Annotated in this window: 45 protein-coding genes and 2 tRNA genes; 20 read left to right on the top strand and 27 right to left on the bottom strand. The window is 63.2% G+C overall.

Annotated elements, in window-relative coordinates:
• Positions 1 to 266 precede the first annotated feature (266 nt).
• Entirely contained in the window at positions 267 to 851 is a 585-nt protein-coding gene (locus tag R2834_22145) for a hypothetical protein (GenBank protein ID MEZ4703049.1), read from the top strand.
• A 189-nt stretch (positions 852 to 1,040) separates the two neighbouring features.
• The gene (locus tag R2834_22140) at positions 1,041 to 1,559 is read left to right on the top strand and encodes a hypothetical protein (GenBank protein MEZ4703048.1); all 519 of its coding nucleotides are present in this window, start codon (positions 1,041 to 1,043) and stop codon (positions 1,557 to 1,559) included.
• Here R2834_22140 and R2834_22135 read toward each other — a convergent pair.
• Entirely contained in the window at positions 1,556 to 2,008 is a 453-nt protein-coding gene (locus R2834_22135) for a pyridoxamine 5'-phosphate oxidase family protein (protein ID MEZ4703047.1), read from the bottom strand. The two genes, R2834_22140 and R2834_22135, sit on opposite strands and share 4 nt — an antisense overlap.
• A 134-nt stretch (positions 2,009 to 2,142) precedes the next feature.
• On the opposite strand from R2834_22135, the gene R2834_22130 reads away from it, so the two are divergent.
• Positions 2,143 to 2,784: a VTT domain-containing protein gene (locus R2834_22130; protein MEZ4703046.1), complete on the top strand. Its 642-nt coding sequence runs from the start codon at positions 2,143 to 2,145 to the stop codon at positions 2,782 to 2,784.
• A 68-nt stretch (positions 2,785 to 2,852) separates the two neighbouring features.
• Positions 2,853 to 3,401 carry a GNAT family N-acetyltransferase gene (locus R2834_22125; GenBank protein MEZ4703045.1) on the top strand — a complete coding sequence of 183 codons (549 nt, stop codon included), beginning with the start codon at positions 2,853 to 2,855 and terminating at the stop codon, positions 3,399 to 3,401.
• A gap of 22 nt (positions 3,402 to 3,423) precedes the next feature.
• Here R2834_22125 and R2834_22120 read toward each other — a convergent pair whose 3' ends face one another.
• Both R2834_22120 and hemW read right to left on the bottom strand, forming a co-directional pair.
• Complete coding sequence (locus R2834_22120; protein ID MEZ4703044.1) at positions 3,424 to 4,197, bottom strand: DUF1080 domain-containing protein; 774 nt, start codon at positions 4,195 to 4,197, stop codon at positions 3,424 to 3,426.
• Between the two features lie 94 nt (positions 4,198 to 4,291).
• Positions 4,292 to 5,434, bottom strand: a complete 1,143-nt coding sequence (hemW, locus tag R2834_22115; GenBank protein ID MEZ4703043.1) for a radical SAM family heme chaperone HemW — start codon at positions 5,432 to 5,434, stop codon at positions 4,292 to 4,294.
• Between the two features lie 250 nt (positions 5,435 to 5,684).
• On the opposite strand from hemW, the gene R2834_22110 reads away from it, so the two are divergent.
• The 3 genes from R2834_22110 (at position 5,685) to R2834_22100 (ending at position 11,234) form a co-directional block, all read left to right on the top strand.
• Positions 5,685 to 8,099: a choice-of-anchor B family protein gene (locus tag R2834_22110; protein ID MEZ4703042.1), complete on the top strand. Its 2,415-nt coding sequence runs from the start codon at positions 5,685 to 5,687 to the stop codon at positions 8,097 to 8,099.
• An 86-nt stretch (positions 8,100 to 8,185) separates the two neighbouring features.
• Positions 8,186 to 9,349, top strand: a complete 1,164-nt coding sequence (locus R2834_22105; GenBank protein MEZ4703041.1) for a YncE family protein — start codon at positions 8,186 to 8,188, stop codon at positions 9,347 to 9,349.
• A 16-nt stretch (positions 9,350 to 9,365) separates the two neighbouring features.
• Positions 9,366 to 11,234 carry a VCBS repeat-containing protein gene (locus tag R2834_22100; protein MEZ4703040.1) on the top strand — a complete coding sequence of 623 codons (1,869 nt, stop codon included), beginning with the start codon at positions 9,366 to 9,368 and terminating at the stop codon, positions 11,232 to 11,234.
• Between the two features lie 12 nt (positions 11,235 to 11,246).
• On the opposite strand, the gene R2834_22095 is transcribed toward R2834_22100, so the two are convergent.
• Both R2834_22095 and R2834_22090 read right to left on the bottom strand, forming a co-directional pair.
• Positions 11,247 to 11,987, bottom strand: coding sequence for a glucosamine-6-phosphate deaminase (locus R2834_22095; GenBank protein ID MEZ4703039.1), 741 nt, complete (start codon positions 11,985 to 11,987; stop codon positions 11,247 to 11,249).
• 77 nt (positions 11,988 to 12,064) lie between these two features.
• Positions 12,065 to 12,889: a hypothetical protein gene (locus tag R2834_22090; GenBank protein ID MEZ4703038.1), complete on the bottom strand. Its 825-nt coding sequence runs from the start codon at positions 12,887 to 12,889 to the stop codon at positions 12,065 to 12,067.
• Positions 12,890 to 13,167: 278 nt separating this feature from the next.
• Between R2834_22090 and R2834_22085 the strand changes: the two genes are divergently transcribed.
• The 4 genes from R2834_22085 to R2834_22070 all read left to right on the top strand — a co-directional run bounded on the left by R2834_22085 (position 13,168) and on the right by R2834_22070 (position 16,109).
• Complete coding sequence (locus R2834_22085; protein MEZ4703037.1) at positions 13,168 to 14,073, top strand: dihydrodipicolinate synthase family protein; 906 nt, start codon at positions 13,168 to 13,170, stop codon at positions 14,071 to 14,073.
• A gap of 2 nt (positions 14,074 to 14,075) precedes the next feature.
• Complete coding sequence (locus R2834_22080) at positions 14,076 to 14,489, top strand: hypothetical protein (GenBank protein ID MEZ4703036.1); 414 nt, start codon at positions 14,076 to 14,078, stop codon at positions 14,487 to 14,489.
• Positions 14,490 to 14,969: 480 nt separating this feature from the next.
• On the top strand, positions 14,970 to 15,278 hold the full coding sequence (locus tag R2834_22075) for a PqqD family protein (protein ID MEZ4703035.1): 309 nt from the start codon (positions 14,970 to 14,972) through the stop codon (positions 15,276 to 15,278).
• A 9-nt stretch (positions 15,279 to 15,287) separates the two neighbouring features.
• Positions 15,288 to 16,109: a hypothetical protein gene (locus tag R2834_22070; GenBank protein MEZ4703034.1), complete on the top strand. Its 822-nt coding sequence runs from the start codon at positions 15,288 to 15,290 to the stop codon at positions 16,107 to 16,109.
• Between the two features lie 74 nt (positions 16,110 to 16,183).
• Here R2834_22070 and R2834_22065 read toward each other — a convergent pair whose 3' ends face one another.
• The 4 genes from R2834_22065 to R2834_22050 form a co-directional block, all read right to left on the bottom strand.
• Positions 16,184 to 17,515 (bottom strand): M24 family metallopeptidase, encoded by a 1,332-nt coding sequence (locus R2834_22065; protein ID MEZ4703033.1) that lies wholly within the window; start codon positions 17,513 to 17,515, stop codon positions 16,184 to 16,186.
• A 145-nt stretch (positions 17,516 to 17,660) separates the two neighbouring features.
• Positions 17,661 to 18,053, bottom strand: coding sequence for a hypothetical protein (locus R2834_22060; protein ID MEZ4703032.1), 393 nt, complete (start codon positions 18,051 to 18,053; stop codon positions 17,661 to 17,663).
• Between the two features lie 54 nt (positions 18,054 to 18,107).
• On the bottom strand, positions 18,108 to 20,111 hold the full coding sequence (locus tag R2834_22055; protein MEZ4703031.1) for an ATP-binding protein: 2,004 nt from the start codon (positions 20,109 to 20,111) through the stop codon (positions 18,108 to 18,110).
• Positions 20,112 to 20,310: 199 nt separating this feature from the next.
• Positions 20,311 to 21,222, bottom strand: coding sequence for an alpha/beta fold hydrolase (locus R2834_22050; GenBank protein MEZ4703030.1), 912 nt, complete (start codon positions 21,220 to 21,222; stop codon positions 20,311 to 20,313).
• Positions 21,223 to 21,392: 170 nt separating this feature from the next.
• Between R2834_22050 and R2834_22045 the strand changes: the two genes are divergently transcribed.
• The gene (locus R2834_22045; protein MEZ4703029.1) at positions 21,393 to 21,677 is read left to right on the top strand and encodes a hypothetical protein; all 285 of its coding nucleotides are present in this window, start codon (positions 21,393 to 21,395) and stop codon (positions 21,675 to 21,677) included.
• Between the two features lie 68 nt (positions 21,678 to 21,745).
• Here R2834_22045 and uvrA read toward each other — a convergent pair whose 3' ends face one another.
• Positions 21,746 to 24,703, bottom strand: coding sequence for an excinuclease ABC subunit UvrA (uvrA, locus tag R2834_22040; GenBank protein ID MEZ4703028.1), 2,958 nt, complete (start codon positions 24,701 to 24,703; stop codon positions 21,746 to 21,748).
• A gap of 171 nt (positions 24,704 to 24,874) precedes the next feature.
• Between uvrA and R2834_22035 the strand changes: the two genes are divergently transcribed.
• Positions 24,875 to 25,375 carry a hypothetical protein gene (locus R2834_22035; GenBank protein ID MEZ4703027.1) on the top strand — a complete coding sequence of 167 codons (501 nt, stop codon included), beginning with the start codon at positions 24,875 to 24,877 and terminating at the stop codon, positions 25,373 to 25,375.
• A 9-nt stretch (positions 25,376 to 25,384) separates the two neighbouring features.
• Here R2834_22035 and R2834_22030 read toward each other — a convergent pair whose 3' ends face one another.
• From R2834_22030 to R2834_22015, 4 genes are all read right to left on the bottom strand, one after another.
• Positions 25,385 to 26,119, bottom strand: coding sequence for an ABC transporter ATP-binding protein (locus R2834_22030; GenBank protein MEZ4703026.1), 735 nt, complete (start codon positions 26,117 to 26,119; stop codon positions 25,385 to 25,387).
• 22 nt (positions 26,120 to 26,141) lie between these two features.
• Positions 26,142 to 27,548, bottom strand: coding sequence for an efflux RND transporter periplasmic adaptor subunit (locus R2834_22025; GenBank protein MEZ4703025.1), 1,407 nt, complete (start codon positions 27,546 to 27,548; stop codon positions 26,142 to 26,144).
• A gap of 84 nt (positions 27,549 to 27,632) precedes the next feature.
• On the bottom strand, positions 27,633 to 29,030 hold the full coding sequence (locus R2834_22020) for a TolC family protein (protein MEZ4703024.1): 1,398 nt from the start codon (positions 29,028 to 29,030) through the stop codon (positions 27,633 to 27,635).
• Between the two features lie 218 nt (positions 29,031 to 29,248).
• A tRNA-Ser gene (locus R2834_22015) sits at positions 29,249 to 29,335 on the bottom strand.
• Between the two features lie 161 nt (positions 29,336 to 29,496).
• On the opposite strand from R2834_22015, the gene R2834_22010 reads away from it, so the two are divergent.
• Complete coding sequence (locus R2834_22010; protein ID MEZ4703023.1) at positions 29,497 to 30,261, top strand: enoyl-CoA hydratase/isomerase family protein; 765 nt, start codon at positions 29,497 to 29,499, stop codon at positions 30,259 to 30,261.
• 270 nt (positions 30,262 to 30,531) lie between these two features.
• On the opposite strand, the gene R2834_22005 is transcribed toward R2834_22010, so the two are convergent.
• The 12 genes from R2834_22005 to R2834_21950 form a co-directional block, all read right to left on the bottom strand.
• Complete coding sequence (locus R2834_22005; GenBank protein MEZ4703022.1) at positions 30,532 to 31,704, bottom strand: T9SS type A sorting domain-containing protein; 1,173 nt, start codon at positions 31,702 to 31,704, stop codon at positions 30,532 to 30,534.
• 144 nt (positions 31,705 to 31,848) lie between these two features.
• Positions 31,849 to 31,937 (bottom strand) — tRNA-Ser (locus tag R2834_22000).
• Positions 31,938 to 32,010: 73 nt separating this feature from the next.
• The gene (atpG, locus tag R2834_21995) at positions 32,011 to 32,934 is read right to left on the bottom strand and encodes an ATP synthase F1 subunit gamma (protein ID MEZ4703021.1); all 924 of its coding nucleotides are present in this window, start codon (positions 32,932 to 32,934) and stop codon (positions 32,011 to 32,013) included.
• Positions 32,935 to 33,046: 112 nt separating this feature from the next.
• Positions 33,047 to 34,639: a F0F1 ATP synthase subunit alpha gene (atpA, locus tag R2834_21990; GenBank protein ID MEZ4703020.1), complete on the bottom strand. Its 1,593-nt coding sequence runs from the start codon at positions 34,637 to 34,639 to the stop codon at positions 33,047 to 33,049.
• A 57-nt stretch (positions 34,640 to 34,696) separates the two neighbouring features.
• Positions 34,697 to 35,248 carry a F0F1 ATP synthase subunit delta gene (locus R2834_21985; GenBank protein MEZ4703019.1) on the bottom strand — a complete coding sequence of 184 codons (552 nt, stop codon included), beginning with the start codon at positions 35,246 to 35,248 and terminating at the stop codon, positions 34,697 to 34,699.
• A gap of 94 nt (positions 35,249 to 35,342) precedes the next feature.
• Positions 35,343 to 35,882, bottom strand: coding sequence for a F0F1 ATP synthase subunit B (atpF, locus tag R2834_21980; protein MEZ4703018.1), 540 nt, complete (start codon positions 35,880 to 35,882; stop codon positions 35,343 to 35,345).
• 95 nt (positions 35,883 to 35,977) lie between these two features.
• A complete protein-coding gene (gene atpE, locus R2834_21975) occupies positions 35,978 to 36,214 on the bottom strand; it encodes an ATP synthase F0 subunit C (GenBank protein MEZ4703017.1) in 237 nt (78 codons plus the stop codon).
• Positions 36,215 to 36,274: 60 nt separating this feature from the next.
• Positions 36,275 to 37,456, bottom strand: a complete 1,182-nt coding sequence (atpB, locus tag R2834_21970) for a F0F1 ATP synthase subunit A (protein ID MEZ4703016.1) — start codon at positions 37,454 to 37,456, stop codon at positions 36,275 to 36,277.
• 11 nt (positions 37,457 to 37,467) lie between these two features.
• Positions 37,468 to 37,779 (bottom strand): hypothetical protein, encoded by a 312-nt coding sequence (locus R2834_21965; protein ID MEZ4703015.1) that lies wholly within the window; start codon positions 37,777 to 37,779, stop codon positions 37,468 to 37,470.
• 134 nt (positions 37,780 to 37,913) lie between these two features.
• Complete coding sequence (locus tag R2834_21960) at positions 37,914 to 38,186, bottom strand: AtpZ/AtpI family protein (protein MEZ4703014.1); 273 nt, start codon at positions 38,184 to 38,186, stop codon at positions 37,914 to 37,916.
• Between the two features lie 15 nt (positions 38,187 to 38,201).
• Positions 38,202 to 38,612 (bottom strand): polymer-forming cytoskeletal protein, encoded by a 411-nt coding sequence (locus R2834_21955; GenBank protein ID MEZ4703013.1) that lies wholly within the window; start codon positions 38,610 to 38,612, stop codon positions 38,202 to 38,204.
• Between the two features lie 85 nt (positions 38,613 to 38,697).
• Positions 38,698 to 39,612, bottom strand: coding sequence for a M23 family metallopeptidase (locus tag R2834_21950; protein MEZ4703012.1), 915 nt, complete (start codon positions 39,610 to 39,612; stop codon positions 38,698 to 38,700).
• A 191-nt stretch (positions 39,613 to 39,803) separates the two neighbouring features.
• Between R2834_21950 and rpsT the strand changes: the two genes are divergently transcribed.
• The 6 genes from rpsT to R2834_21920 all read left to right on the top strand — a co-directional run bounded on the left by rpsT (position 39,804) and on the right by R2834_21920 (position 45,291).
• Entirely contained in the window at positions 39,804 to 40,058 is a 255-nt protein-coding gene (rpsT, locus tag R2834_21945) for a 30S ribosomal protein S20 (GenBank protein MEZ4703011.1), read from the top strand.
• Positions 40,059 to 40,451: 393 nt separating this feature from the next.
• Complete coding sequence (locus R2834_21940) at positions 40,452 to 41,384, top strand: PKD domain-containing protein (protein MEZ4703010.1); 933 nt, start codon at positions 40,452 to 40,454, stop codon at positions 41,382 to 41,384.
• A 197-nt stretch (positions 41,385 to 41,581) separates the two neighbouring features.
• The gene (locus R2834_21935; GenBank protein MEZ4703009.1) at positions 41,582 to 42,727 is read left to right on the top strand and encodes an OmpA family protein; all 1,146 of its coding nucleotides are present in this window, start codon (positions 41,582 to 41,584) and stop codon (positions 42,725 to 42,727) included.
• Positions 42,728 to 42,778: 51 nt separating this feature from the next.
• Positions 42,779 to 43,756 carry a tRNA epoxyqueuosine(34) reductase QueG gene (gene queG / locus R2834_21930; GenBank protein ID MEZ4703008.1) on the top strand — a complete coding sequence of 326 codons (978 nt, stop codon included), beginning with the start codon at positions 42,779 to 42,781 and terminating at the stop codon, positions 43,754 to 43,756.
• Positions 43,757 to 43,867: 111 nt separating this feature from the next.
• Positions 43,868 to 44,206, top strand: coding sequence for a hypothetical protein (locus R2834_21925; protein ID MEZ4703007.1), 339 nt, complete (start codon positions 43,868 to 43,870; stop codon positions 44,204 to 44,206).
• Positions 44,207 to 44,436: 230 nt separating this feature from the next.
• On the top strand, positions 44,437 to 45,291 hold the full coding sequence (locus R2834_21920) for an MbnP family protein (GenBank protein ID MEZ4703006.1): 855 nt from the start codon (positions 44,437 to 44,439) through the stop codon (positions 45,289 to 45,291).
• Between the two features lie 88 nt (positions 45,292 to 45,379).
• Here R2834_21920 and R2834_21915 read toward each other — a convergent pair.
• The coding region (locus R2834_21915; GenBank protein MEZ4703005.1) for a hypothetical protein at positions 45,380 to 45,611 on the bottom strand (232 nt) is incomplete at its 5' end.

Below are 45,611 nucleotides of genomic sequence, written 5' to 3'. Positions count from 1 at the left end.
CTGAGCCCGTGCGATTTCCCGCAACGTGTCGTACAACTGGAGCATCAGCGTTTCGCGCGCCTGCTCGTCGCCGGCCCGCATGCGCGCCAGCAATTGCGTCACATCAGGCTGAGCTGTTTTCTGACGGGTAGACATAGACGGGACGGAATGCAGCAGAGTCGACGAGGGGCAAGCCGATCGATCTGTATACGGCGCCGGTGAATGGGCGATCCCGGCCGACCTGAGATCGTATTGCCCTCCATCGGGCGGCATCGTATCCTGTAGCCATGACTCCGTTCGAATACATCCTCCCCCTCGTTTCCGTCCTCGTCGGCCTCGCAGTAGCCGATCTGGCGGTGAGCCTGCACCGATTGCTGCGGGCGCGTTCGCGGGTGGGATGGGACTGGCTTCCGCTGGCCACCGGTCTGCTGGCCGTGCTTCTGGCGCTCGAATTCTGGTGGCGGTTCTACTCGGCCCAGGATAGGCCGCTTTTCGCCACCCTGGGCGGATTCTTGCTGCTCGCCATCCAGCTGGTGCTGCTCTTTCTGTTGAACGCAGCAGCCCTGCCGGACGAGGTGCCGGAGGAAGGACTGGATTTGCACGCGTTTTATCGTCAAAATGCGTCCTACTTCTGGGTCCTGTACGCGGCCTACACGCTGTTCTCCACAATCGTTCGCCTCATTGAATTCCTGCAGAACAACCTGTTTCGCCAGCAATTCGGGCAGGCCCTCGGCGGGTTGATCCCGATGGTGCTCATGATCGCGCTGTTTTTGTACATGGCGTGGCGGCCGCGGCGTACCTTACATGCGATCGTGACCCTGGTCCTGGTGGTGCTCCTCCTCGTCGAGTGGTGGGGCTTGCGTCTCGGTTGACTGCCGGCGCATCTACCCGGACAACGATGCGTAGGGAGAAGAGCGCGATCCTGTTTCATCCGAAGACACCCTGTAGAAGACACCCTGTAGAAGACACCCTGTAGAAGAGACTCCGTACCTATGCTACGCTCAGCCGCCTTGCCTTTTGTGCTACATCGTGAACACAGCGTCGTGAGCCGCAAAGAGGTGATGTCCACAAAGGAACAGCTCCACGGCCTGCTGCATCTGCGGGGCGACAAGATCGTCGTCCAGTGGCGCACGAGCCGGGAGGTGAGTTATGTGGGCCGGGAGATCCGTACGGATCGCGAGCTGGAGCCGCTTCGGGAAGTGGAAGTGCCCCTCACTGGTCTTGCCACGGCGCGCCGGAAACGCATCTGGCGCAAGGGCCTGCCGGCGACGGCGATCCTGCTCACCGCGGCGGATCTTCGCGCCTTCGAGCCGCTGACCGACGAGCAGGGCGTGCCCGGGCTGGTGCTCGAACACCCGGCCGAGATCGTGCTGCAGGTGCGGCGCTCCGACCGCAAGCTGCTGAAGATCTTCATCAGCGAGCTCAACCTCGCGATCAGCGAACAGGCGCTGCTCGCGCTGGAGCGCGAGGCGGAACAGCACATGCTGGAGGAGGCCGACCTGCCTGCCGGCCGGATCACGATGGACGCGCCGGCTTCCGGCGAGCAGTCCGCCCTGCGCGAGGGCCGGGTGCGCGCCTAGGCCGATTCGGTCGGCACCTCGTGGTAGTCCAGCGCCCACTCACGCATGAAACGCACCCGCTCGGGCCGGATGCGGTAGACGATTAGCTGGGGATTCTCGGGCGTACCCAGGTAGCTCCGGAGCAGCGGATTGGCTTCCCAGATGGCGTCGAGCAGGGCCCGGTCGGTCAGCACCTCGGCGACCCCGGTGATGCGCACCTGATCGTGCTCGCTGTCGAGATAACACAGCTCGACATGGGGATTCGCCTCGATCTCGCCGGTCTTGTGGTAGGCGCGCAGGTTCGCCACGTAGACGACGAAGCCGTCGGTGCGGACCGGCGACACGGGTCGGACACGCGGCCGGTCGCCGTCGATCGAGGCGAGCATCGGGAAGCGCGCCCGCTTCATCACGGCGCGCGCTAGTTCGGGGAGGTGTGCCGGATCGATGGGTTCGGGTTGGGGTTTGGCCATGGCTGAACGAGGTTGAAGGATCGGGGACAGGATGCGCGGCGACGCGTCTCAAATGTAATGGAAAACGGAAAAGGTGTTCGGACGTGCACCGATTTTCGTGTACCTTCAGCCATCCATCCGTTTCCATTCACGCCATGCGACTGCTCTGGATTTTTCTCGGCCTGGCCGTCCTGTTTCTGATCCCGTTCCTCATCTGGGGCGGGCAGATCGAAGCCATGTTTTCGCAGGACGGGACCGTCGCGTGGTTGCGCGGCTATGGAGCCTGGGCCTGGATGGCCGGCATCGTGCTCTTGATGTCCGATATTGTGCTTCCGGTTCCCGGGACGGTGGTGATGAGCGCGCTCGGATTCGTGTATGGACCCGTCGCCGGCGGACTCCTGGCGGCGCTGGGCGCGTTCCTGGGCGGGGCGCTCGGGTACGGGCTGTGCCGGCTCCTGGGCCGGAAGGCCGCGTTGCGGCTGCTGGGCGAGGCGGATCTGGAGAAAGGGGAGCGGCTCTTCTCGCATATCGGGGGCTGGCTGGTCGCGTTGTCGCGCTGGTTGCCTCTGTTTCCCGAAGTCATCGCCTGTATGGCCGGCCTCATCCGGATGCCGGCCGGGCTGTTTCACTTTGCGCTGGCCTGCGGGGTGCTGCCGCTCGGGTTTGCGTTCGCGTACATCGGGCACGCCGGCGTGGCGCATCCGTGGCTCGCGATCGGGCTCAGCGCGTTCATTCCGCCGATCCTGTGGCTGGCGGTCCGCCCGATCGTCCGGCGCATGATCGGGGAATCCCCCTGATCGCCACCGCGACGCCACATCAGGATCGGCGCCTCCATGCGGCGTTGCAACAGGTCTGGGAATACTTCATGCCGTTTGAAATCGAAACCGACACCTTACGGATCCGGCCGTGGCGCGAAGCCACCGACCGGCCGGCGTTTTGCGCCATGACGGCCGACCCCGTCATGATGCGCTACATGTCGGACGGCATCCCGTGGTCGGACGCGATGAACGACGAATTCTTTGCGCGGCAGCAGCGGACCCTCGACGCCGCCGGCGTGTGCATGGGCGCCCTCGTCTGGAAGGAGACGGACGAGGTCATCGGCGTCGCCGGGCTGCAGCCGCTGGGGACCACGGGGAATCTGGAAGTCGGCTGGTGGGTCCAGCGGGTGCACCAGGGGAAAGGACTCGCGACGGCTGCCGGCGCCGCGATGGTGCGGTATGCGTTTGAGACGCTGGATCAGCCGTGCGTGAAGGCCATCACGCTGCCCGGCAACCAGGCGTCGCGGCGGGTGATGGAGAAGCTGGGGATGCGGTACGAAGGGGTGGTGACGGGCCGGCAACTCGGGCATCGTCTACCCGAGATCGAGGTGGTGCTCTACGGCATCGAACGGACAGGGGGCCACACCGCGGTGTGACCCCCTGTCCTGAGCTCATTTCCTAGAAATTCGTATTCGCCGCCGAGAAATCCTTCTCTACGATCCAGATGTTGCGGTAGCGGATGTCGTGGCCTTCGGCCTGCAGCTTCAGTCCGCCCGGTGTGTCGGTGATGCCCTTGCCGCCGTCGTTGGCGCCGTCGGTCGCCGAGCAGATGCCGCCCCAGACCTGGTTGATCGGCGTGTTCTCGTGCACCTTCGTGCCGTTGAAATACATCGTCACCATCGCCGGCTCGGTGCGTTTGCCGTTCTGGAACCGGGCCGCGCGGAACTGGATGTCGTAGGCGTTCCATTTCTGGAGGCCGTTGAACAGGTCGTAGTTCGCTTCCTTTTCGTTGATCACGGCCGCCATCCCGTGAAGGCCCCGTTCGCCCTCCACGATCTGGATTTCGTACCGGTTCTGGAGATACACGCCGCTATTTCCCTGGGCGCGTGGTATGAGGAATTCGACGTGCAGGCGGAAGTCGCGATACGCCTTTTTGGTGACGATGTCGGCTTCGCCATATGTGGTCGAGTAGGGTTCCTTCGAGGACAGCACGGTGCCGCCGCCGTCGAACTGGTCCTCGACGATGTTCCATTTGATGGGCAGGGCCGACACGAAGCAGGGGCCCTCCCAGTACGTCCAGTTTTTGTCGAGCGAGTGGCGGGTGCCGTCGAACAGGACCTCCGCGCCGGCCGGCGGCTGGGTGCCGACGCCGGTCTGGGCGCGGACGGAGAGGGGCAGGGTCAGGGCGATCACGAAGGCCCCGATCAGCGGGGTGCGTAGAAGACGCTTCATGGCGAGTCGGGTTGTAGGTTGCCGGTGCATGGGTGGGCAGGACGCCCACGCGCACAGAATACCCCAAAAACGCCAGATTCCAAAAGAATGGGCTTCACCCCAGCAGCGCGAAGGCGATGGCGTCGCAGACGAGGAAGCCGGCGTCGGTGAGCCGAACGCGCGTGCCCTCCATGTGCGTCCACCCCTCCACGCCGAACTGATCGATCAGCACCCCGTGCGAGCCGGCGAGGTCGCGTCCGTAGCGTTCCTTCAGCAGACGCAGATCCAGCCCTTCGCGCGTGCGAAGCCGCAGCATGATATACTCGTCGGCGAGCATGTCCGGCGTGAGCGTCTCTTCCATCGAAACCGGCAGCCGGCCTTCGGCGAGGTCGTCGACATACTGCTTCAGGCTGCGGGCGTTCGACCAGCGGCGCGGGGCGTCCGCATCCCACCAGAATCCGTGCGCGGCGGGTCCCAGCCCCAGGTAGTTGGTGTGCCGCCAGTAGAGCTGGTTGTGCTGCGACCGGTGCCCCGGGCGCGCGAAGCTGGAGACTTCGTAATGTTCGTAGCCGGCGGTTTGCAGCCGGTGCATCGTTTCCCGATACCGCTCAGCCATGGCGTCGTCCGAGACCGGGGTTTCCGCCCTCCGTTCCACGCGATTCCCCAGCGGCGTGTGCGGCTCGACCGTCAGGCTGTAGGTCGAGATGTGCGGCGCTGTCTGTTCGAGGGCGATGTTGAGGTTCGCATGCCAGCGGTCGGGCGGCTGATGCGGCAGGCCGAAGATGAGGTCGATGGAACAGGCATCGAAGCCGGCGCGGCGGGCCATCGGGAGCACCTCGCGCGCCTGTTCGGCCGTGTGCGCGCGGTTCATCCAGGTCAGATCCTCCTCGAAAAACGACTGGATGCCGATCGATAACCGGTCGACGCCGGCGGCGCGGAGGGCGTCGAGATACGCCGGCGTGGCGTCGTCCGGGTTGAGTTCGAGCGTCGTCTCCACGACGGGGCCGGTGTCGAAATGCCGGTGGAGGGCGTCGAGGATTCGAGCGATGGCTGCCGGATCCAGGCGGGAAGGCGTGCCGCCGCCGAAATAGATGGTTTCGATCGGCTCGCGCAACCGGTCCTGTGCGCCATAGATCGCGATTTCACGGCACAACGCGTCGACGAACGGGGCGTGGTCGTGCACGGTGGTGACGAAGTAAAAATCGCAGTACACGCACCGCTGACTGCAAAAAGGGATATGGAGGTAGATGCCGGCCATGTGGTCTCATTCGCGCGTGAGCCTCGTACCCCGCTGGGGGGGAGGGGTTCTGCCCCATGGCGTCTGCATCTTTCGGTAGAACGTGCCGTTAAAGTTACGCTGTAACGCACCCACACAGGCTCGAAACGTCTTCACGGGTTCCTGGCCCGAGCGAAGCGTACGTGAATCCCCATGCCTGTCGCACAATATTTTGCGGCATGGCGAGTTGGATGTACGTGGAAGACGTTATCCGATAACCATCCTCATACCTATGAAAAACCGATACATTCAGCTTCTGTCCGTCGTCCTGGCCGGCCTGCTTGCAAGCCCCGCCCTGGCGCAGACCATGACCTCCGAAACCAGTCAGGCTGCGTTGCCGGCTTTTGGCGGATCGATCGCCGCCGGAGCGGACGAAGTTTTTGTCAGCTCGTCGCGCAGCGGCAGTGCCGCCGGTGAAATCTACCGGTACGCCCGGTCCGCAAACGGCACCTGGGCGGAAGCGGCTCGTCTGAAAGCCTCCAACGGCATGAGCGGCGACAACTTCGGTCGGGCGATGACCCTCGCCGGCGACCGCCTCTTCGTGGGCGCCACGGGCTACCAGTCGACGACCGGCGCCGCGTACGTGTTCGAAAAAAATGCCAGCGGTGAGTGGGCAGAAACCGCGAAGCTTATGCCGGAGGATGCCGCGGAAGGCATCGCGTTCGGGCGGGCGCTGGCCGTGGCCGGCGACTTTGTCGTGATCTCGGCGGCGGGACGCAACAACCAGACTGGCGCGGTCTACGCTTTCAAGAAGGACGGCAACGCCTGGGCGCAGCACTCCGTATTGATGCCGGCCGAAGCGGCCGAAGGTGATCTGTTCGGTCTGACCGCCGCGGCCGAGGGCGACCTGCTCGTCGTCGGCGCGCCGGTGAAAGACAAGGGCAAAGGGGCCGCGTACGTGTTCAAGTACGACGCCGGCACCGACACCTGGGCGGAACAGACGATGCTGACCGTGGAAGGGCTTGAGGATAACGCGCAGTTTGGCGCGTCGCTCGCCGTGATGGGGCCGTATGTGCTCGTCGGCGCCCCGGGCGTCGACGGCTTCACCGGCGCCGTCTACATGTTCGAGAACGACTCCGAGACGGGTGAATGGATGCAGATTCCGACGCTGGTGCCGTTCGACAGCTCGCAGCGGCTCGGCTTTGGCGCTTCGATCGCGACGACGGAGTCCGGCGTGATGGTCGGCGCGCAAGGTGCGGATCGGTTCAGCGGCGTCGTCTACTTCTTCTCGGCCGACATGACGGCCCAGCAGTGGACGGGTGCGATCAAGATCAAGGGTGAAAACACGCAGAGCGGCCATGGCTTCGGCTCGTCCATCGCCGTGAACGGCGCGGTGGCCGCGATCGGTTCGCCCGGCGCCGACAACGGCGAAGGCGTGGCGTCGATTTTCGAGCGGAATGCCGACACCGGCGTCTGGGAAGAAAAGAACGTCTTCTTTGCGGAAATCAAGGGCATGGCGGCCGTCACCGGCGCCAAGGTGGACTGCGCCGAGGGCTCGGCCAACATCTTTGGCTGCCAGAAGGTCGACCTCATGTCCTTCATGCCGATCAAGTCGATCAGCTCCGCCCGCGGTTCGCAGATGAACGACGTGTGGGGATGGACCGACCCGCAGACCGGCAAGGAGTACGTCCTCGCCGGCCGGACCGACGGTTCCGCCTTCATCGATATCAGCGATCCGTCCAACCCGGTGTTCGTGGGCGAACTGCCCAAGACGGAGTCGTCGCCGGCGAGCACCTGGCGTGACATCAAGGTCTACAAGGACCATGCGTTCGTCGTGGCCGACGGCGCGGCCTCCCACGGCATGCAGGTGTTCGATCTGACCCGGCTCCGCAACGTGAAGCCGGCGGACATGCCGGTGACGTTCGAGGAGGATGCGCACTATTCGAACATCCACAGCGCGCACAACATCGTCATCAACGAGGAGAGCGGATTCGCTTACGCGGTCGGCAGCAGCTCGGGCGGCGAGACGTGCGGCGGCGGCCTGCACATCATCGACATCCGCGACCCGCAGAGCCCGACCTTCGCCGGCTGCTTCTCGGACCCGACGACGGGCCGCGCCAGCACCGGCTACTCGCATGACGCGCAGTGCGTGATGTACAAGGGGCCGGACACCGACCACCAGGGCAAGGAAATCTGCTTCGGCTCGAACGAAACGGCCATCAGCATCGCCGACGTGACCGACAAGGCCAACACGGTGGCGCTGTCCCGCGCGACGTATCCGAACGTAGGCTACTCGCACCAGGGCTGGCTGACGGAAGATCAGCGGTACTTCTACATGAACGACGAACTCGACGAGATGAGCGGCAACGTGACGCACACGCGCACGCTCATCTGGGACGTCCAGGACCTCGACGATCCCCAGCTCGTGAAGGAGTTCATGCTCTCGACGGAGTCGATCGACCACAACCTGTACGTGAAGGGCAACTTCATGTACCAGGCCAACTACACGAGCGGTCTCCGTATCCTCGACATCACGGATGTCGAGAACCCGGTCGAGTGGGGCTTCTTCGACACCACGCCGAACGAAGAAGGCATCAGCTTCGGCGGGGCATGGAGCACCTACCCGTATTTCAAGAGCGGCGTGCTCCCGGTAACCAGCATCGGTGAAGGGCTCTTCCTGCTCAAGAAACGCGACCTCGACATCTAAGCACGTCGCCGCATGCTTCGCGCGTTCCACGTTCCGGGAGCAACTACGCCTCCGGAACGTGGAACGCTTTTCATATGAGGACTCCCATGATCCAGCGCACTTCTACCCTGATCGCGGGGCTAACGTTGGCCCTGCTGTTTGTCGTCTCTTCCGCGTGCGGCAGCACGGCACGGTTGATCGATCCCGCCGGCGAGGCCGCGGTGTCGGTCCGGGCCGGCCAGTTGATCTACATCTGCAACCAGTCCAGCGCCTCGGTGTCGATCGTCGACGCGACCACGCTGGAGCTGGTCGAAACCGTCGACCTGACGAAATTCGGCGTCGATAAAAACGCCAAGCCCCACCACATCGCCGTCGAGCCGGACGGGTCGTTCTGGTATGTCTCCCTGATCGGGGCGAACCGGGTGTTCAAGCTGAACCGGGAGAACGAACTCGTCGGTCAGGCCGAGTTCGAAGCGCCGGGTCTCCTCGCGCTGCACCCTACGCGCGACCTGCTCTTCGTAGGCCGGTCGATGATGGCCGTGAACCCGCCGCAGCGCATCGGCATGATCACCCGATCGGACATGGCGATCGAGGAAGTCGATGTCTTTTTCCCGCGCCCGCACGCCATCGTGATCGATCCGCGAGGCGAGTATGTTTTTGTGGGAAGCCTCGCTGAAAACCGTTTCCTGAGCTACAACATCGATACGGAAGCCATCGAACTGTATAACGTCGACGGTCCGATCAACACCTTCGTCCAGTTCGCCATCTCTCCGGATGCGCATACGCTCGTAGTCGGCGGCCAGATGACGGGCAAGGTGTTCATCTACGACATCACCCGGGTGCCCGCGATCCAGCTCGTCGAGACGCTGGACGTCAAAGCCGCGCCCTGGCACCCCGTGTTTTCGCCCGACAACCGGTATGTGTATCTGGGCAACAAGATGGCGAACACGATCTCCGTGATCGACATGCAGACGCGCAAGGTGGCGAAGCTGATCGAAGGCGAGGGCATTTCGCAGCCCCACGGCAGCGCGCTCTCGGCCGACGGCCGCTATCTGTTCGTTTCGAACAGCAACCTCCCTGGCGGCGGTCAGGCCATGATGAAGATGATGGCCCCGGGCGGCGGCGGCCACGATGCCCACGCCGGCCACGCCATGGAGCCTGAAAAAGAAGAGCCCGGCACCCTCGTCGTCATCGATACGAAGACCGACGAGATCGTGAAGGTCATCCCGCTCAACCTCTACCCCTCGGGTATGGGCACCAACGCCCGCTAAGTCGCCCGCACGATCGATGAAGGTATTCCCCGTCATTCTGCTGGGGTGCGCGAGCGCGCTCCTCGCGTCCTGCGCAACGCCTTCGTCGGTATCGACGGGTTCAGAACCCGCGCGCGCGGCGTCGGGCCCGGCTGCTTCCGCCATGCCGGCGTTTGAACGCGATGTCTTTGCCTTCGACGTTCGCGACGGCGCCGGCCGGCGGTACGACCATCCGTTCCTGGGTGGCCTCAACGTGCCGCGTCCCCAGTTTCATGACATCGACGGGGACGGCGACGACGACCTCTTCCTCCAGAATGTCACCGGTCAGGTGATGTTTTTCGAGCAGGTCGGCACCCGCGCCGCGCCGGAGCTGAAGTGGCGGACGGACCGCTTCATGGATCTCGACATCGGTGAGTGGAGCCGGTTCGTGGATATCGATGCCGATGGCGACTTCGACATCCTGGCTGAGCGGCCGTTCAGCTACATGCAGCTCTACCACAATACCGGGACGGCGGAGCGGCCGGTCTTCGTGGCCAACTCGGACACCGTGCGCGACGCCGCCGGCACCCCGATCTTTGCGGATCGGCAGAACATCCCCAACTTCACCGACATCGACTGCGACGGCACACTCGATCTGTTCATCGGGCGCGTCGAAGGCACGGTGATGCACTACGAAAGCGCCAGCCCCCGCAACGCCACGCTCCCGCGTTTTAACCTGCTCGACGAACGGTTCGAGGGCATCGAGATCATCGGCCAGTTCGTGGGCAGCAACCGGCACGGCGCCAACACCCTCGCGTTTCACGATTACGACGGCGACGGTGATCAGGACCTGTTCTGGGGCGACTTTTTCGAGCCCGGCCTGCTGCTCATCGAAAATACCGGCACCTGCGCGACGCCGTACCTCCGCAACGATCCCCAGCCTTTCCCGATCGGCAATCCGCTGCTGACCACCGGCTACAATGCGCCGGCGTTCACCGATTACGATCACGACGGCGACAAGGACCTGGTCGTGGGCGTGCTCGGGGGCGCGTTTAATCCCAACCGGACCGCCGCGGACAATCTGTATTACCTCGAACGCGGGGCGGACGGCGGGTATACCGTGCGCACCCGTCGGTTTATCGGTAGCGTGGACGTCGGGCTGGAAAGCATCCCGTCGTTTGTGGATATGGATGGCGACGGGGATCAGGATCTCGTACTGACGAACAAGATCGATCCGTCGACCGTTGAGACCGCCTTCGCATACTATTTCGAGAACCGGGGATCGGCGACCACGCCGGCGTTCCAGCTGGCCGACACGCTTTCGCTCGCGGCGATGTACCATCCGGCCCCCGTGTTCGCCGATCTGGACCGCGACGGCGATCAGGACATGCTGCTCGGGACGTGGTTCAAGGGGATGCAGCTCTACTGGAACCAGGGCACGGTATCCGCGCCGGACTTCGTTCTGGATGAGCTCGCTACCATCAAGCTCTCGCGCGGCAGCAACAGCACGCCGGCCCTGGCGGACATGGACGGTGACGGCGATCTGGACCTGTTCGCCGGCGAGGCGTCGGGCACGATCAACTACTACCGGAACGACGGCACGCCGCAAAAGCCGTCGTTCGCCCTCGTATCCGACGAGTTCGGCGACATCGACGCCGGCCGGCGCAGCGCCCCGGTCGTGCTGGACTACGACGGCGACGGCGATATCGACCTGATCGTCGGTCGGGAGAAAGGCGGCCTGCTGTTTTTCCGCAACATAGGCACCCCCGAGCAGATGGAATTCGCGCCGGAAGAGGTGCTGCCCATGCCCATGCCGGCGCTCGCGGCGCCCGCCTTCGTCGACATCGACGCCGACGGGGATACGGATTTGTTCGTCGGCGGCGACAGCGGCGGGCTGCTGTTTTTCCGTAACACGCAGCGCCGCTGACGCGACGCGGCGTTACCGGCGCAGGCCGGCCGCGGAGGCTTCGTCGAGGAACAGCGCGCAGCGGGGATGCTGCTGGAGGATCGACGCCGGCACTTCGGGCGTCACCGGCCCCTCCACGGTCGCGCGCACGGCGTCGGCCTTGCGCGCCTCAGGCACCGTGCATACGATGGCCCGGCTTTGCATGATGCGATGGACCGACATGGATACCGCGGTCCGTGGCACGGCATCCAGCGTCTCGAACCAGCCCTCGCCCAGCTGCTGCCGCCGGCACGCCTCATCCAGCGCGACCACATGATAGGGAGCCGTCGTCACGAAGTCGGCCGGCGGGTCGTTGAAAGCGAGGTGCCCGTTTTCGCCGATCCCGACAAACGCCACATCGACGTGCAGAGGTTGGATCAGTGCGGACAGGCGTCGTGCCTCGGCCTCGGCGTCCGTCTCGGCATCGATATAATGGAACGCCCGCATCGGTGTGGGCAGGCGACGCACGAATCGGTCCCAGAGGTAGCGGCGGAACGAGGCGGGGTGTTCGATGGAGAGGCCGGCGTATTCGTCCAGATGGAAGGCCGTCACGCGATGCCACGGGATGTCGGGGGCGCGGGTCAGCGCATCGAGCAGCTCGAACTGCGAGGCGCCGGTGGCGAGCACGATCGTCGCCTCGCCGGCGTGCTCGACGGCTTCGCGGAGCATGGCGGCGCCGGCTTGCGCGGCCGAGAGACCGCACCGGGCTTTATCGGGAGAAACCGTTATCTGCATGGCCCAACATACAAAAACCCCCTGCACGTGCGGGAACGCGCAGGGGGTTTTCTTTATGGGTCATTGTGTGTTGTCGTTCAGGGCAACATCGTTTTGGCGGGGCACGCCGTGTCGCTCAGGTTGGAATCCCAACAAGCCTGAACGCCGCCATTAAAGTTGGTCGCGGTGATCGACCCCGACTGGTCCGATCCATTCCAGAGCACCAGATGCCGCACGCCGGAGCCCACCTGCTGCCAGTCGAACGTGCGCTCGTCGCCCGATTCCGTGTATTCGACGGAGTCGCCGGCGTTGACTTCGGCCGAAGCCGGGATGGTGAAGGTGATCGACTTCTCGGTGTCGCTCGTGATCTCGTACGAAGCGCTCAGCACATTCGTCGAGGTCCCGTCCACCGGGTAATACAGCTCCCAGGAGCCCGAAGCCCCGTTGTCGGTCGTGCGGCCGGTAAACAGCTCGAAGTCTTCGAGGGGCGTGGACGAACTCGGGTCGTTCATGGTCACGCGCATGCTCCAGTCCGTGCCGTCGTCGCGCCGGGAGCCGGTGAGGCTGTAGGCTGCGGAGACGCCGCTGGCGGTGACCGAGGACGACCAGACCCACGAGCCGTCGTCCGCCGTCGGGTCGGTCTGGATGGCCGAATTCGTCAGTGCGACGGGGATCACGAGGTTGGCGCTCAGGACGAGCGACACCGGCCAGACGCGCAGGGCGGCGGCGGTGAAGTTGAGGCCGGCCGCTTGTTTCGGGGCGAGGGTCTGGTTAAAAAGTTCGGTTTGGAGGGTGAAGGCCTCGAGCGGGAAAACGTCCGGCGCCGTGGTGTTGTCGTCTTCGTTGCTGTCGCATCCGGCGGATGCGACGAAAAGGAGGGCGATCAGGATGTATGTAAAACGATGGGTAGGTAGTTTCAGCATGGGTTGTGATGGGGTGATGGTGAAAGGGTGGATTGAGTTAGCCTCCACTATCGGATACGGACGCTTTCAAAACGCGTGCCGCCGGCATACCCGATGCCGGAAGCGGCGGAATGCGGGCCGCCGCAGGGCAGCCGGACGCTCGTCTCTTTTTGAGACGAAGCCATGGCGCGCGTTCCGGTATGCAAGAGCGCGGTTGATGTTTCGCACCCCCTGATCTACCTTCCGGGACGCAACGCGCACGTCCTCCACCGTACAACGAACCGAACCCTCCCTTGCGTATGTCCTCGATGCTGCCCGACGGTATCCACGCGGCATGTCTGACGCCGCAGACGCCTGACCGCCAGGTCGACCACGAACGGCTTGCGGCCCATGCGCGCTGGTTGCTCGCGAACGGGTGCGACGGGCTCGCCATCCTGGGCACGACCGGCGAGGCGAACTGCTTCACGGTGGATGAGCGCAAGGCGCTGCTCGAAAAGCTGCTGGCATCGGGGGCGCCGGCCGATCGCATCCTGCTCGGCGTCGGATGCTGCGCGCTGCCGGACACGGTGGCGCTGTCCCGGCATGCGCTGGCGCACGGGGTCCACAATCTGCTGGTGCTGCCGCCGTTTTACTACAAAAAGGTGCGCGATGAAGGCCTCATCGCCAGCTTCGACGAGATCATCCAGCAGATCGGCGCGGATGCGCCACGCCTCTTTCTGTATCATTTCCCCCAGATGACGGGCGTTCCGTTTACCCTGCCGGTGATCGAGAAGCTGCGGGCCGCGTATCCCGCGTGCATTGAAGGGATCAAGGACTCCGGAGGCGATTTCGCGAACATGCAGGCGACGCTGAAGGCCTTTCCGGGCTTTCGGGTATTCGCCGGCACGGAGCGTTTCTTGCTCGATCTGCTGCGCGCGGGCGGGGCCGGCTGCATCTCCGCCACCGTCAACGTTACGGCCGCCCAGGCTGCCGAGGTGTACGCGTCACGCAACGCCCCGTACGTCGATGCCCTCCAGCAACGGCTCACGGCGGCCCGGCAGGCGGTCGAAGCCTACCCCATGATTCCCGCCCTGAAGTTCTTGACGGAGCGGCGCACCGGCGACGCCGGCTGGCGTACGATGCGGCCACCGCTCGCGCCGCTTCGTGACGAAGAGAAACAGGCGCTGATGGATGCCGTCAATGCCCTGAGCCCGACCGCTGCCTGATCATGCAACCTGCACCCGATCTCCTCAAACTGCTCCCCATCCTGCGGCTCGCGATGACCGCCATGGTCGTCTTCGTCGGCGGGGTCAGCTGGTACCTGGTCGATAGCGAACAGCTGAAGCCGATTTTTCCGGCCGACCATCCTGCCATGGTGGGCTACTTCGGCGTGGTGACGCTGGTGATGGTCGGCGCCATCCTGTATTTCAAGCGGAAGCGGGAGGCGACGAAATCGCGCGCCCGGTACGCCAGCTTCACCCTGATCGGCTGGAGCGCGGCGGAAGGGATCGCTGTGATGGGGGCGATCTTTTATCTGGTCACGGGCAATCCCACGTATTACCTCGCCGGCTTTCTGCTGCTGTTGAGCGCCTTTCTGATGGTGCCGGCGGGGGACGGAACCGGAACCGACGTGCTTTCCTAGATCGCCGGCAGCCGGCGACACGTGTCACCAATGTGTGGCAAAGACGCGTTTTTTTAACATATCCTTGTATTGCGCCGATTCTATAGTGATCTTTCAGTGCTTTTCTCAGGCATCACAACTCTTTTCTACACCTCACGCAGTGTTTTCGCGTTGATGCACGACGCAGACCAAACGGAGTAGAAGCGAGAGGCGTCGAAAAGCACGACGAAGCGCAAGCCGCCCATCTCATCCCCCCGTTACCCCGGGATGCGACGCAAGCGCCAGCCGACGGAGCCGCATAGGAAGTACCGGATTATGCGGACGGCTACGTCTGGAGCGATTGGTTATCGAGACGCCTTGGCACTTCTGTAGGGTTGCGCACCGTAACGACGTATACCAGGGGCACACGCCCAGCTGGCTTCCAAACACTGCCGGAAGCAAGACCACCAGGATATGGAACAGCATGCTAATTACCCGCAACCGTCACCGGTTATCCGCACCATGATCAGCGAAGAAATGATTCCCGTACAGCACCCGGATGTCCTCGCGCAGGGTGTTCTCGAAGAAATGGTGCTGTACGACGGCGACTCGGAAATGGGCTATTCCCTGAATGCGTCGGCCAAGGCGATCTGGGATTGCTGCGACGGCTCACGCACCGTCCAGCAGATCTGCAACGATCTGAGCTCCACGTTCGAAGTACCACCCGACCTTCTCATCGAAGACGTCCGCCTCGCGTTGCGTCAGTTGCTGACCCTGGGTCTCATCCAGGACAAGCGCGCGCACATCGGCAAGGCCGAGGGCGTCGTCTGAAACCGGAACATGCAGACGCTTTTCGTCTCGTTTGGTAATCAGGAAGTCGCGGTGTCGGGGGAGGCCGAGGAAGTTCTCGTCCCCCTGGCCCACAACTTCCGCGAACTGCTCGTCCCGGCCCCCCTGGATCTGCTGGACACCCTTACGGTGCGGCGCGAGGGGGGTGGCTACATCGTGGATGGCGCCGATCAGTTCGGCGACCACGACGGCTCGCTGCACAGCACGCTGCAGTGCCTCAAGTTCGAGATCGTGTTCCGGTTCGTGCGCGAGCACCCGGACCTCCTCTGGCTCCACGCCGGCGCCGCCTCGAAACAAGGCACCGCGGTGGTGATGTGCGGGACCTGGGGGCGCGGCAAGAGCACCCTCGTGTCCAACCTCTGCATGCGCGGCTGGTCCTATCTGTCGGACGATATCGTGCCGGTTTCCCTGCAAACGGGCGAACTGGTGCCGTTTCCGCTGACGCCCCAGATGCGCGAGCACGCCACGACGCAGGACGAACGGCTGCTGAGCCCCGAAGAGGTGTCACAGCTCCAGAAGCGGACCATCGAACTGGCGGAAGGCCAGATCGACACCGGCCGCTGCGCCATCGCCGCGCTGATCTTTCCGCAGTATAGTCCGGAAGCGGACATGCGCCTCGTCCGCACCGCGCCGGCCTCGGCGACCCTCGAGCTACTCCAGAACTGCCTCAACCTCAAGATGCATCGCGGCGAAGCCGTGCGCTACCTCGGGCAGCTCATCGAGCGGACGCCGGCGTTTCATCTCCCCTATCGCCACGGCGAAGAAGCCGCCGAGCTCATCATCGACACCCACGCGCAGGGGTTTCCGTTTTAGGGCGCACGGTTCGGCGGGCAAGGATCGAGGACAGCCGGGGTTGAACCCACGGTTTGTCCTGACCACGTCTTTTTTTACTGTCCTCGTGGCACGAGCCACAGCGCGGTCTGCCGGCCGTCGATGTACCGCACCGCCGCGCCGTCGAAAAACGCGTCTTCTTCCAGCATCACCCGCACGTCCTTGCTCCACTCGGGGATAGCCACGGTCGTGTTCAGCTCGATCGAATAGGCCGTGTTCGGATGGAGGGGGAAATCGCCCGTACCCGGCACGCCGCCCTGGCTGTCCCACATCCCGATCGCCGGCCCCGCGGCATGACCGTGGTAGCCGATGGGGTGGGTATAGATGGACGGACGCAGGCCCTCGGCCGTCGCCTGCGCGCGGGCGGCCGCCAGCATGGCGTTGCCGGTGCGGCCGGTCTTGAACTGCGCGGTAAGGATATCCTGCAGCCGGTTGCCGGCGGCCAGCGCCGCCTTCAGGCCGGCGGGGGCGTCGGACTCGCCGGGCTTCAGAATGTACGCATGCTGCTGCGTGTCGGTGTTGAGCCGCAGGTACGTGATGCCGAAGTCGACATGGACCAGATCGCCGGGCAGGATCGTCGTTTCGCCCGGGCGCGACGAAAAGTCGCTGCGAGAGTCGGGCTCCTCGGCGCGCTGGACGGACACGCTCGGGTGGAACCACGTCGTCAGCCCGAGCGACCGGATCCGCTCGCGAAACCACCATTCCAGGTCGACCGTCGTGGTCACCCCAGGCTGAATGGCGCGCTCGGACAGCCCTTCGGCGATGATCGCGTGGGCAATGCGCACGATCATCGGGTAGATATGCATCTCCTGCTCCGTCCGCGTTTCCAGCCAGCCGACGGCCAGGTTCTCGGCCGAGACGATCCGCCCGCGGAAGGCGGCCGGCAACGCGGCGGTCAGCGCCTCGAACTCGGTATCGGTCATCCCGTCCGCGTGCGCGAAGGTAGACGACCGGTTGACGGCGATCTGGCGGGGGTTGCGTTCGCCGATGAGGTCGGCCAGCCGCTTCCACTGATCCGGCTCGTCTTCTGGCGACCACGACCCCGGAAAGGCGTCGCCCACCGCGTAGCGGGATACGGCCAGCCGCTCCACGCCGGCCTCGCCGCGGTCGAAAAAGAGGAGGATCGTCCGCCGGCGGGCCGCGAGCCACGTGGCCGGCAGCATCGTCTCGATCACCGGATCCTCGTTATACTCCCGCGCCACGATCACCCACATGTCGATCCCCTCGCGACGCATCAGCATCGGCACGACGGTCTCCAGGCGATCTTTCAACAGCCGGTCCATCACCTCCGCCTGCTCTCGCAGCGGGAGGACGGTTGGCATCAGCGTCTGGCCGTGAAGCGCGGTCGGGATCAGGAATAAGGCCACAAAAAGGGTAATTCGAACCATGACGAGGGATGAACGATGAGTGCGTGCCGATTAGGCGCTGTCTGAAAAATCTTTCAGACCGAAACGTATCCTGAACGTGATTCAGGATGCAAAGCTGTAATGACCAACCAATGACCAGTCTCCACCGACCGCGGCCGCAGGCCGCTCAATCGTACCGCTGCTCCGGCGGGCGGATCGCCAGGGAATCGGGGATGGCGTTGTTCTGAAGTTTCGGATTGACGACCGAGACGAGCGGCATGTCGAGCGCCGTCCAGTATTCGCCCAGGGCCTGGATGAGGAACTCCTGCTGGAGCTCGACCATATCGGGGTCGAAGCGTCCGAGGTGGTCGAGGTGTCCCTGGATCTCGAGGTAGAGGACGCGCGGCCATTCGGGGAATTTCTCGTTGGCCTGGCGCAGCAGCGCGAACAGATCCTGCGATGCCCGATCGAAATCGTGGTCGGCCTCGACGATGTGGTACACCGAGACGGTGTTGTCGAAGCTCATCCAGATGCCCGGTGCGTCGGGTTTGTTGTATTCGGGGATGATGGGCGGTTCCATGGCGCTGGAGTCGGTTTAAAGGTGTTCCTCCAACGCGATGCCGGCGACTTAGGTTCAGCCGGCCACGTCGCTTTCGGCCGCGAACGGAAAGCGCATCGTCACCGTCGTCCCCGAGCCCTTGCGGCTATCGATCGCGATGGTGGCGCCCATCGACTCGATGAGCCGTTTTGTGATGGCCAGGCCGAGGCCGGTGCCTTCGTACGGACGCGTGATGCCGGTGACCTCCTGGCGGAATTCGCGGAAGAGATACGGCAGAAACTCCTTGCCGATGCCCACGCCGGAGTCCTCGATGGTCAGTTCGACGGCGTCTTCGCGCGGCGCGATGGTGATCTGGATCGCGCCTTTACGGGTGAATTTGATCGCGTTGCTCAGCACATGGCGGAGCGCGCGCGCCGAGGCGTCGGCGTCGATCCGGACGTAGGTCTCCGCCGCCGGCGTGTGAAAATGCCAGTGCAATCCCTTGGCCACGGCCGTCTCCCGGTAGGGGGTGGCGATGGCCTTCACATGCGCGCCCAGATCGACCGTTTCGAGGTTGAGCGGAAGCAGGTGGTCTTCCAGCTGCGCCAGATCGAGGACGGCCCCGAGCGTGTTGAGCAGGCGCGACGCGCTTTCCTCGATGAGGCGGGCGAACCGGCGATGCGTGTCGTTTTCCTGGAGCGCGAGCAGCTCCGCGAAGCCGAGGATCGAGGTGAGCGGCGTGCGGATCTCGTGGCTCATCGTGGCCAGGATGGTCGATTTGATCTGGTCGATGGCCGGCTGGGTCCAGTCTTCCGCCGGCCCGTCTTGGGCGGTGCGCATCACCCCGAGGTAGCGGCGGAGGTTCGTCTTGGGGTCGTGCTCGACGAGCTGCACGGCATGCTGCATCGTGCGGAGGCTGCCGTCGGGCAGGCGCAGGCGGAGCATCAGCGTGGCCGATGCGTTGAGCGCCAGCGCGCCATAGGTGGATAACGTGGCGTAGCTGTCTTCCGGGTGCAGGACATCCGTCCATCGGAACGGACGCCCCGGATCGAACGGGATGCCGGTGGTTGCGGTGAACGCGTCGGAGACGCGCTGGAGCCAGCAGGTGCCGTCGCCTTCCTGTGCGATGGAGAACGAGCAGGCCGATGACAGGCTGGCGACGAGCCGGCTGCAGGCGGACTGTTCGCGGTTCGATTGTTCCAGTCGGCGCAGGGCAGTGACATCCTGCGCCATGAACGCGCAGGCCTGGATGTTGCCCGAGGGATCGTAGACCGGGAGGAGACGGCAATAGAGCCGGCGAAAGCTGCCGCGTTTCGTGCGAAGTTTGAGGTCGAGCCCGGAGATCCGGCGCCGGTTGAAGACGCGGCTGATGATCGTGTCGAAATCGCCGGCCTCGGGCTCGTCGACCAGCAGCGGGCCGATCTGCCGGCCGATCACTTCCTCATCCGCGAACCCGAACGAGTCCATGCAGGCCTGATTCCAGCTCAGGATCATGCCGTCGGCATCGACGGTGAAGAGCGGGATGGGGAGCCCGGTGGTCATCCGTTCGTACAGGGCTTCGCTCTGGACCAGCCGGCTTTCGCTCAGGCGCAGCGCTTCTTCCTGGATGCGGAGCCGATGGTGCGTGCTCAGTTCGCTGACCCCGATCGATGCCATATCGTGCAACAGCTTGATGTGGCCGCTGGAGAATGATCTGGGCACGCGATCGACGACGCACAACATCCCTACCGGGTGGCCCGAGGCGTCGATCATCGGCGCGCCGGCGAAGAAGCGGATGCCGGCGTTGGTCACCCACACGTCGTTGCCGAAGGCCGGGTCGAGATCGGTGTCCGGCACGATGAGCGCCTTACCCGGCGTAACCAGCGCCGGCGACAGGAAGCCGCTCTCCTGATAGGCGGCCAGGTCGATGCCGTAGCACGCCATGAGCTGCAGGAGTTCGTCCTTTTCATAGAGCGCCACGTAGGCCCCCGGCGCGCTGAACATGTGCGCGACGGTCATCGCCAGCCGGCGAACGGACTGCACAATGCGTTCGTCGCGCCGATCAAAATAGAACGGCATAGCCGGCAGGTCGCGGCTCGTCGTGAGTGCGGAGCGCCACATAGGCGTGGGGTGATCGAAGATGCGTAGCAGGGACGCAATCGGACCGGCGTCAGATGGGGACGTTCGCCGGGAGAGAGGGCGCGAGCGCGTCGGGATAGCTCCTAGTATATGGGCATCCGCTTATTTTCGATCATTCTTTCGTGGCGCCATTTCGTCGCTTTTGGCGCATATCGGGGGCGCTTTTGACCTGAGTGTCAGGTCATCGTTCGGGGCGCGTTAGAAAGGCGCGCACTTCCCGGAAGAACGCGTCCCTGTTCTCGATGAAGGGGAAGTGCCCTGAGGCCGGAATGGTAACCAGCCGGGCGTTCGGCATGGTGCGCTCCAGCGGGATGCCGCTGATCGAAGCCGCCGGCTCGTTGTCGCCATACAGGATGAGCGTGGGCGTACGGACGTCGGCGAGGCCGGGGAGCAGGTCGTATTCCGAGAGTTCGGGCCACAGGTAGCCGAAGCGGGCGCTGCGGTCCATGTAGTCGGGCGGAACATACAGATGCAGGCTGTCGAGCCGAGCCGCGTTATAGAACTGGGGCTTGAACGAGAGCAGCAGCAGTTGGCGGATGGCGTCGGGGTCACGGGCCTGGAAGGCGTCCGAGGCCATGATGGCGGCGCGCGCGGCGCTGTCCGCCGGCGTGTCGCGCCGGCTGAGTTCGGCCTCTTCCTGCTGCCAGAGGGCGACGCTCGGCGGCATGGGATCCAGCAATACCAGCGAACGGAGCGCCTCGGGGTGCGCCATCGCATACCGCATGGCGAGCTGGCCGCCCCACGAATGCCCCATGAGATGTATCGTGCCCAGGCCGAGCTCGGTCCGCAGCTGCTCGATGTCCTCGACGAACATCGCCATCGTGACGTCGGCGCTGTCGACTTGCGCGGCCGAGCGGCCGCTCAGGCGCTGGTCGAAGAAGATGAGCCGGTAGTCGTCGGCCAGCGGTGCGAGATGGGGGAGCAGGTACCCGTGCTCTAGCACCGGTCCCCCGTGGACGACGACGATCGGCTCGCCGGCGCCCATCTGTTTCACGTACAGTTCGGTGCCGTTGATGGGCATCAAACCGTCGGTGACGGCCGGCGATTCGCAGCCGCCGAGCACCAGTGCGACGAGCAGTATCCGAAAGAGCATATCGTTGTCCTATTGCTAATGGAGGAAATAACCACCTATTATCCCTTGAGTGCACCCTATCCTACACGAAAACCCCCGGCACGGACTTCTCCGGCAACCGGACCCACCCCGTTTGGCGGATATCCGCGGAAGACCTGCCTTTCATACAACCAATCCTCTGGAGGATTACCATGGACGTAGTAGGACTTCTTACCAGCCTGATCACTGGCGGCGTGGGCGGCAATCTCGCCGGCATGGCCTTGAAAGACAAGAGCCTGGGCACGCTGTGGAACACGATTGTAGGGATGATCGGTGGCGGACTGGGCAGTCAGGTGCTCGGCATATTGGGGATGGCGGCCGCGAATGGCGGCCTGGATCTGGCCAGTATTGCCAGTTCGACCGTCGGCGGCGGGGTGCTGATGGCTATCGTGGGCATCGTCAAGCAGATGATGGCCAGGTCGAAACAGCCGGCATAACCGTATCCGCCCCGTAAAGGACCTTGCCCCGCCTGGATGTCGAGCCTGGCGGGGCTTTTTTTGTCTCGTCAGGACACGGGCTCGTTCGTCTCTTCCTCCTCTTCCTCGATCTCGTCCGAATCGTCGGTGTCGTCCCCGTCGCCGGCAAACAGATCCAGGTCGATCTCCTCATCGTTGCCGTTCTGGAATCGACGGGTGCGCTCGAGTTCTTCGAGGAGATACCGCGAGGTCGCGGTGTCGGCGACGGCCACTTCCTCGGGGGTGCCGGCGCAGACGATGCGCCCGCCGTCGTTGCCGCCGGTCGGCCCCAGATCGATGACATGATCCGCCACCTTCACGACATCCATGTTGTGCTCGATCACGAGCACCGTATTGCCCTTTTTTACGAGGGCGCGAAGGACGTTGAGGAGGTGCCGGATGTCCTCGAAATGGAGTCCGGTCGTGGGCTCGTCCAGAATGTACAGGGTGCTTCCCGTGCCGGGCCGGCTCAGCTCCTTGGCCAGCTTGACGCGCTGCGCCTCGCCGCCGGACAGCGTGGTGGCCTGCTGGCCAAGCCGGATGTACCCCAGCCCCACGGAGTCCAGCGTGCGCAATTTGCGCTCGATGCGCGGGACGTTCTCGAAAAACGACAGCGCCTCGGAGACGGGCATCTCGAGCACGTCGGCGATGCTCTTGCCTTTGAAATGCACTTCGAGCGTTTCCGCGTTGTAGCGCTGGCCCTTGCAGGTGTCGCACTCGACGTACACATCGGGCAGGAAGTTCATCTCGAGCTTGACGATGCCGGCGCCCTTGCACGTCTCGCAGCGGCCGCCTTTGACGTTGAACGAGAAGCGGCCGGCCTTGTACCCGCGTATTTTCGATTCCGGAAGCTGCGTGAACAGGTCGCGGATGTGCGAAAAAAGCCCCGTGTACGTGGCCGGGTTGGAACGCGGCGTCCGGCCGATAGGGCTCTGGTCGATGTCGATCACCTTGTCGATGTGCTCCAGCCCGTCGATATCCTTGTAGGTGAGCGGCACCAGCATCGCCCGGTGGAAATGGTTGGCGAGGATCGGATACAGCGTCTGGTTGATCAGGCTCGATTTGCCCGATCCCGAGACCCCCGTCACGCACACGAAGGCGCCGAGCGGGAGGCGCAGCGTATCGCCTTTCAGGTTGTGGCCCGTCGCTCCGGTAAGCGTGAGCCAGTGTCCGTTGCCGGCGCGGCGCTCGCGCGGCAGCGAAATCGTCCGCTCGCCGGTGAGGTAGGCCGCAGTCAGGCTGTTGTGCCCGTTGAACCCCTTGACGAGCCCGGCCGGCGCGGAGCGCCCGACGATGTGCCCGCCGTATTCCCCCGCGCCCGGGCCGAGGTCGACCACGAAGTCCGCCGCCTCGATCATCTCGCGGTCGTGCTCGACCACCAGGACCGAATTGCCCATGTCGCGCAGCTGGCGGAGGGACGCGATCAGTTTGTCGTTGTCGCGGGGATGCAGGCCGATGCTCGGCTCATCCAGGATGTAGAGCACCCCGACGAGTTGCGTCCCGATCTGGGTCGCCAGCCGGATGCGCTGGCTCTCGCCGCCCGAGAGGGTGCGCGCCGGCCGGTCGAGGTTGAGGTAGCCGACGCCCACGTTGATCAGGAAGTCGAGCCGCTCCCGGATCTCCTTTACGATCGGGCGCGCGATGATCCATTCGCGCTCGGTGAGGAGCAGCGTCTCGAAATAGGCCCGGAGCGAAGCGAGGTCCATGCCCACCAGATCGGCAATGTTTTTTTCGCCCAGCCGGAAAGCGAGGCTCTCCTTCCGGAGCCGGCCGCCGCCGCACTCGCGGCACGGCATGGCGCGCATGTATCCTTCCGCCCAGCGACGCGCCGTCACCGAAGTCGAGTTGCTGTACGTGTGCCAGATGTGCTGATGGACGCCGCCGAACCGGTGCTTGTAGGCGACTTCGCGGTTCTTGTATTTGTAGACGATCTCGAACTGCTCCTCGCCGGCGCCTTCGAGAAGCACCTTCATCTGCTCCGGCGTGAACTGGTTGAGCGGCGTGTCGAAATCGAAGCCGTACAACGCCGAGACCGCGTTCAGCTGACTGAACATCCAGATGTCGCGCGGCTTGCCGATGGGCTCGATCCCGCCCTGGGCGATGGTCTTGGTCGGATCCGGGATGATCAGGGCATCGTCCAGCTCCTGCTTCGTCCCCAGCCCGTTGCATTCGGGGCAGGCGCCGTACGGAGAGTTGAACGAGAAGCTGTTCGGGGAGGGGTCTTCGTAGGAGAGGCCGTCTTCGGGCGAAAAGAGGTGCCGGCTGAAGAGATAGTCCTGCATCGCCTCACCGTCCAGCACGGCGGCGATCACGGTGCCGCCGCCCATCCCCAGCGCCGTGTCGATCGACTGGCTGAGGCGGCTTCGGATGCCCTCCTTGAGCACGACACGGTCCACCACGACCTCGATGTCGTGTGTTTTGTACCGGTCGAGCTTCATCCCCTCGGTGATCTCGATCAGCTCGCCGTTTACGCGAACGCGCGTGAAGCCCTGCCGGCTGATCTGTTCGAACAGTTCGCGATAATGCCCCTTGCGCCCTTTTACGACAGGCGCGAGCAACAGCAGCCGGGTGCCCTCCTCGAAGCCGGCGATGCGGTTGATGATTTCGTCGTCGGACTGCTTCCGCATCGGCGTGCCCGAGATGTAGGAATAGGCGGTCGCGGCGCGGGCGTAAAGGAGACGCAGGAAGTCGTAGATCTCCGTGACGGTGCCGACGGTGGAGCGCGGATTCCGGCTCACCGTTTTCTGCTCGATGGAGATGACCGGCGAGAGCCCGTCGATGAAGTCGAGGTCCGGCCGCTCCATCATGCCGAGAAACTGGCGGGCATAGGCGCTCAGGCTCTCCATGTAGCGGCGCTGCCCCTCGGCGTAGATCGTGTCGAAGGCGAGGCTGGATTTGCCCGATCCGGAGAGCCCGGTGATCACGACCAGCTGGTCGCGAGGAATGTCGAGGTCGACATTCTGGAGGTTGTGTTCACGCGCGCCCCGGATGATGATGCGCTCGTCCATGCTCTTCGCCGTTGAAAAAGGTGCTTGTAAGCTCGAAATGCGGGTTGCCGTGCCGGCGCAAGCAACTCGGGTGCCGGTTGACGATCTTTACTTGCGGGACGCCGACCGAATGCGGATCAATCCACGTCCATGGAATTTAAAAACAACCCTTTGAGTTTCCGGATCGTACACATGTTTTTTACACATCCCACTGTTTCCTTCCGCGCCGGCGTGATCTTCCTCATGGCGGGCGGGCTGCTTTCTGCGTGCGAACGCGAGCAGGATCCGGAAGCGATATCGCCCTCGATGGCCGTCTATTTCGAGTCGGTGGGGCAGGGGCAGTCGGCCGCCTTTACGGATACGATGGAGGTGGTGGTGCGCGATTCGGTCGCGTGGGCGCGTCTTGAAGGCCAGCTGGATACCGTCCTGCCGATCGAGCGCATCGATTTTTCGACGACGATGGCGTTGCTGGCGGCGGTGCCCACGCCGATGGGCGGGACCAACATCCTGTTCGAATCCGTCGAGGACGACGGTGCTTCGCTGATCGCTACCTACTCGATCGGGATGCCCGGCCGCGACTGCCGCGTCATCGACGGACACGCGGTGCCGTTCCAGGTTGTGATCGTGCCACGCAGCGATGCGCCCGTTCGTTTCGAGCACGGGGCCGAGCTGTATCCCTGCACGCTGCGCTAGATCGAGCGCTCAGACCGACGCGAGATCGGCGTGCGCCAGCGTCGGATGGTCCACGCGGACGTCGCTTTCGATATTGCCGTCGCGCAGACGCACCACGCGGCGGGCATGCTGGGCGATGTCTTCCTCGTGCGTGACGACGAGCAGGGTGTTGCCCTGGCGGTAGAGCAGCTCGAACAGGTGCATGATTTCGTCGCCGGTCTTCGTGTCGAGGTTACCGGTCGGCTCGTCGGCCATGAGGATCGAGGGGGAGTTTACGAGGGCGCGCGCCACGGCGACGCGCTGGCGCTGGCCACCGGAGAGTTCGTTCGGCTTGTGGTACATGCGATCGCCCAGTCCCACGCTCGCGAGCGCCTGCTCGGCCCGCTCGCGGCGCGCCGTCTTGCGCATGCCGGCGTAAACCAGGGGCAACTCCACATTCTGCAGGCAGTTGACGCGTGGCAGCAGGTTGAAGGTCTGGAAGACGAACCCGATTTCGCGATTGCGGATTGCGGCCAGCTCGTTGTCGCTCATCTCGCTCACGTTCTGGCCGTTGAGGTAATACGTCCCGCTGGTCGGCGTGTCGAGGCAGCCGATGATGTTCATCATCGTCGATTTGCCCGAACCGGACGGCCCCATGATGGCGACGTACTCGTTGACGTCGACTTTCAGCGACACGCCGTCGAGGGCGCGCACTTCCTGGTCGCCCATCTGGTAGACCTTGGTCAGGGTGCTGAGTTCGATCAGCGATCGGTCGGAATGGCTCATGGTCGCGCGGCTCGTGTGCGGTTTAGCGGGGCCCGAAGGACGCACGATTGGTGCGTTCGTCGACCTTTACGGAAGCATCTGGCTCAAGTTGCCGGCTCACGGCGCTATACGGCCCGATGATGATTTTTTCGTCCCCCGACAGCCCGCCCTTGATCTCGATGTGCGTGTCGTCGGAGATGCCGGTTTCGACTTCCACCATCTTCGCCTTGCCGTCGGCCATGACGAAGATGACTTTGCGAAGGTCCTCGACGGAGGCCTCTTCCTGGCCGGCGGAACGCATGGGCGTCTCCTCGGCTTCGCCGGCGCCTTCACCCGCTTGCGCGTCGCCCTCGCTCTTCTTCAGCTTGTTGAAATCCCGAACGGTCACCGCCTGGATCGGCACGACGAGCGCGCCGTCGATCGTCTCGGTGAAGACGTCCACCGTGCCGCTCATGCCGGGACGGAAATTCGGCGATTCCTGGGGCGGTGTCGGCACTTCCTCCATCTGCATCCCCCCGTGCCGGGACATCATCTCCGACACCTCGAGGTTGTGCGCGTCGACGATCCGGATCTTGACCGGAAAGTTGGTGACCTGCTCCTGGGTGCCGGCGCCCGTCACGCGGGCCGAGTTCGCGATCTCGGTCACCACGCCGCGGAAGCTCCGTTCCGGATAGGCGTCGACCTCGATCCGCGCGGAGTCGTTCAGGGTCACGTTGACGACGTCGTTTTCGTTTACGTCGACCTCGATCTCCATCTGATCCAGCTTGGCGAGCCGCATCATCTCGGTGCCGGCCATCTGGCTGGTGCCCACGACGCGTTCCCCGAGTTCGACCTCCAGCATGCTGATGGTGCCGCTCATCGGGGCATAAATCGCTGTTTTTGCCAGCCGCTCCCGCATCTCTTTCAACTGCGCTTCGCTGCTCTTTACCGAATATTCGGCGGCTTCGTGCGCGGCGCGGGCGACCTCATACTGGGTTTCTGCGCGCTGGAACTCGCTTTCCGAAACGGCCTGCTTCTCGAACAGGCCGCGCTGACGCTTCAGTTCCAGTTCCGCATTGAGCAGGTCGGCGCGGCGCTGGGCCAGCATGGCCTTGGCCTGGAGCACGCTCGCCTCGCCCTGTTCGACCTGCGCGACATAGTCGTCCTGCCGGATTCGGGCCAGCAGCTGGCCTTGCTCGACGAAGTCGCCTTCGACGACCGGAAGCGCCGTGATCTCACCCGGCACGTCGGGCGAAATCTTGACCTCGATTTCCGGCTGGATCTTCCCCGAGGCCGTAACCGTCTGGGTGATGTCGCGGCGTTCGAGGTCGACGACTTCCACCGAGATGGCGGTATCTTTTTTACCGAATACGCCGGCCGCCCTCAAACCCGCCAGACCGCCTGCTACCACCACAAGACCAATCACGAGGTAGATGATGATGCGTGTAGCAGAATTGGATTTCTTCGCCATGAATGAATTGCCCGAAAGGCGTGTTGTTTACGTCAGAAGCGATCGAGGCTCCTTTCGGAGCCTCGTATTAACCGCTAAAGGATGTTATGGTTGCTGAAAGAGCGTCTCGGTGGGATTAAGCCGGCCCATGTAGTAGTCGATCAGCTTTTTCTGAAAGAGGAAATCGTACCGGGCCTGGGTCCGGTCGCTCGATGCCTGCACGAAGCTGGCGCGCGCCTGGGACAGTTCGACGAGCGTCGCCGCGCCCACGTTGTAACGCTCTTGCTCCGCCGTCAGGGCCTGCTGGGCGGCGATCAGCTGTTTCTCGGATACGTCGAGGCGTTTTTCGGCGGACACGTAGTCAAGGTACGATTGCCGCACGTCGAGCGCGATGTTCTGCTGCAGGTCTTCCAGCGCCAGGCGGGCGTTGTCGTACTGCACCTTCGACTGCTGGATGTTGTTGGACGTCGTGAAGCGATTGAAGAGCGGGACGCTCAGGTTCAGCCGCAGGTTGCTGGCGCGCTGGGTGTCGGTGAACTGGTCGAAGAAGTTGGCGCCGGAACGGTCGAAGATCCCGCTGTTCGCGCCGGAGCTCGTCGATACGCCGAAGCTGAGCTGCGGCCAGTAGCCGGAACGTGCGGCCCGGATGCCCTCGCGCGACGCGACGATGTCGGCTTCCCGCGCGCGGAGGTCGGAACGCAGGTCGAACGCCTGCTGGAGCATGTTCGGGACGTCGTACTGTTCGAGGATGAGATCGGCGTCGGTGACTTCGGGCGAAACGAATTCGTAGGCGCCGAACGGGTCGAGCTGAAGCACCTGGATCAGGTTGACTTCACCGAGTTGGTAGAGTCGCTCCGCGTTGATCAGCGTCAGCTCCGCATTGGCCGTGCTGGCCTGTTGCTGGTAGAGGTCCGAAATTGGGCGGGATCCCACGTTCGTAAACTCTTCGATCTGGATGAGCTGCTGGCGCTGCGATTCGAGGTTCTCCGTCTGGATCCGGATCTGCTCGCGGCGCTCGAGGAGCGTCAGATAGCTGGACATGACGTTGAACACAACCGTCTGCCGCTGGCGCGTCAGGTCATGATCGCTTGCCTCGAGGGAGTTTTCCGCCTGGTGCAACGAGGCCGTCCGGCCGAAACCGTCGAACAGCACTACGTTGCTCGAGAGCGAGGCGCCGAAGTTCTGGGTCGTGGTGTTGATGACGCCGAACTCGCCGGCGAACGAACGACCGTAGTTTTGCGATCCGTTGCTGTTGAACTGCAGGTCCGGGAGAAACTGGTTACGCTGCCGGCTCAGGCCGATGGCGTCGAACTCGCGGTTGTTGGCCGCCCGCTGGAGGGAGACGTTTTGCTCGAGCGCTATGCGGACGGCTTCGTCAAACGTGATACGCGTCGGGTTCTGGGCGGCGGCCGTATGCGGGGCGAACCCGAGGGCGACCAGGATCAGGGCGATGCCCGTAATAATGCCTGCGATAGGCCGGCGAAGGGCTTGTGTTGAGGGCATGGACTCCATCATAGAGGTTTCGTGACAATCCTGAGTAGTGGTACCGGTTCTGCTCGGTTGCGTATGGCGCGGTATCGCCCTACAGGACGACAGGTGGTCTGGTCGCATTCCCCGGCCCGTTGCTATCCGATGCCGATCGGGCGGACGGGGAATACGGTGCGCCGCAGTCGATTCACATCGGTCCTTTACGCCGAGACTTTTCAGTTGTTACGCCGATGCGGAGGGGGAGGGATTCGAACCCTCGATACCCGCGAAGGTATGCTGGTTTTCAAGACCAGTGCATTCAACCGCTCTGCCACCCCTCCGTAAACGCACATCGCACACATGGTATTATGCCTGAAAAGCGCGTATTCTACGCGAGAGCGATAGGGCTGTTCAGAAATCTGGTCCTGCACGCTATTTTTAACGTTCTTAACGTTTTCTTGCCATTCTCAGGTGCGCGCGCCTGATCATCTACCGTACAGCCATGGAACCAACGAAGAGCCCGGGAGAAGTCAGGCTGGAGATCGATCGCGGCATCGCGGCGATTACCTTCAGCACACCGATCCACAACGCCATGCCCGGCGTCATTCTCGCGTCCCTGGCGGCGGCGATCGACGACGCCGGCGCGCATCCGGATGTGCGGGTGGTCATCCTGCGGAGCGGAGGCAGCCGGACCTTCTGCGCCGGCGCGAGCTTCGACGAACTCGCGGCCATCCGTGACGAAACAGCCGGCAGGGCCTTCTTCATGGGCTTCGCGCGCGTGATCGATGCCTGCCGGCGATGCCCGCGCCTCATCATCGGCCGCATACAGGGCAAGGCGATCGGCGGCGGCGTCGGGCTGGCGGCGGCGGTCGACTATGCGCTCGCGTCCGAACACGCCTCGATCCGGCTCAGCGAATTGTCGATCGGCATCGGCCCCTTCGTCGTCGGGCCGGCCATTCAGCGGAAGATCGGGGCGGCGGCCTTCGGGCATCTGGCGATCGATGCGTCCAACTTCAAGTCGGCATCCTGGGCGCAGGAGAAAGGACTTTTCGCCGATGTTTTTTCGACGGAAGAAGGTCTGGAAGAGACCGTAGTCAGCATGGCTGAGCGCATCGCGGCGATGAATCCCGATGCCACGGCGGCGTTCAAACGGTTGCTCTGGGAGGGGACGGACCACTGGGAGACCCTGCTGCCCGAGCGCGCGGCGCTGAGCGGCCGGCTCATCCTGTCCCCCGAAGCGCAGGCGGCGTTGCAGAAGTATCGGTAGGGGAAGGGGTTCGCTTCGCTCACCGGTCAGGGGTTCGCTTCGCTCACCGGTCAGGGGTTCGCTTCGCTCACCGGTCAGGGGTTCGCTTCGCTCACCGGTCAGGGGTTCGCTTCGCTCACCGGTCATCGGTCATTGGTCATGGGTCACTGGTCATGGGGGGATGTGGGTCGATAGGTGATTTGCTGACGTTCCGACCTGCCAACCTGCGAACCTGTAACTTGCCAACCTGTAACCTGCGAACCTGTAACCTGCCAACCTGTAACCACTCGCCTACAGCCGCACCATTTTTCGGGAGATGAAGGCTTCTCCTGTTTGGAGGCGGACCACGTAGATGCCGGGAGGGACGCGTTGGCCGCGCGCGTCGAGGCCATCCCAGACGGCTTCCTGCTCGCCGGCGGGGGCTGTGCCGTTGAACAGGGTGGCGATGCGTCGGCCCTGGAGGTCGAACAGCTCGATGGAGAGGTGGCGTTCGCCGGCCGGGACGGTGTAGCGAATCGTGCTTTCGTCGCGGAAGGGGTTGGGGAACGTGGGATGGAGGACGAAGCCGGCGAGCAACTGCTCCGCGCGCTCGGCGGATGTTGCGGTGGGCAGCGGCTGGAACGCGACGCTCCGCGGCACCTGAAGCCCGCCCTCGGTGATGGTGCGCACGTAGTTTCTGTCGGCGTCGAACTCGACGATCAGGTGCTTGCTGAAGGACGTGGAGAACAGATGCCCCCGATCGTCGAAGGCGATGCCCTGTGGCGCGGAGAGGTCCGTATGCGTGATCGTGCCCTGGACGGCGCCGGTGGTGTCGAACACCACGATGTTGTTCGAGCTTCCACCGGAGATGTAGAGCAGGTCGTTCACATCGCGGGCGATGCTCATCGGGCTGAGCAGGTTGCCGCCCGTGAACGAGGTCACGAACTGTTCGTCAGGGTCGAACTTCATGATGAGCGCGTTGAGGGCGCTCGATACATAGATGTTGCCGTGGGAGTCGAAGGCGACGCAGTTGGTGCCATTGAGCGTGCCTCCGGTGAAGGAGCGCAGGTAATTGCCTTCGAGATCGAAAACCACGACCTGGTCGTTGTTGAAGCTGCCGACGTAGAGTTCGCCGGCCGGCGAGATCGCCATCCCGGTCGGGCCGTCCAGCTCCGCGTGCGTGAACGAGGTGATGAACTGCTCGTCGATGCCGAACGCCAGGATCTGGTCGTTGCTCTGGCTCGCGACATAGATGCGGTCGTTGGGTCCGAAGACGATGCCGCGTGTACCGGAGAGGTCGTCGTGCTCGATGTCGCGCAGGTAGGCGCCGGTTGAGTCGTATACCGTAACCTTGTCGCCACCGTAGCTGGAGACATACAGCGCGCCCGTACGCGCCGGCGGGAGCCGCGTTTCGGCCATGAACGTGTGGCCGGCAAAGGCCAGCAGGACGAGGGCGGAAAGGGCGGAAAAGAAGGTAGGCTTCATGGTCGGCGGCAAGGAAAGAGGGGGGACATGGTGAATACCCGGTCCGGCGAAGGGATACATTCCCTAATTGTCTCGCCGGCGATGCCGTGCGGAATGGCCTTCTGCAAGCAAAAAAGCCCCGGAAGACGACTTCCGGGGCTTTAGCGGAGAGGGCGGGATTCGAACCCGCGGTACGTATTGCTACGTACGTCGGTTTAGCAAACCGGTGGTTTCAGCCTCTCACCCACCTCTCCGGGGCTGACTGAAAACGGTATGTATGCGTGCAACGCACGATCTGGGGCGTGGTTCGCTCGCCGGCGATCATTTTTACGCCGATGCGAGCGCGTCCGCGCCGCTCGTAATTTCGATCAGTTCCTTGGTGATCGCGTCCTGACGGGCCCGGTTGTATTTGAGCTGGAGGTCGCGCAGCAGGTCTTCGGCATTGGACGTGGCGTTGTCCATCGCCACCATGCGCGCACCCTGCTCGGCGGCATTCGATTCCAGCAGCGCGCGCCAGATCGTGAAGTGTAGAAAGCGCGGCACCAGCACGTGAAGAATCGAGATCGGTTCGGGCTCGAAGATGTAATCGACCGACTGCCCTTCCTTCTTCGTGGCTACGTGCTCCACCTCCTTTTCCATCACGGGCGTGCGGAACTGCTCGGGCGGAATCGGGAGGACAGGTTCTACGATGCGGTTCTGCGAGATGGTGTTCTTGAATTCGTTGTACACCACGTGCACTTCGTCCCAGCGTCCCTCCTCGTAGCCGTTCACCGCCGTGTTCGTGATGCGGCTGGCGTCCTCGTAATCGAGGTCGTTGAACACGCCGCGGAAGTCGCCCACCAGCTGGAAGTTGCGGCGCTTGAAATGCTCGTGCGCTTTACGCCCCACGCAGATCAGATGCAGCGTGCCGGCTTCCTGGTAGCGCTGATAACGCTCCGCAATCGTCTGCTCCGCCAGCTTGATGATGTTGGCGTTGAAGGCGCCGGCCAGGCCGCGGTCTGCGGTGACGATGATGAGCAACACGCCGTTCACTTCGTCGCGCGGCTTGAAAAGCGGGTGCGCCGTCGGGTCGATGTGCTGCTTCAGGTGGCTGATGATCTCCCCGATCTTGTAGGCGTACGCGCGCATCTCGAACGTGCGTTCCTGCGCCTTGCGCAGCTTAGCGGCCGCCACCATTTTCATGGCGCGCGTCACCTGCTGGGTGCTTTTTACCGAAGAGATTCGCTTGCGGATATCGCGAAGGCTCGCCATAACTAACGGGTTTCAGGTTTCACGTGGCGGATTCCGGGTGGCCTGTCGGGTTCGCGCGCAGGATGCGTCCGTCGGAAGCAGCCGGCAACGTCAGACCCGACACCTGGAACCCTCAGCTGTTGACGAATACGTTCGCGAGATCCTGGGCGACTTTCTTGAGCACCTGCGCGGCCTCGTCGCTCATGGCGCCGGTCTTGGTGATGCTTTCCAGCACGCCGGCGTGCGAGAGGCTCAGGCGTTCGATGAGTTCTTTCTCGAACTGCTTGATCTTGTCGACCGGGATGGCGTCGAGCAGGCCCTGCGTCGCGGCGTACAGGACGGCGATCTGGTTCTCGACGGCCACCGGCTGGTACTGGCCCTGCTTGAGCACTTCGACCAGGCGTTCGCCGCGGCGAAGCTGGCGCTGCGTGGCGGCGTCGAGGTCCGAGCCGAACTTGGCAAAGGCTTCGAGTTCGCGGAACTGGGCGAGGTCCAGGCGGAGCGTGCCGGCTACCTTTTTCATCGCCTTGGTCTGCGCGTTGCCGCCGACGCGGCTGACCGAGATACCCACGTTGATGGCGGGGCGGACGCCGGCGTTGAAGAGGTCGGCCTCCAGGTAGATCTGGCCGTCCGTGATCGAAATCACGTTCGTCGGGATGTAGGCGGAGACGTCGCCGGCCTGCGTTTCGATGACCGGAAGCGCCGTAAGCGAACCGCCGCCCTTGATTTTGCCCTTGAGCGAGGCCGGCACGTCGTTCATCTGCCGGGCCACGCTATCGGTCGCGTTGATCTTGGCGGCGCGTTCGAGGAGGCGGCTGTGGAGGTAGAACACGTCGCCCGGATACGCCTCGCGGCCCGGCGGGCGGCGCAGGAGCAGCGACACCTGGCGATACGCCACGGCCTGCTTCGACAGATCGTCGTAGATCACCAACGCGTGACGACCTGTGTCGCGGAAGTACTCGCCGATGCAGGCGCCGGCGAACGGCGCGATGAACTGGAGCGGAGCCGGCGCGGACGCCGGCGCATTGACGATCACCGTGTAATCCATCGCCCCGTTTTCCTCGAGGGCGCGGCGCACGCTGGCCACAGTCGAGTTCTTCTGACCCACCGCCACGTAGATGCAGAAAACCGGCTTGTCGGTCTGGTGCGTCGACTTCTGGTTGATGATCGTGTCGATCAGCACCGCGGTTTTACCCACCTGGCGGTCGCCGATGACGAGTTCGCGCTGGCCGCGGCCGATCGGGATCATGGCGTCGATGGCCTTGATGCCGGTCTGCAACGGCTCGGTCACCGGCTGGCGGTAGACGACGCCCGGCGCCTTGCGCTCGAGCGGCATGTCGAACGCCTCGCCGCCGAACGGCCCACGGCCGTCGATCGGGTTGCCGAGCGGGTCGATCACGCGGCCCAGCATGCCTTCGGACACCGGGATCGAAGCAATCCGGCTCGTGCGGCGGGCTTCGTCGCCCTCCCGGACCAGGTTGGCTTCCCCGAAGAGCACCGCGCCGACGTTGTCCTCTTCCAGGTTGAGCACCATGCCGGTGACGCCGCTGGACGGGAAATCGATCAGCTCGCCGGCCTGGACGTTCGCCAGGCCGTAGATGCGCGCGATACCGTCGCCAACCTGCAGTACGGTACCTACTTCGTAGATGTCCGTGCCTGCTTCGAAGCCGCCCAGTTCCTTTTTCAGGACGGCGGTCACTTCATCGGGTCGAATTGCCGTTGCCATAAATCTCTATCTCAAAATTGCGTTGTGCGTTGGGTGCGGGCGTCAGTTCAATACGGGTCAGTTCGAGGACAGCGCGCGCTGCTCCAGCTGGTCCTTCAGGCGCGATAGCTGATTCAGGACGCTCCGGTCGTACACCGTGTCGCCCACGCGGACCACGACGCCGCCGATGATCGACGGATCGATGCGCGTCTCCAGCCGCACGGTTTGCCCCGTGAGCTTTTCGATGGCGCGAGCCAGCGTCTGTTCTTCGGCCTCGCTCAGCGCGATCGCGACGCGCGCCTCGGCGCGCACCACGTTCATGTGCTCGTCGCGGAGCGCATGATAGCTCCGGGCCACGTCGGAGAGCAGATACTCCCGCCGCTTCTCGACCAACAGCACCAGAAAGGACAGGGTCACATCCTGGAGCCGCGTAGCGAACAGCTTCTTGATTACATCGCCCTTTTTGTCGGCGTTCAGAATCGGGTCCGCCAGGAAGCGCGTCAATTCCGGTGAACCGTGCAGGCTCTCCAGAATCATCGCCACGTCCTCGTCGACGCGATCGACGCATTGCTTCTGCTCCGCCAACTCATAGAGCGCGCGGGCATAGCGCCGGGCAATCGTCTGGCTCATGGTGTTACGGTTTAAGGATCAAGGTTCCAGGTTCAACGAGATAAGGAATGTGACGGGATCACGCTCCTTAACCCTTGAACATCGAACGTTGAACTCAATTCTTGGGCAGCTCGTCGATGAACTGGTCGACGAGTTTGCGCTGCCGGTCGGAGTCCATGTTTTCGCGCAGGATCTTGCCGGCCGCATCGATCGCCAGATCGGTGACCTGCTTGCGCAGCTCCTCGATGGCGCTCTGTTTCTGCTGCTCGATATCGGCCGCTGCGGCCTGACGGATCCGGGCGATCTCTGCCTGGAGCTTGTCCTTTTCGGTCGCGCGGATCTGTTCGGAGGCCTCGCGGGCTTCCCGAAGGATCGTCTGGGCCTGCTGCTCGGCGTTGCGCCGGGCCACCTCGTTGTCCGACTGGATCTGGCGCGCTTCGGCGAGCGCCTTTTCGGCGCGGTCCATCGACTCCTGGATCGTCATTTCCCGCGTTTCGAGGGCCTTCGAGATCGTAGGCCAGGCGTAGCGGGAAAGCAGCACCAGAACGGCGATGAACGTCAGCGCGGTCCAGATAGCCAGACCGGGGTCGACTTTGAGGAGAGCCGGCGTCGGGTCGTCGGACAGGAGGCTGACAAGCATCGTTGCCAACATCATACGTTCGTAGCGTTAAGGGCTTTCTGCCGGCAGGGTCCGGCGCCATCTCGATGGACCGGACCGCATGCCGGGGCAAAAAAACCGGATGTGACGGCTCAGGGCTGCGCGATAAAGAAGAATACGAGCGCGAAGATTTCGGCGAGGATCGCGACGCCTTCGATAAAGGCGCTCAGCAGGATGGCCGTGCCGCGAATGTCGTTGACGGCTTCCGGCTGACGCGCGATGCCTTCGACCGCCGAGCCGCCGATGCGCCCGATGCCCAGTCCGGCCGCGAGAGCGGCGCCCAGAAGCCCGATACCTGCTGCGATGTAAGCTAGACCTAAGTTACCCATATGGTTTGAGGTACGTTGTCGTTGGTGATTGATTGAAACTCGTTCCGGTGCGTGTCGCGATCAATGCGCGGCGTGGGCAAGGCTGCCTGCCGACGCTGACTCGGACGCGTACTCGTCGTCGTGGTGATGCTCCTCGCGAGCCATGCCGATAAACACGGCGGAGAGCATCGTAAAGATATAGGCCTGGATGAAGCTCACCAGGATCTTCAGCACATAGATAAAGATGGTCAGCGCCATGCTGAAGACGATGATGATCGCATTCAGCGGTCCGGACAGCCACATCGACTCGATCTGGTTCACGATCGGCGCGAAGATGAAGATGAGGCCGAGCAGGCTCACGATGGCGATGTGGCCCGAGATCATGTTGCCGAAGAGACGGAAGGCGAGGGCGATCGGCTTGGTGAAGATGCCGATGATCTCGATGGGAATGAGGATGAACTTGATGGCGACCGGCACGCCCGGAGGCCACAGGATGTGCTTCCAGTAGTCCTTGCTGCCCGAGAACTGGGTGATGATGAACGTGAAGAACGCCAGCGTTCCGGTCACCATGATGTTCGAGGTGGCCGTTACGCCCCACGGCACCAGACCCAGCAGGTTGCCCAGCAGGATGAAGAAAAAAGCGGTCGTCAGATACGACGTGTATTTCGCGTAGTGCGCGCCGATCGCCGGCTTCGCGATCTCGTCGCGGATGAAGAGGATCAAGACCTCCATCATGTTTTGCCAGCGGCCCTTCGGCGCCTGTGTCACGCCGTAGCCGGCCCGGTAGCGCGCGGCCAGCCGGAACGCGATGATGAGCAGCACGAGGGCCGAGATAAACACGAAGAGGATCTGCCGTGTGATCGAAAAGTCGATCACCATCGAACCGGCGGCCGGAACCAGCTTGTAGTAGAGGTGCCGGTGCCCGGCTTCCATCAGCTCGTGCACCTCCTCGGCGTGCATCGGATGCCCCTCGACGTCCAGCAGCGTGTAGTCGCCGTGCTCGAGCGCGCTGTGCGTGGAGCCGAAGGCGTCGAACCGGAGCCCGCCATCCGCGCCGCGGACCAGCAGCAGGCGCGGCAGCTCGATGATCTTGTGCCCGACCATCAGGTCAAAATAGTACCCGTCGGCCGAGTGCCCGACGGCGTCCGGGTTGCTCTCGTCGTCCGACGCGGCGGCCGGAGCGGGAAAGGCGGATACAATGAGGATGAGCGCGGCGGCGAATAGAGCCCGAAGGCGACCGCTGCGTACCGAATGTATAGGCATGCTAAAAGCGCTTACTGCTTAACGGAGCCGGACTTCGACAGGAGCCGGCGGTACAGAATCCACACCTCGAGTCCCAGGCCGAGCAGGATGGATCCTGCCAGGGCGGACGCGAACGCGACGATGTGGACGGGCACAAAAAGTAGAACGGCGCTGACTACGAGGAGCACGACGACCATGCGCAACAGCATGCCGCCGAAGACAAATAGCAGAAACCGATTATCCTGGAATCGATTCGCCAGGTTAACCACGCCGAAAACGGCCGCTCCATAGAGGCCGCCGATGACGAAACCCAGCAGCAAGCCGAACCATACAGTCGTTACCATCGGATGGATCTGCTCGTCTTCAAATACAGCTCGTTCAAAAGAACCGCCTGAAAAACGCACTAACGCCAAGAAAGCGCCCCGATAACAGGGTTTTTCCGGTGAATTCTAAATGAAAGCGCCTCCGGGGCGCGGAATCAGCCTTCTGCGTCTTTTTCGCGGGCGTCGTGTTCCTGACTGAGCTGCGCGTTGATGCGGAAAAACAGGACGAACATCGTGACGATGCCGAGCCCTGCGCCGAGGAGGGTGAGCCAGGGCAGGGTTCCCAGACGCCGATCGAGGAGGAGACCTATGCCCACATAAAACGCCACGGACACACCGGCCTGAATGCCGAGGCCCAGGAAACGCTGTGCGCCTCCCAGGCCTTGGAGCCAGTGTGTCGGGCGGGGGGATCGGGGTGAGGAAGCCATCGCGGCGGTGCGCGATCAGCCCTGGCCGGCGGCTACGCGTTTTTCGTTGTGCTGCGCGTTCGCCTGCGAAACGGGATGCACCTTGGCCGTCGTGCCCGTCTCCTTCGTCATCTGGCACTTGCCATTGAAGATCGAGCCTTCCTCGACGATCAGGCGCGCCGCCTCGATGTTGCCGTCGACGCGCGCGGAGCCCTTGAGAACCAGGAGCTCCTTGATCCGGATCTCTCCCTGGACGCTGCCCGCTACCTCGGCGTTGGTCGCCATCATCTCGCCCTCTACGACGCCCTCCGTCGCCACGATGGCCTTGCCACCGACGTGAAGCTTGCCGACGATACGACCGCTGATGCGCAGGTCGCTTTCCGAACGAAGCGTACCCTCGAATACGGTGCCCTCGCCGATCATATTGATCTGGCTGGGGGAGGGCATGCTGGTTACTTGCTGCCTTGCCATGGGTTCTTGTTTATTGCTACCGAAAAGTGCCATAACTGGTGGAGTTTGCGTGGATAGAGCGCTACCACCCTACGAAGAAATAGCGCGGGTCCTGGGCCAATCCGTTTAGCCAGAGCTCAAAGTGCAAGTGTGGGCCCGACGTAATTTCGCCGGAATTGCCACTGAGCGCAATCGCTTCGCGGTTTCTCACCCGGTCGCCGACGCGTTTTAATAATTGTTGGGCGTGCTTGTAAACCGACACGTAACCGTCCGCATGCTGGACGGAGATGGTATAGCCGCCCTCGTGCGTCCAATCAGCGAAGATGACGTAACCGTCGCCCACTGCTCGGATGATGCTGCCTTCTTCAGCCGCGACATCGACGGCGTAATGACCTGTCCTTGCGTCGAAGCCCCGCGTCAGAAAACCTTCGACGGGGGGTAACGCCGGGAACTGCACGCTCGAAAGATACTGTGCGCCGGCGGTTGCCGCCAACTTTGGGCCCGGAATAAAATTCGCCGGCATGCTCGGGATCGTCAGCGCCGGCTGCTCGTGGTCCGTCCAGAACGAGGACGACGGCTCGAACGTGCTCCGGGATTGCTGGCGCTGCGCGATTGTCGCGTTGCTCACGGGTTCCTCGGCCTTCGCGAACAGCGTCGAATCGACATGCCCCATCATGAGCGAGCGCAACTGGCTGGCGTAGCTCAGCTGGGCCTCGAGCGAATCCCGCAGCGACGCCACGCGCAGGGAGTTGACCACGATCTGCCGCTGCATCTCGGCGGTGCCGTTGCTCGGGATCAACTCCCGCAACGGGGTGAACGCCACGACGCTGATGGCCACCGCGCCGGCCAGGAGGAGCGAGAACAGCCAGAACTGCACGAATCGGCTCGATTTGACCCGATACTGCCGCGGATCCTGGATCTGCCGCTCATCCATCACGATGATGGTGTAGGTGCTCCGGATGCCCCGGATGAATTCGGACAGAAACTTGAACAACATCTCGCCCTGAAAGGTAACAACCCAGACACGATCCACCTCCCGGCATGCCGTAGAGCGAGGGGATCACGAACGTGAAACTATAATGTAATAGGCGTCCGATAGATCCTTGCGGGAAACATTACGCGGAGCCGTATGGTTTATGGCGGGCGAAAAAATCGCGCCAAGTTCACTCTTTTCAAGTCTTACTAACTATGCCACAGCATAAATCAGCGGCGAAACGCGTGCGGCAGACGGAGCGGCGCACCGAAGCGAATCGGATGCATCGCAGCAAGATGCGCACCTTGATCAAACGATTGACCTCCGAGAAGGATAAGGAAAAGGCGCTGGCGCTTCTGCCGGCCGTCAAGGCCTATCTGGATCGCCTGGCTTCCAAGCGCATCCTGCATGCCAACAAGGCGGCGCATTATAAGAGCCGGCTTGAAAAGAACGTGAACGCGCTCAGCTGAACACGCTGAACCCGGCGACGATCCACTCCCACCGCCTTGTCCCGATTCACAGGAATCGGGGCCGGATACTTCGCCAGAGGGCCGGCGGTGCGCGTTTTCACCCGTTGAAGTCGCGCAGGGATCGCGGTTGCGATCCTTCGCTGTAACGCCGTTGCAGCGCTGGAATGCCAGCTATGGCCGGGTATTTGCTGGCATGTTTACTTAAAAAGGGGCTATTTTATCACCCACGCCCTTGATTACGCAGAATTTATCGTAATTTCTGGCAATTACGGTCTTAACGTGCTTAATTTCCCGGCCGGCAAAAGGTCCTTGCGTCGAGCGATCGCCTACCCGACGCGCGAGACGGAATCCATTTACCGGCATTATCACATATCTCTCAAGGAGAAAAACGACATGATGAAACAACTACGCTCCTCGCTTTTGCTCACGGGTGTGCTTTTCATCGGTGCCTTGAGCATGGTCGGTTGCAAGACCGCAGTCGAGGTTCTTTCGGTGACTGGGCCCGACAGCTTGAGGACGAATGAAAGCGGCACCTTCATGGCGAACATCAATGAAGATGCCAGCGAACCCATCGAGTACAACTGGAACTTTGGCGACAGCCGCACCGGCATCGGTCAGTCCACCAGCCACTCGTTCGGCCAGCCCGGCACCTATACGGTGACCGTTACTGCCACGAACAAGAAAGGCCCGGACTCCGGCGAAACAACGGTTGTTGTTTTCCGCCCGCCTGTGCCCGCTGAAATCGTAACGATCAGCGCCAACCCCCAGAACCCCAACACGCGTACCCCGGTGAACTTCACCTCGAACGTGCGGGGCGATGTGCCGTTGACCTATCGCTGGTCCTTCGGCAACATGGGGAGCAGCACCTCGGCCAATCCGAGCTATACGTTCGACACGCCGGGCACCTATACGGTGTCCCTGACGACGACGAACAGCGCCGGCTCGGACACGCGTTCGATGACGATCACCGTCGACGTGTTCGAAGCGGAATACTGCAGCGAAGTCATCGAAATGAACGCCGCGTACTTCGCCCGCAACTCGAGCGTCCTCACGCCGGAAGCCCGCGCCGCGCTCCAGGAGAACCTGCAGATCCTCAACGACTGCCCGAATACGTCGGTCCGCGTTGAAGGCTATGCGGCTCCGGGCGAACGCAACGCGCAGAGCCTCTCGGAAGACCGCGCGCGCGCCGTCGAGCAGTTCTATGCGGACAATGGCATCGCCATCAGCCGCGCCATGGCCGTCGGCAAGGGCCGCGTCTCCGGCACCACGAGCAAGAAGGAAGGCATCGAACAGTATCGTCGTGTAGACACGATCCCGGTTCGTTAAGCCACGCTTTCTGACACGTGTCCGTCTTGAAAAGGGGGATTCGCCGATTCGGCGGATCCCCTTTTTTTATGGGGTGCGGGCGCCGGCCGCACGCCTGCTGGAACATTGCTACCGTGGGGCTTCTTGAATGTGACGAATATCAGCTGACAGCATTCACATCCCCTCATCACATCCGTCCGTTCGGTCCGGATGACGCCATGAAAGGCTCGATCCTTCGCATATTCGCGTTTATCGTTGTATTCCTCCCCGTCGTCAGCCCCGCCTCGGCGCAGCGTGTCCCGTTCCGCGGATCGCAGGCGCATATCGGCGTCGCCTTCGGCATGTTCACCTACTACGGCCGGGAAGATCTGTCGCAGGCGCGCTCTTCGTCCAACTACACCCACGCCAGCGACCCTGCCGTAGTGCTGCTGGGGTCGTTCCCGATCGTGCGCGACCGGTTTTTCTTTCGCGGGATGTTCGGCCTCACGAACCTGAGCGACTTCGGGGCGAAAGGCGCCAGCGCGACGAATGAGTTTTTGCAGCGCGAGCTGTTCTGGTTCGAGCCGCAGGTCGTCTTTACGCCGCTGCCGGGGTCGAAAAGCCGCTGGCTGCCGTATGTCTACTCCGGGTTCGGCGGCCTCATCGCCAATCCGTTCGGCGCGCCCACCGGGCAGCTGAATCAGCCGGGCGGCTTGCAAAACGGGCCTTCGCGTTCGGTGTTTACCATTCCCGTGGGCCTGGGGATGAACTACGGACTCTCGCCCCGATTCTCGGCCTTCGTGGATGTAAGCTTCCGGGTCAATTTTAATTATGTGGTCCGCAACGCCGCGAACCGCAATCCGCACAACACGTCGCTCGTGCTCGCCGGCCTCAAGTTCAACCTGCGCCGCATCGAAACCAAGATCGACGAGGTGCCGCCGCTACCCCTGCCGGATCCCATGACCTTTCCGCCATACGAACCGCCCGCGCTCCCGCAGGAAACCCTGCCGGATCGCTGCGTCATCGTGCAGCTGAACACCATCTATTTCGATCCGACCGAGACGACCCTCTCGCCGGCGTCCCGCGCGCTGCTCGACGAGAATGTCGAGGCGCTGCTCGCCAACCCGGCCTGCTGCGTCAAGGTGGTCGGCTACACCGAGGGCGGCGACACGCACGAAGAAGCCTATCGCATCGCCCGCGAACGCGGCGAATTTGTCTTCGACTACTACGTCGGCGGCGGCGTGGCGGAAGAACGCCTCGCGCTGCGTGCCGTGGGGGCCGCCCTGCCGTGCAACCTCAAGGAGGATCCGTCGTGCGCGCTCAACCGGCGTGTCGAATCGGAGATGGCGGCCTGCACCTCGTTCCCGGGCTACCGCGAACCGTAACGCCGGAGGGCGTATCTTGCGGATCCCGCCCCCGATCCCTGCCCGTACGCCATGCCTGGATTCGACACCGCCTCACGCCGGCGACTCACCGACGCGCTCAAAACCGAAGCGCGCCGGCTGGGGTTCGACGCCTGCGGCGTCTCTCTGGCGGAGCGGCTGGATGACGAGGCGCTGCGCCTCGAACAATGGCTCACCGAAGGGCGCCACGGCACCATGGGGTGGATGGCGAATCATTTCGACAAACGCGTCGATCCCCGGCGCCTCGTAGACGGGGCACAGACGGTCATCTCCGTACTGCACAACTACTACCAGCCGGCAGAGCATCCACCCGATCCGGACATCGGCCGGATCAGCCGGTACGCCTGGGGCGACGACTACCACGAGGTGCTAAAGGAAAAACTCCTCGAACTCTACGCCTGGCTCGACGACGAAGCCGGCGGCATCTCCGGTCGCGCCTTTGTCGATTCGGCTCCGGTGATGGATAAGGCCTGGGCGCGCCGCGCCGGCCTGGGGTGGATGGGCAAACACACTAATCTCATCAGTCGCACCCTCGGCTCGTATTTTTTTATCGGCGAATTGATCGTCGACGTGCCCCTCGAACCCGACGGCCCCATCCCCGATCATTGCGGCTCCTGCACCCGATGCATCGACGCCTGCCCGACCGACGCGATCTACCAGCCCTACGCCGTCGACGCCAACCGGTGCATCGCCTACCTCACCATCGAACATCGGGAAGACGATATCCCGCCGGCTCTCCAGCAGCAGCTCGGTAACTGGATCTTCGGCTGCGACATCTGCCAGGATGTGTGTCCCTGGAATAAGTTCAGGAAGCCGACCCGGGAGCCGCGGTATGCGCCCCGCGAAGGCATCGTCGATACGGAGCTTCAGGAATGGATCGAGCTCGATATCGAAGCGTTTCGACAGCGTTTTCGGAAGAACCCGGTTAAAAGAACCAAATTCGAAGGTTTTATCCGGAATGTGCGTATGGCGTTGACGCCGGGCCGGGCCGACGATGCGGCGGATATGTAGGTGAATCCCCGCTTTTATTTCAGATTCGTGTGAGGTATGTTCTCGGTCATGTTAGCCCGTCGTACATACCTCCGCTCGGCGTTTATACTCGTCACCTTCCTGACGGGAACTGTGCTCGCCCCCCTATCGCACTATGCCTTCATGGCGTGGAGCGATGTGTACGTCGCGGCTTCCACCCATCATCACGCCGCCGGGCATGCCCCGACGCAGGTCATGCCGGAGAAGATGCCGACCCGCGCCATCTTCATGGACGGGCCGATGGCGTCGATTACGTGCGAATACGCCGCGCTTTTTGCGACCTTCGCGGCTCCCGCTGTGCCCACGCCCATCGAGCACGGCCGGCTTAGCGCACAGGGTTACACACCGCTCCCTCCGGTGGCGTCGATCTCGTATAATGCTCCTCGCGCATTTCAGTCGCGTGCACCTCCCTTTTATCACACCATAGGTTGAGCGTACGGCGCCCCTTGTGGCGTCCTGACGGCCCCGGATCTGGGGCCGCCCCAGCGTCTTTGCGCTTTCAACCCTGCATGGTCCCCATCTGGAATCCTTAATTCCGCGGACGACCGGCACGCGTAGCATCGCTTGCCCGGCTTCCTGGCGCTTGTCTGGCTTCGAGGTAAGCACGGGCTACGTCGTGTCGCCGCATCCTCCCGCATTCACCTTTGGATTGTGATATTCCCATGACCGCGACTACCTATTTCCGCTCTGGATTGATCGCCCTCATCCTGATCACCTTTGCCGCCTGCGATACGACCGTACAGGACGATGAGCCGGCAGCAGTCAATTTCGATCTGGAAGCCGTTTTTAACGGTACCCCGCTTATTGCAGACGGGGTTCAGCAGTACACGCTGAACGGCCGCACGTTGACCATTGCGTCGGCTCGGATGTACCTCTCCGGCATTACGCTCGTCAAGGAAGATGGCACAGAGCATGTCCTTCTGGCCGAGACGCCGCTGACGACAGTGGCCAAGCTGACGGACGGCACGGATGTGGCGCACACGGTGGACGAAGAGATTGTCCTCGTCAAACATGACGCCAGCATCTCCAGCTATCACCTGGGGGACGTTGATCCCGGCACCTACAAGGGCTTCAAGGTGACGATGGGGATCGGCGGTCTCTCGAACAATGTGGATGCTTCCCAGATTCCTGAGACGCACCCCCTCGGCATCCAAACCGACCGCAACAACCACTGGTCGTGGAACGCCGGCTACATCTTCCTCCGTCTCGACGGCCTCGTCGATGCCGACGGCGACGGCACGCCGGAATCGCAGTGGGATGTCCACCTGGGCACGCCGATGTTCCTCAACACGATGACGTTCGATCAGGAATTCGAACTCGGCCCCGGTTCGGAAAACGATCTTCACGTCATCATCGACTATGCCGCGTTTCTCGGTGATCTAGACTACAGCGATCCGACCCAACACATCTGCCATACGATGAACAATATCCCGGTGGCAGAAAAAGTGAGCGCGAAGACGCCGGAAGCCTTTGACTTCCACGGCGTGCACGTTCTCTCCGGAGACCACACCCACTGATAGCGGTGGCGGGCCGGGGCGTATCAAGCGCTCCGGCCCGGCCCCACGCGGCCGAGGTGCGGTCATGCGAACGCTTGTTGGTTTACTTCTATTGCTCGTTTTCGCCGGTTGCGACCTCGCGGCGCCAGACCACGCCGACGAAGTTCGCCTCCGGGTGCCACCGACGTTTCCGCCGGTGCCGGTACCCGATTTTAATCCCCTGGACGAGCGGAAAGTCGAACTGGGCAAACGGCTCTTTTTCGACCCGATACTCTCGGCGGACCGGACGATATCGTGCGCAAGCTGCCATGATCCGGAACGTGCATTCGCGGATCCGCGCC

Source organism: Rhodothermales bacterium (genome assembly GCA_041391505.1).
Classification (GTDB): domain Bacteria; phylum Bacteroidota; class Rhodothermia; order Rhodothermales; family JAHQVL01; genus JAWKNW01.
This window is presented reverse-complemented; position numbering and strand designations above follow the sequence as displayed.

Coding starts and splice junctions, on each gene's coding strand:
- R2834_22145 (MEZ4703049.1), top strand. CDS start 267: ATGACTCCGTTCGAATACATCCTCCCCCTCGTTTCCGTCCTCGTCGGC.
- R2834_22140 (MEZ4703048.1), top strand. CDS start 1,041: ATGTCCACAAAGGAACAGCTCCACGGCCTGCTGCATCTGCGGGGCGAC.
- R2834_22135 (MEZ4703047.1), bottom strand. CDS start 2,008: ATGGCCAAACCCCAACCCGAACCCATCGATCCGGCACACCTCCCCGAA.
- R2834_22130 (MEZ4703046.1), top strand. CDS start 2,143: ATGCGACTGCTCTGGATTTTTCTCGGCCTGGCCGTCCTGTTTCTGATC.
- R2834_22125 (MEZ4703045.1), top strand. CDS start 2,853: ATGCCGTTTGAAATCGAAACCGACACCTTACGGATCCGGCCGTGGCGC.
- R2834_22120 (MEZ4703044.1), bottom strand. CDS start 4,197: ATGAAGCGTCTTCTACGCACCCCGCTGATCGGGGCCTTCGTGATCGCC.
- hemW (MEZ4703043.1), bottom strand. CDS start 5,434: ATGGCCGGCATCTACCTCCATATCCCTTTTTGCAGTCAGCGGTGCGTG.
- R2834_22110 (MEZ4703042.1), top strand. CDS start 5,685: ATGAAAAACCGATACATTCAGCTTCTGTCCGTCGTCCTGGCCGGCCTG.
- R2834_22105 (MEZ4703041.1), top strand. CDS start 8,186: ATGATCCAGCGCACTTCTACCCTGATCGCGGGGCTAACGTTGGCCCTG.
- R2834_22100 (MEZ4703040.1), top strand. CDS start 9,366: ATGAAGGTATTCCCCGTCATTCTGCTGGGGTGCGCGAGCGCGCTCCTC.
- R2834_22095 (MEZ4703039.1), bottom strand. CDS start 11,987: ATGCAGATAACGGTTTCTCCCGATAAAGCCCGGTGCGGTCTCTCGGCC.
- R2834_22090 (MEZ4703038.1), bottom strand. CDS start 12,889: ATGCTGAAACTACCTACCCATCGTTTTACATACATCCTGATCGCCCTC.
- R2834_22085 (MEZ4703037.1), top strand. CDS start 13,168: ATGTCCTCGATGCTGCCCGACGGTATCCACGCGGCATGTCTGACGCCG.
- R2834_22080 (MEZ4703036.1), top strand. CDS start 14,076: ATGCAACCTGCACCCGATCTCCTCAAACTGCTCCCCATCCTGCGGCTC.
- R2834_22075 (MEZ4703035.1), top strand. CDS start 14,970: ATGATCAGCGAAGAAATGATTCCCGTACAGCACCCGGATGTCCTCGCG.
- R2834_22070 (MEZ4703034.1), top strand. CDS start 15,288: ATGCAGACGCTTTTCGTCTCGTTTGGTAATCAGGAAGTCGCGGTGTCG.
- R2834_22065 (MEZ4703033.1), bottom strand. CDS start 17,515: ATGGTTCGAATTACCCTTTTTGTGGCCTTATTCCTGATCCCGACCGCG.
- R2834_22060 (MEZ4703032.1), bottom strand. CDS start 18,053: ATGGAACCGCCCATCATCCCCGAATACAACAAACCCGACGCACCGGGC.
- R2834_22055 (MEZ4703031.1), bottom strand. CDS start 20,111: ATGTGGCGCTCCGCACTCACGACGAGCCGCGACCTGCCGGCTATGCCG.
- R2834_22050 (MEZ4703030.1), bottom strand. CDS start 21,222: ATGCTCTTTCGGATACTGCTCGTCGCACTGGTGCTCGGCGGCTGCGAA.
- R2834_22045 (MEZ4703029.1), top strand. CDS start 21,393: ATGGACGTAGTAGGACTTCTTACCAGCCTGATCACTGGCGGCGTGGGC.
- uvrA (MEZ4703028.1), bottom strand. CDS start 24,703: ATGGACGAGCGCATCATCATCCGGGGCGCGCGTGAACACAACCTCCAG.
- R2834_22035 (MEZ4703027.1), top strand. CDS start 24,875: ATGTTTTTTACACATCCCACTGTTTCCTTCCGCGCCGGCGTGATCTTC.
- R2834_22030 (MEZ4703026.1), bottom strand. CDS start 26,119: ATGAGCCATTCCGACCGATCGCTGATCGAACTCAGCACCCTGACCAAG.
- R2834_22025 (MEZ4703025.1), bottom strand. CDS start 27,548: ATGGCGAAGAAATCCAATTCTGCTACACGCATCATCATCTACCTCGTG.
- R2834_22020 (MEZ4703024.1), bottom strand. CDS start 29,030: ATGCCCTCAACACAAGCCCTTCGCCGGCCTATCGCAGGCATTATTACG.
- R2834_22010 (MEZ4703023.1), top strand. CDS start 29,497: ATGGAACCAACGAAGAGCCCGGGAGAAGTCAGGCTGGAGATCGATCGC.
- R2834_22005 (MEZ4703022.1), bottom strand. CDS start 31,704: ATGAAGCCTACCTTCTTTTCCGCCCTTTCCGCCCTCGTCCTGCTGGCC.
- atpG (MEZ4703021.1), bottom strand. CDS start 32,934: ATGGCGAGCCTTCGCGATATCCGCAAGCGAATCTCTTCGGTAAAAAGC.
- atpA (MEZ4703020.1), bottom strand. CDS start 34,639: ATGGCAACGGCAATTCGACCCGATGAAGTGACCGCCGTCCTGAAAAAG.
- R2834_21985 (MEZ4703019.1), bottom strand. CDS start 35,248: ATGAGCCAGACGATTGCCCGGCGCTATGCCCGCGCGCTCTATGAGTTG.
- atpF (MEZ4703018.1), bottom strand. CDS start 35,882: ATGATGTTGGCAACGATGCTTGTCAGCCTCCTGTCCGACGACCCGACG.
- atpE (MEZ4703017.1), bottom strand. CDS start 36,214: ATGGGTAACTTAGGTCTAGCTTACATCGCAGCAGGTATCGGGCTTCTG.
- atpB (MEZ4703016.1), bottom strand. CDS start 37,456: ATGCCTATACATTCGGTACGCAGCGGTCGCCTTCGGGCTCTATTCGCC.
- R2834_21965 (MEZ4703015.1), bottom strand. CDS start 37,779: ATGGTAACGACTGTATGGTTCGGCTTGCTGCTGGGTTTCGTCATCGGC.
- R2834_21960 (MEZ4703014.1), bottom strand. CDS start 38,186: ATGGCTTCCTCACCCCGATCCCCCCGCCCGACACACTGGCTCCAAGGC.
- R2834_21955 (MEZ4703013.1), bottom strand. CDS start 38,612: ATGCCCTCCCCCAGCCAGATCAATATGATCGGCGAGGGCACCGTATTC.
- R2834_21950 (MEZ4703012.1), bottom strand. CDS start 39,612: ATGTTGTTCAAGTTTCTGTCCGAATTCATCCGGGGCATCCGGAGCACC.
- rpsT (MEZ4703011.1), top strand. CDS start 39,804: ATGCCACAGCATAAATCAGCGGCGAAACGCGTGCGGCAGACGGAGCGG.
- R2834_21940 (MEZ4703010.1), top strand. CDS start 40,452: ATGATGAAACAACTACGCTCCTCGCTTTTGCTCACGGGTGTGCTTTTC.
- R2834_21935 (MEZ4703009.1), top strand. CDS start 41,582: ATGAAAGGCTCGATCCTTCGCATATTCGCGTTTATCGTTGTATTCCTC.
- queG (MEZ4703008.1), top strand. CDS start 42,779: ATGCCTGGATTCGACACCGCCTCACGCCGGCGACTCACCGACGCGCTC.
- R2834_21920 (MEZ4703006.1), top strand. CDS start 44,437: ATGACCGCGACTACCTATTTCCGCTCTGGATTGATCGCCCTCATCCTG.